Source organism: Streptomyces sp. NPDC001222, from assembly GCF_042896945.1.
GTDB classification, from domain to species: domain Bacteria; phylum Actinomycetota; class Actinomycetes; order Streptomycetales; family Streptomycetaceae; genus Streptomyces; species Streptomyces gibsoniae.
The window spans coordinates 1-56,865 of sequence record NZ_JBIAXT010000035.1 but is presented as its reverse complement, the minus strand read 5'-3'; the positions used below and the strand labels follow the sequence as shown (position 1 = coordinate 56,865).

Sequence of the window (56,865 nt, the reverse complement as noted above, 5' to 3'; positions counted from 1 at the left end):
TCGTGCAGACGCAGCCGCAGGCAGGTGGCACGCGCGCGTGGGCGCAGATCCGCGTCGACGGCGACCGGAAGGTGCCGCATGGGGCGGTGCAGCAGATGCTCCAGCCGGACCTCCGGCAGGTCCGCCGACCAGACGGGAGCGCCGTCCTCGGTCTGTGCGTAGGGCGGGGTCAGCCGCGCCGGGCGGGCCGCCAGTTCCTTGATCCGGTGCAGATCGCGGGGCTGTTCGGCGGCGAGCACCACCTGCGCCACGACCCGCCCCGGCACGGACGCCTGCGCGAGGTCGGCGGCGTCGAAGTCCGACAGGTACGCGCGCGTGAGCGTCCACCACTCACCGCGGTACCCGGGTTCACGCAGCGGGAGTTCCCGCGCGTACATGCGCAGCCCGCGGTCCAGGAAGGCCGCGCGCGCCGCTCGTGCGAGCCGCTTCTCGCCGGCGCCCAGCAGGATCTCGTACGCCTGCCGGTTGGCCTCCATGCGCGCCTTCCAGTTGTCGACGTCGGCGCGGTCGAGGGAGATCGACAGCCGCCGCGCCGAGCGGCGCACATGCCAGACGTAGACGGTCTCCGGCACCAGGGCGATGCTCGGACCGGCGGCCAGCACGCGCGCGGTGAACACGAAGTCCTCGTAGGGGAAGCGGCCTTCGGGGAAGCGGATGCCGTGCTCGCGCAGAAAGTCGGTCCGATAGAGCTTGTTGACGCACAGTGTGTCGTGGGCCAGGCGGGGGCGCCGCGAGGGGCGGGAGACCAGCGCGGGCCGCTCGTACAGCTCCGGCTGCCAGGGGACCTCGCGGCCGGACGGCAGCTCGCGGCGCACGCACAGACCGGCGGCGACCGGGGTGCCGTGCGCGACGGCCGCCATGAGCAGGGCGTCCACCGCGCCGGGCGGCAGTATGTCGTCGCTGTCCAGGAACATCAGATACGGGGCGGTCGCCGCGTCGATCCCGTCGTTGCGCGGGGTGCCGCAGCCACCGCTGTTGGTGGTTCTGCGCACGACTTTCACCCGCCGGTCCTCGGCCGCGAGGGCGTCCAGCAGTTCGGGGCTGCCGTCCGTCGAGCAGTCGTCGACCGCGATCACCTCGCGGACGATCCCGCCCTGGGCCAGGGCCGAGCGCACCGCGGCGGTCACATGAGGGGCGTCGTCGTAACCAATGACGACGACGCTGACCTGTGCGTCGTGAGGGTGCATCGAATCCACGAGCCGGAGCCTAGGGAAACCTGGTAATTATCTGTTAAGAGCCGATTAACCGCCTGTGTGGAAGACGGCAGGAATGCGGTCGGGGTTCCGCGGCGAGGCGCCCGATTCCGGCCGTTCCGGAGCGGGGCGTCCCGAACGCCACAGGAGCACGAACGACAGTACCGCCGCCGACGCCAGCAGCCCGTTGCGTACGACCATGAGCACACAGCCCAGCCAGGTGCAGTTGATGACGTCCCCGTACAGGGCGGGGTACTCCACCGTGCTCACCGCGCTCGCCGCAAGGACGAGCGGGGCCACCCAGCGCTGGGTGGTGTGCCGTGAGGTCATGCAGACCGCGGTCAGTCCGATCAGCCACACCATGTACTGCGGACTGATGACCCGGCTCGTCACTGTGAACAGCAGAACGGCCGCGAGCGCCGCGTCGTAGGGGGTCGCGGGCGTCCAGCGGCGGGCCCGCACCCGCCAGAGCAGCAGCAGGGCGAAGGCCACCGCGGTCAGCCCGAGGGAGCAGACGGCGACCGCGTGCACATGGGGGCCGACGAACTCGACGGCCCCGTACTGGTAGCGAGTGCGCCCCGGCCAGCCGGCCCGGCGCGCAAGCATGAGCGCCGTGCCGCCGAGCGACTCGATCTGCACGCCCCGGCCGCCCTGCTGGCGCAGGAAGTCGAGCGGGTTGCGGAACAGGGCCACGAGCAGGGCGAGCAGGGTGACCGCCGCGACCACGGCCGCCGTCCATGCCTCGCGGGTGCCACGGCCGCGCGGGGTGCCGAGGAGCGCCAGCGCCGGCCACACCTTCACCAGGGCGCCCAGCGCCGCGAACGCGCCGCCCACGCGCGGCCGACGGGACACCGTCAGCAGCGAGACGACCGCGAAGGCGGTGACCTGGACGTCGTAGCGGGCGAGCGGGACGTGCAGCAGCAGGGGCAGCCCCGCCGTCCACAGCACCGCGCCGCGCAGCGAGCGGCCGGGGCGGGTGCCCGCGCGGGCGAGGACGAGCGTGATCACGGCGTCGGTGAACAGGGTGAGGGTGACGAACGCCTGAAAGTATGTCAGGCCCGGCAGCAGCGCGGGTGACAGCAGCACCGCGCCCGCTCCCGGCGGGTACTGCCACAGGTGGTCGCCCGACGGGAAGCTGCCGTGCGCGAGGACGCCGTACCAGTGGAAGTACAGCGCCCACACCTCGCGGGCGACCCCGCCCCGGCCGAGCAGGGGGTACTGGTCGTGCGCCAGCAGCCACAGCATCAGCGCCCGGGTGGTGAGCCAGCCGGTGGCGAGAAGAAGCAACCGATGTGTCGTACGGCCCCTCTTCCAAATCGGTGGCTGCGGCTCCGGCGCGGACGGGGGTGCGGGGGGCTCCATGGCACTCTTCAAGGCACTCATCAAGCCCGGATGGTAAGCCGCCCAGATGTCGTAAGGGTGCAGATACGCCGTCAATAAGCGGCAAAGGTTAGTTAATAGTACTAAGTCAGCACATGTTGAATGCCTTCCATGAGTCGGTCAGCGGTGAGGTGTACGGAACGCGTGGCCGTCCTCGTGCCCGTGGCCGTGATGGTCGCGCTCGGGCTGTGGGGACTGGACCGCGGCGGCATATGGCGTGACGAGGCGGCCACGTTCCAGGTCGCGCGCCGATCGCCCGCGCAGATCTGGCGGATGCTGCACCACGTGGACGCGGTGCACGGCCTGTACTACCTGCTGATGCACGGCGTCCTGGCCCTCCAGCCCGGCGAGGTGCTGCTGAGGCTGCCCTCGGTCTGCGGGGCGGCCGCGACGGCGGGCCTGGTCGCCGCGCTGGGCAGCCGGCTGTGCCGTCCGCGGGTGGGGCTGTGGGCGGGGCTGCTGTACGCGGTCACGCCGATGGTCGGGCACTACGCGCAGGAGGGACGCAGCTACGCACTGGTCGCGGCCGGGGTCGCGGGCGCGACGCTGCTGCTTCTGCGGGCGGTGCGGGACGGGAGCTGGTGGCCCTACGGGCTCGTCCTCGCCGTCACCTGTGTGCTGCACGAGTTCGCGGTGCTGGTGCTGCTCGCGCATGCCTGCGCACTGGCGCTCGCGCGGGTGCCGGGCCGGGTGTGGCGGGGGTGGGCCCGCGCGGCCGGGGCCGTGGCCGTGGTGCTGCTGCCCCTCGCGCTGGTGTCCCGGGGCCAGTCGGCGCAGGTGGCATGGCTGACCCCGCCGAACGGGCGGAGCGTGGAGCGGCTGCTGCGGGAGTTCGCGGGGCCGTCGTGGGCGGTCCTGGGGCCCTGTCTGGTGCTGATGGCCGTCGCGGTGCTCGGGCCCGGCGCCCGGCGCGGGCTGTCGCCGGCCGGGGTCGCGCTGCCGCTGATGCTGGTCCCGCCGGCGGTGCTGATGGCGGTGTCCCGGGTCAGCCCGCTCTACGACGACCGGTATGTGCTGTATTCGCTGGCCGGGGCGCCCCTGCTGGTCGCGGCCGGTGCCGATCGGGTGGCCGGGATCCTGCGCCGGGCCGCCGGAGCCACGCCTCCCGCGGCGGGTGGTGGCCGCCCGTACGCCGCCGGTGTGGTCGCGCGCGGCCCCGCGCCTCTCGTGCCGCGCCGGCCGGTGCCGCACGGGACGGCGGTGGCGGTGCGGGAACGGCCGGAGGTCTGTGTGTCCGGCACCCGCCCGGTGCTGCGGCGGCTCTCCGTGCCCCGTGCTCGCGCGGTCCCGGGCCGGCGGCCCCGGCCCCCCGCCTCCGGTGCCCAGCCGGCCCGGCGGCGTCATCTGGGGGCCCTGGTCGGGGCGGTTCTCGTCTGCGGGGCGCTGGCCGTGCAGTTTCCGCTGCTCAGGGCCGACCGAAGGGCCGCCAACCGGCCCGATGACCTGGCCGCCGTCTCCGCCGCCGTGGGGCGCACGGTACGGCCCGGGGAGGCCGTCCTCTTCCTGCCGTCGCTGGAGCGGCGGTCGGCACTGGCCTATCCCGCCGGGTTCCGGGGGATCCGGGACGTGGCGCTGGACGTGCCCGCGGCCGAGGACGGGACGCTGTACGGGCGCGAGGTCGGCCCCCGGGAGCTGCGGCGGCGGCTCGGCGGACTGGGGTACGTCTGGGTGATCGGCGAGCAGTACGCGTTACGGCCCTCCTGGACCCCCCGCAACGCCACCGACCGCGCCAAACTCGCGGTGGTGCGCGAGGAGTTCGTCACCCGCGCGGAGTATGTCCACCGCGGCGTCACCCTTCGACTCTATGTACGCCCTAGAAGCACTCGGGAGTCTCGTTCAGCGCCGCCGCGTCCAGCATCCGGGTCAGCTCGTCGAGGCGGGCCCGCAGGTCCGTGATCTCCGCGATGTCGAAGCCCGTCGCCGCGGCGATCCGGCGCGGCACGAGCAGCGCGCGCTCCTTCAGTGCCATGCCGTCGTCCGTGAGGTGGACATGCACCGACCGCTCGTCCTGGGTGCTGCGCTCGCGCCGCACCAGGCCCGCCGCCTCCAGCCGCTTCAGCAGCGGTGACAGCGTCCCGGAGTCCAGCCGCAGATGCTCGCCGAGCTTCTTCACCGGCAGCTCTCCGCGCTCCCACAGCACCAGCATCACCAGGTACTGGGGGTAGGTGAGGCCCAGCTCCTTGAGCACGACGCGGTACACGCCGTTGAAGGCGCGGGAGGCGGCGTGCAGCGAGAAGCAGATCTGTTGGTCGAGGCGCAGGTACTCCTCGGCCGCGGGGGCCTCGGAGACCGCCGTGCTGGGTGTCGGCGTCGTCGTCATGGCTCCAGGGTAGCTCCGCAGCGCACCGTTTAGTTGTGCACAACTAAATTGTGTGCTCTAATGGTGCCCGCAAGGCGGCCCGGACGGAAAGCAGGGCCGGCCGCCCGAAGAGACTTTTGAAAGGGATGGTTTTCCATGGACGCGCTCTACACCGCCGTCGCCACCGCCACCCACGGCCGCGACGGACGCGCCGTCAGCTCCGACGGCAAGCTGGACCTCGACCTGGCCATTCCGGTGGAGATGGGCGGCAACGGCAAGGGCACGAACCCCGAGCAGCTGTTCGCCGCCGGGTACGCGGCCTGCTTCGCCAGCGCCCTCGGCCTCGTCGGCCGCGCGGCCAAGGTCGACGTCAGCGACGCCGCGGTGACCGGCGAGGTCAGCATCGGCAAGCAGGGCGAGGGCTTCGGCCTCGCGGTCACCCTGCGCGTCGAGCTGCCGGAGTCGGTGGACCAGGAGACCGGCCGCAAGCTGGTCGAGCAGGCCCACCAGGTCTGCCCCTACTCCAACGCGACCCGCGGCAACATCCCGGTCGAGCTGGTCGTCGAGTAACCAGACCGGTCGGGCAACCCGTCGGGTGCCCACAGTCCCGTGCCCGGCGCCGGTGAGGATCTCTCCCGGCGCCGGGCACGTTCTCATGTCGTGGTCAGCACATCCGGTTCGCCCGCTGCCGGGGCCGGGATCGACACCGGGACGTCCGGCTCGCCCAGCATCAGCATCCGCACCACCCGCCGGGCCGCCTGCCCGTCCTCGAACTCGCAGAACCGCTCCCGGAAGCCGGCCCGCAGTCGCGCCGACTCCGCGTCCCGCCAGCCCCCGGAGGCGAACAGGGCGGCCAGCTCCCGGTACGAGCGCGTGACATGCCCCGGCGCGTCCGCCGTGAGGTCGACATACGCGCCCCGGGCCGCCGTGAACGCGCCCCAGTCATCGGCGTGCACGACGATCGGCCGGTCCAGGTTGGCGTAGTCGAACATGATCGACGAGTAGTCCGAGACCAGCACGTCCGAGGCGAGCATGACCTCCTCGACGTGCGCCTCGTCGGTGGCGTCGACCAGCACTCCGCGCCGGTGCAGCTCGGCCAGGCCCAGGCCGCGGGCCGGGCCCTCCGCCAGCGAGGGGTGCAGCCGGACGACCAGCGTGTGGCCCGCCCCCAGGTCCTCGGCGAACCGGGCCAGGTCGAAGCGCTCGGTGTGCCCACCCCGGATGTGGTCTCGGCGGGTCGGCGCGTACAGCACGACCGTGTGGTCCCCGGGGATGCCGTGCCGGGACCGGAACGCGGCCCCGTCGCCGGGCCGCGCGCCCACCAGCACGTCATTGCGGGGACTGCCGGTGCGCACCGAGGTGAAGTGGCAGGGGAAGGCGCGGTCCCAGACCAGCTCGGCGTGGCGGTTGGCGACCAGGCTGTAGTCCCAGCGGTCCGCGCGGCGCAGCAGCTGCGGCACGTCCACGCCGAACCGGGCGCCCGGCTTGTCCAGCAGATCGGCCCCCTCGTACTTCAGCGGGGTGCCCTGATGGGTGTGGATGTGGACGCTGCCGGGGCGCTTGACCAGGGTTTTGGGCCAGCTGACGTTGTTGACGAAGTACCCGGCCCGCGCGGCGAGACGGTGGTAGGCCAGGGAGTCCGGCAGCACGTACTCGATGTCCGGCGGAAGATGCTCCGCCTGGTCCGCGCGCACGACCCACACGCCCCGGATGTGCGGGGCGAGCTCCCGGGCCGCGCGATGGATCGCGGCCGGGTCCCCGAGCACCCCCCGGTGCGAGAACGCCGAGTAGAGGGCCAGTTCCGGGTCCAGGGGCCGCACCGCGTGCGCCCGGAACCAGCCCTTCTTGACGCGTCCGGCCGCCACCGCGCGGGCCTGCCCGCCCCGTCGCCCGAGCGCGTCGCCGAGCGCGGCGGCCCGCTGCCGGGCCCGGTAGCGGACATAGCCGCCCTGGAGGACGCGCAGGTCCGCCGGGACCGGCTCCTCCGTGCGGTGCTCGCGGAACAGCTCGGCGGTGCGGCGGAAGAACTCGCCCTTGGCGGACGCGGGCAGCCGGTCCGGTTTGGCGAGGATGTCCAGGCAGTGCTCGCCCATCTTGCGGTGCAGACAGGGGCGCCAGCGGGCCAGCTCCGGGTGGGCGTCGACGTAGGCGAAGACCCGTTCGTACTGGTCGTGGATGTCGAAGTGTTTACGGCTGGTGGTGGACAGGATGTTGCCCTGCCGGCGCTGCCGGTAGTTCAGGCAGATCCGGTCGAGAACCGCGATCCGGCGGGCGCTGAGCAGTGCGGGGAAGGTCCAGGGCGTGTCCTCGTAGTAGCCCGGCGGGAAGACGAGGCCGTGCGCGGTGACGTAGTCCCGGCGGTAGACCTTGTTCCACACCACCATCAGCAGGTCGAGGATCTCGGGGCGTTCCGCCGCGGTGAAGGTCCCCTCGGCCGCCTCCGCGAGCACCCGGGCCAGGGCGTTGCGCCGGGTGCCGCCCCACCAGTAGGTGCGGGCGTAGTCGAATACGAGGACATCGGGGCCGTCCGGGCTCTCCGCGTCGCGGGTCTCCGCCAGCCGGTCGGCGATCGCGCGCAGCGCCCCCGGGGTGAGCGTGTCGTCGCTGTCGAGGAAGAACAGATAGTCCCCGGTGGCGTACGGCATGCCGGCGTTGCGGGCCCGGCCGAGGCCGACGTTCTCGGGCAGGTGCAGCACCCGCACGCGCGGGTCGCGCTCGGCGTACTCGTCGAGGATCGCTCCGCAGCCGTCGGGCGAGCGGTCGTCGACGGCGATCACCTCGAAGTCGGTGTACGACTGCCCGAGCACCGAGTCGAGGCACTCGCCGAGGAAGCCCTGCACCTTGAAGACGGGGACGATGACGCTGAAGCGGGGCACGTGGGTCAGCTCCTCACCAGGCAGTGGGCCGGGGCCGGGACGCGCTCGGCGAGCGGGATCACAGGCGGGATCGACTCGGGCGGCTCGCCCAGCAGCACCCGGCGCACCACGCGCTCGGCGGCGCGCCCGTCGTCGAACTGGCAGAAGCGCTGCCGGAAGGCGGTGCGCAGGGCGGCGGCGGAGGCGTCCGCGTACGTGCCGTCGCGGAAGAGCGCCGTCAGCTCCTCGGGCGTATGCGCCACCCGGCCCGGCGGTGCCTCCATCAGGTCGAAGTAGACGCCCCGGATCTCCCGGTAGACATCCCAGTCGTCCGCGTACACGACGATCGGCCGGTCCAGGTTGGCGTAGTCGAACATGATCGACGAGTAGTCCGTGATCAGGGCGTCGGCGGCCAGACAGACGTCCTCCGAGGAGCGGTGCCCGGTGACGTCGATGACCCGGCCCTCGCCCCGGGCCGCGCCCCGGTCGTAGAAGTAGTGGGCGCGCAGCAGCACCACGTACTCCTCGCCGATCGCCTCGCAGAACGCCTCCAGATCGAGGGGCGCGTCGAAACCGCTGCTCTGGTCACGGTGCGTGGGCGCGTACAGCAGGGCCGTCCTGCCCTCGGGGACGCCCAGCTCGCGGCGGACGCGGGCCACGTCGTCGGCGGTCGCCGTGTAGTAGACGTCGTTGCGCGGATAGCCGTACTCGAGGGTCTCGTACGAGCCCGGGAACGCCCGCTCCCACATCCGGGTGGAGTGCCGGTTGGAGGAGAGGTTGTAGTCCCAGCGGTCCACCCGCGCGAGCAGCTTGGTGAAGCTGCCGGAGGCGGCCGCGACCACCGGGTACGTCGACTGGTCGACGCCCATCTTCTTCAGCGGCGTGCCGTGCTGGGTCTGCAGATGCACACTGCCGGGACGCTTGACGACACCGTCCGCGAAGTTGGCGTTGTTGATCAGGTACGTGGCGCGGGCGAGCGCGTCCCAGGAGGCGCGGCTGCCGATCACCGCGTACTCCACGTCCTTCGGCAGGCTGCCCACCGCGTCCGGCTCGACCAGGAACACCGAGCGCAGACGCGGGGCCAGTTCGCGGGCCTTGGCGTGGATCGCGGCCGGGTTGCAGGCGTAGCCGCGGCCCCAGTACGCGCAGTACACGGCGAGATCGGGGTCGAGCGGGCGGCGCAGCTGGAGCGCGTACCGGGCGCGGGTGCGCACCGCCCGGGGCCGGGGCGCCTCCTTCGCCGCCTGCGCCGCCTGCGCCATGCCCTGGTTGACGGCCCGCAGCGCGTGGAAGGCGTCGTAGGCACCGGCCGCGAGCAGCCGGTGCTGCACCCCGACACTGCCCGCCGGGGGCCGGAATCCGGCCGGGCGGTGACGCCGGTACAGACCGCCCGCCCGCCGGAAGAACGCCCGTCGCAGATGCGCGGGCAGCCGCTCCGGATGCGCGGCGGTCCTCAGCACGGCGGAGAAGAGCTGTTCGAACAGCGGCCGCGACCGGTCCTCGGGCAGGACGAGTTCGGCGGCCCGGGTGAGGACCAGCTCGACCTGGTCCAGGAGGTCGAGCTGATGGGCGCCGGGGCTGTGCAGCCGGCTGCCCTGCCGGCGCACCAGATGCCGTACACAGACCGAGCGCAGCACGGCGATCCGCTCGGCGGTGAGCGTGACCAGACCGCCCCAGCCGATGTCGGTGAAGTGGCTCGCGGGGAAGGCGAGCCGGTGCCCGGTGACGAACGCGCGGCGGTACGCGGCACTCCACGCGGGCACCGACACCCCGGTCAGTCTCGGCGCCCGGTCCGGCGCGAACGCCCCGTCGGGCGCCGGGCCCAGCGGGGGCGTGGCGGTGCCGGCGTCCCACCAGTGGACCCGCTCGTGGTCGAAGAAGAGCACGTCCACGTCGTCGGTCGCGGTCAGCCGCGCGTCGATCGCGGCCAGCGCGCCCGGCGTGAGGACGTCGTCGCCGTCGAGGAACAGCAGATACGTCCCGGCCGCCGCCGCCATCCCGGTCGTCCGGGCCACCCCCAGGCCCCCGGCGGGTGGCGAGGTGAGCGGTACGACCCTGCTGTGCCGCTCGGCGTACGCGGCGGCGACCGTGCCCGCGGGGGAGTCGGGGGCGTCGCAGACCGGGATCACCTCCACGTCGTCGAAGGACTGGCCGAGGACGGAGTCCAGCGCCTGGGACAGACGGCCGGCGACACCGAAGGCGGGGACGATGATGCTGAAGCGGGGCATTCTGGTCTTTCTCTCGGGCCCCGGTTCCGGTGCCGGGGCCGGTGCGTCGTGGGGCTTACGGGTACGTCAGCGCCCGGGCCGTCCGGCAGGGCGCCAGGTGAACGGCCTCGTGGGGGTGGGTCTGCGCGGCATGCGGAACTCCGTCTGCTCAGGGGGTTCAGAGGCGTTCGGCGACCCGGGCCGGACCCCCGGGCGCCGGAACGGCGGCAAGCGGTACGGCGGGCAGCCCCGCGGCGGCGGACGGGACCGGGTGCCGGCCCTCCGGGGGCACGACCGAGGGCAGCCCGGCGTTCTCCCCGAGCACGACCCGGCGCACGATCCGCTCGGCGGCGCGCCCGTCGTCGTAGGGGCAGAAGCGCTCGCGGAACGCGGCCCGCAGCCGGGTCGAGCGCGAGCCGCACCAGTGGCCGGTCGCGAAGATGTCGATCAGCTCGTCCTCGCTGCGCGCGACCGCGCCCGGCGGGAAGGCGCGCACGTCGAAGCAGGTGCCGCGGGTCGCCTCGTACGCCTCCCAGTCGTCCGCGTACACCACGATCGGCCGGTCGAGGTTGGCGTAGTCGACCATCAGCGAGGAGAAGTCGGTGACCAGCGCGTCCGCGGCCAGGCACACCGACTCCACGCTCGGATGGTCGCTGACGTCGATCAGCCGGCCGCCGGTGGCGCGCGTCAGCGGCTCGCCGTACGAGGGGTGCGCGCGGGTCAGCAGCACGAAGCGCGGGCCGAGCCTGCTCAGAAAGCGTTCGAGGTCCAGGCCGGGGCGCGGGCCACGCCGGTAGTCGCGGCAGGTCGGCGCGTACAGGACCGCCACCGCGTCCGCGGGGATGCCGAACGTCTCGCGCAGCCGGGTGACGTCGGCCGAGGTCGACCGGGCGAAGACGTCGTTGCGCGGGAGGCCGTACTCCAGGGTCGTGAAGCGGGACGGGAACACGCGCTCCCACACCAGGGTGGAGTGGCGGTTGCCGGAGACGACGTAGTCCCAGGTGTCGGCGGTGCGCAGCATCCGCGTGACATCGGTGTCGCGGGCGGCGGCCGGACGGTCCTGGAGGTCCAGGCCCATTCGCTTGAGCGGGGTGCCCTGCCGCGTCTGGACCAGGATCTGGCCGCGGCGCTTGACCAGCCGGGGGCCGAAGTCGGCGTTGTGCACGAGGTACCGGGAGCGGGCCAGTGCCGTCCAGTACGCGGCCGAGCCGGGCCGCAGCCGGCGGGTGGCCGCCGGGATCGTGTGGTGGTGCTCGGGGCGGGCGATCCACGCGGTGCGGATCCCGGGGAACAGCCTGCGGAACGCGGACTCCAGGGCGGCCGGGTTGCATCCGTACCGGCCCCCCGTCTCCGTGGTGAACACGGCCCGGTCGGCGCGCAGCGGAAGGCACAACTGCAGGCGGTAGTGCGCCCACAGCGCCACGGCGGCCGACCGGCGGGCCGCCCCGGTGGCCAGGCGCCTGGTGCCACGCGCCAGACGGGAGGCCAGGGACAGCAGGCGGAAGGTGCGGTGCGCGCCGAAGCGGACCAGCAGATGGCGCGGGCGCAGCGGGGCGCCCGGGACGCGGTGGCGGCGGTGGTGGTCGCGGGCCAGGCGCAGGAACTCACCGTGGCTGCCCCGGGGCAGCCGGCCGCGCCGGACGAACACCGTGGCCAGGTGGTCCACCATGCGGCTGAACAGCGCCGGCCGCCAGCGGGCGAGTTCCGGATGCGCGTCCAGGTGCGCGAACACCCGGTCGTACTGGTCGAACACATCGAAGTGCCTGCGGCTGGTCGAGCCGAGGATGCTGCCCTGCCGGCGCTGGCGGTAGTGCACGCAGACCCGGTCGAGGGTGGCGATCGTCTCCGCGGTCAGCAGCACGGGGAACGTCCAGGGCGTGTCCTCGTAGTAGCCCGGCGGGAAGGCGAAGCCCTCGCGCTCGATGAACTCCCGGCGGTACGCCTTGTTCCACACCACCATCAGCAAGGAGAGCAGCCCGGGCCGGTCGTCGAGGCGGAAGGGCGCCGGGCCCTGCTCGCTGAGCACACCGGAGAGCCGGTTGCGGACCGTCCTGCCCGTCCAGTACGTGCGGGCGTAGTCGAAGACGAGGACGTCCGGTTCGGAGGTCTCCTTCAGTCGGTCCGCGATGTCCTGGAGGGCGTCCGGGGTCAGGGTGTCGTCGCCGTCCAGGAAGAGGACGTAGTCGCCCCTCGCCTGTTCCAGCCCCGCGTTGCGGGCCCGCCCGAGCCCCACGTTCTCCGGCAGGTGCAGGGGGCGGACGCGGGGGTCGCGGGCGGCGAACTCGTCGATGACGGCGCCGCAGGCGTCCGGCGAGCAGTCGTCCACCGCGATGACCTCGAGATCGGGGTACGACTGGTCCAGCACGGAGGTCAGGCATTCCTCCAGGTACGCCTGAACCTTGTACGCGGGAACGATGACACTGAACCTGGGCAAGGGGAATCCATGGGTCGGCGCGGGCATACTGCCCGAAAACGGCCTGCGGAGCGGTTTGGTTACGCCCGGGTGCCACATGAGGGGGAACGTCGAAGGAAACCCCAGGTGAACGACGTGGGGTGGACCGCGGCCGCGGTGCACCCCTGAATCCCCGTGCGAGCACGGCTACTTGACGGTACCTGCCATGACACCGGACACGAACTGGCGCTGGAACGCGAAGAACACGGCCAGCGGGATCACCACCGAGATGAACGCGCCGGGCGTGAGGACGTCGATGTCGTTGCCGAACTGGCGTACCTGCGTCCGCAGGGCCACCGTGATCGGCTGGGAGCCCGACTTGGTGAACACCAGGGCGACCAGCATGTCGTTCCACACCCACAGGAACTGGAAGATGCCGAGGCTCGCGATCGGAGCACCCTCGCCCGGCCTTGCGCCTACGGCCCTCGGGGCCGCGAACCTACAGCAGCGAGGGCACCTCCGTGGCCGACACCGAGCGGGCCGCGCGCTCCAGCGCGCTGGCGAGGAGCGCCAAGTCCGTGGGCCCGTTGCCCAGTTCACGGACCGGGCGGCGCGCCGGCGGGTCGCCCATGCGGTGCCACTCCAGGGGCACGACCGTGGGGCGCAGCGTCGCCGTGCGGGGGATGCGCCCGGTGATCCGGCCTCCCTGGAAGGGGGTCACTTTGCAGTCAACGCCCGTCAACCGGCCACGCCCGGGCGCCGGTTCATCGGGGCCGGGCGTCACCGCGTCCAGGGCGACCCGCAGCGAGGCCGCGCGCGCCGACTCCCACTCCGCCGTCCGCCCGCCCGGGCCCGCCGCCGCGACGAGATGCACCCCGAGCCGCTCCCCGTCCCGGGCCACGGCCTCCAGAGCCCGCACGACCGAACCGGCCGCCGGGCGGCCCGCCGCGCCCAGCGCGGGGGACAGCAGCGCGTCCAGGTCGTCCACCAGCACCACGAGACGGGCCAGCGGCGGTCCGGGCTCCGGGCGCTGCCGTGTCGCCGCCGGCCGCAGACGCAGGGTCGTGCTCGGCGGGGAGTCGAGGTCGCCCGCGGCCGAACTCCCCGTGCGCTGCGGGCCGATCCGCTGCGACACCTCCTGCTGTACGTGCCACTCGGCGAAGTCGAGCCGCCCCAGCAGCTCGGCCCGCCGCTTCAGCTCGGCGCTCAGTGACTGCGCGAACTCCCGCATGCGGACCGGGTCGTTGGCCGTCAGATGGGTGGTGACGTGCGGCAGATCCGTGCCGACGCGCAGGCCCTCGGGGTCGGTGGCGCCGTTCGGGCCGCAGCCGCCGCCCTCGACGAGCACGATCCCCAGCCGGTCCGGACGCTCGGCCGCCGCGAGCGACGCTGCGATCGAACGCAGCAGCTCCGTACGCCCGCTGCCGGGCGGGCCCTCCACCAGCATGTGCGGTCCGTCGGCGGCCAGATCCACCGTCACCGGACCGCGCGGCCCCGCGCCGAGCACCGCCCAGGCGCGCCCGCCCGGCGACCTCGTGTCGTCCGCCGCGTCGGCCCAACGGGCCATCAGGGACGCCGGGGTGGCCCGCGCCAGGCCCAACTCGTCCAGCAGCCGCGCAGCCTGGGGCAGCGGCGCCGACACACGGGGATGCCGGTCCCCGCCGCCGTCCGTGCGCAGCGGGGCGAGCGCCCGCGCGAACCGCTCCGCCCACGCCGGGGACACCGCGTCCACGGCGGCGACCGTGCCGTGCCCGACGGGGACGCGCGGACCCCGCGAGGAGTCCGCGCCCCCTCCGGGCGCGACCCGCAGCAGCCGCAGTGCCGTCGCCACGTCGCCGCACAGCAGCGCCACGGCCCCGCACTCCCGGAACGCGGGCGATGCCGCGCACGCCGCCTCGTAGGTCTCCGTCACCGGGGAGGCGGGCGATGCGGAGGGCGCCTCGGCCAGACACAGCACATGGATGCCGGCCCGCGCCCCGTCCTGCGCCAGCCGCGCCACGGCCTCGCGCACGTCCGCGCCGCCGGGGTCGCCGTCCACGACCACCACCGTGTACGGCCCCGGGAAGGCGCCGCCCGGTTCGGCCTCGGCCCGCGCCCAGGAGGGCCGACGGAGGGCGCCGCGCACCTCGTCGGCCGGGCCCTCGGGGGCCCCGGCTCCTGGGGATGCGCGGTGCGTGGCGGTGGTGGCAGAGGTGCCCGGCACGCCGTCGTGGTCGATCAGATGGTCCTCGAGGCGCCGCAGCAGTTCGTCCGTGCGGGCCGTGGCCTGCTCGCGGTCGTACGCCAGCAGAAGCCGGCAGTCCTGGCCGTGGGCCGGGCGCAGATGCGGCAGCCAGCCGAGCCAGGCCCAGTCCGCGGTGCGTTCCTCCAGCGGGCGTGAGCGATCGGCGCTGATCAGGACCAGCTCCAGCGTGTCGGGGGAGTGCAGCGCGGCGAGCTGCGCCACCACCGCGCGCGCCAGCCCCGCGAGCCGCGCCCGGGGCCCGGCCAGGCCGAGCGCGCCCGCCTCGCGCAGTCCGGCGGTCACCGGCACCGCGGGCAGCAGCCCTGTGCCGTCCCGTGCCGCCCGATCAGCGGTGCCCAGTCGCACGGTGAGCGCCTCCGGGTGGCCGGGGTCGCGCTCCCACAGGCGCGGCCCGGGGCCGAGCGCGCTCAGCAGCAGCGCCGCGAGGTCGGGCCATGTCTCGGGGGCCGGGGCGGCGACGGACGCGGGCGCCGATATGACCGCGCCCTCGTCGAAGCCCGGTCGTGCGGTGCCGGCCGGTTCGCCGCGGCTGCCGGTGAGACGCCGCGCCCACGCGGTGAGCCCGCGCCTGCGCCCGCCCGGCGGCATGTCCTCGCCCCGCTGCCCGATGCCCGGCGCCCCGCCCTGCCCGGCCACGGTGGGCGCCGTCGGGGCGCCTCCCGGAAGCGGGAGCCGCGGGGCGGGCGGCTCCACCGGGCCGTGCTCCTGTGCCCCGGGGGCGGCCCCGCCGGAGGCGCCCCACTCGGTGACGCCGAAACCGTGATGGGTGTCTCCGGAGGCGAGGCCGTGTCCGTCCCGGGTCGGGGCGCCCGTGGTGCGGTCCTGGTTCGTGATGCCCGGGGTGCCGTCGCGGCCGGGCGTTCCCGCGGCGGCGACCCGGCCCGGGCCCCCCGTGGGGCCCAGGTCCGTGTCCGTGGCGCTTGCCTCGCGCGGGTGCGGCACGGTCGCCGGGGGGCGGCCACCTTCCAGGGGTCCCGGGGCCTCCTCGCCCAGGACCCGCACCTGCCCCTCGCCGTCCGGCGCCGTCCGCACCTGCCGCGCCGGGCCGGGCGGGGCCAGGCGCAGGGCCGATTCGCCCAGGCGCAGCAGCGCCCCGGGGGCCAGGCGCACCGGGTGGTCGGTCACCTGCCTGCCGTCGAGCACCGTGCCGTTCGTGGATCCCAGGTCGGCGACCGAGACCCGGCCGTCGGCGGCGACCGTGACCGCGCAGTGCAGCCGGGAGACGTCGGGGTCGTCCAGCGGGACGTCCGCGTCGGCGGAGCGGCCGATGCGGACCACGCCGCCGTGCAGCAGATGGACGCCGCCCGCGTCCGGGCCCGCCACCACATGCAGCTGGGCCGCGTCCTCGTCGGGCTCGGGGCCCGGCTCCGCGGGCGCGCCCAGGGTCAGCACCGCCCCGTCCAGCAGCGGCGGCTCGCCCAGCGTGCAGCGCTGCGGGTCCAGCCGCTCCGAGCCCGCGTACAGCACCAGGGAACCCGCGCCGGGCTCCCGGCCGCGCTCGGGTGCGGGGGCGCCCCCGGCCGCGCCGACCGCCGAGGCCAGGCCCGACGCCACCGCGGCCAGTGCCGTGCCGGCGGGCGCGGTGACCAGCACGTCGCAGCTCGCGGCGCGCGCCCGTGACTCCGGGGGCGGGCCCAGCGGGTCTACGACGGTCAGCCGGATCTGCATCGCCGTCAGCGGTCCCTTCTGCGCGGGCGCCCGCGCGCGGGGACGGAGCCGTGCCGCGGTCCCCCCACCGCGAACTCCCCCACCGCACACGAGCACAGCGGCCAGTACGGAATGCATCCTCGCACCTGCCACCGACAACATGCCCGCCACCCAACGCCAAGTGATCTTGATTGGTCGGCTCTGCCCGCAAAAGTGCCTGACAGGTGCGCGGCCGGTGTCCGCTTGAGATCGGTCACGTCCGGCCACGGCAACCAAGGGACCGAGGGGAGCGTCTTTTCTTCGAACATGCACGAGAAGCGGAACGTAAGACGGACTGGACAACAGGGAGTGCCGGCGACCGCGGCACTACAGTGGGTCGGAACACGCTCGGCACGCCGGGAGCGGTGAACCGGAGTCGGCGGACGGACCAGGCAAGCAAGCAGCAGGGAGCGCATGACGTGCGGCCGGTAGGCAGCAAGTACCTGCTCGAGGAGCCGCTCGGACGCGGCGCCACGGGCACCGTCTGGCGAGCCCGCCAGCGAGAGACCGCGGGCGCCGAGGCGGCCGTGCCCGGCCAGCCCGGCGAGACGGTCGCGATCAAGGTTCTCAAGGAAGAGCTCGCGAGCGACCCGGACATCGTGATGCGGTTCCTGCGGGAGCGGTCCGTCCTGCTCCGGCTCACCCATCCGAACATCGTCCGGGTGCGCGACCTGGTGGTCGAGGGCGATCTGCTGGCGCTGGTCATGGACCTCGTCGACGGTCCCGACCTGCACCGCTACCTCCGCGAGAACGGCCCGTTCAGCCCGGTCGCCGCCGCCCTGCTCACCGCACAGGTCGCCGACGCGCTCGCCGCGAGCCACGCCGACGGCGTCGTGCATCGCGATCTGAAGCCCGCGAACGTGCTGCTGAAGCAGCACGACGGCCAGATGCACCCGATGCTGACCGACTTCGGCATCGCCCGGCTGGCCGACTCGCCCGGCCTCACCCGCACCCAGGAGTTCGTGGGCACGCCCGCGTACGTCGCTCCCGAGTCGGCCGAGGGCCGCCCGCAGACCTCCGCCGTCGACATCTACGGCGCCGGCATCCTGCTGTACGAGCTGGTCACCGGCCGTCCGCCGTTCGCCGGCGGGACCGCTCTGGAGGTCCTCCACCAGCATCTGAGCGCCGAACCACGCCGCCCCTCCACCGTGCCCGACCCGATGTGGACGGTCATAGAGCGCTGCCTGCGCAAGAACCCGGACGAGCGGCCGAGCGCCGAGAACCTGGCGCGGGCGCTGCGCGTGGTCGCCGAGGGTGTCGGCGTGCACTCCAACGCCGCCCAGATCGCCGCCGCGGAGGGAGTGGCCGCGCTGCTCGCGCCGGACCCGGCCCCGGCGCCCGTGCCCGGCTCGGCCGACCCCACGCAGGTGCTGCCACAGGGCGCGGCCGGCGCGTACGACCCGAACGGGGCGACCAGTGTCCTGCCGCACACCTCGGGCGCCGCTGACCCCACCGCCGTCCTGCCGCACAGCGGAGCCGCCGATCCGACGGCCGTGCTGCCGCCGATGCCGCAGCACGGGCCCGGCGGGCCCCAGGGACCCGGTGGGCCCCAGGGACCCGGTGGGCCCCAGGAGCCGCACCCCTGGCAGAACCAGCTGCGCGCGGCCCGCGACCGCAACGAGCAGACGCAGGTCCAGGCCTACCTCGACCCCGGTGAGGACCCACTGCGCCGCCGTCCGCAGCGCCAGGTGGCGCGCCCGCAGCAGCGCCCCCAGCAGCAGCCGCCCCCCGGGTACGGCTACCAGCAGCAGCCCCAGCAGTACGCGCCCCAGCGGCAGCAGTACGCCCCCGCCCCTCCGCAGCAGCAGCCGCAGCGCTACGCGCCGGCGCCGCAGCAGCAGCCCCAGCGGCCGGAGCCGCGTCCGGCGCGCGAGCCGCGGCCGCCGCGTCAGCGCAGCGCCAACCCGATGAAGATCCCGGGGCTCGGCTGTCTGAAGGGCTGCCTGTTCATCGTCCTCATCCTGTTCGTGGCCGGGTGGCTGGTGTGGGAGTTCAGCCCGCTCCAGCACTGGATCGGCACGACGGAGTCGTACTGGCAGCTGCTGAGCGGCTGGTTCGACAAGGTCACCGGGTGGATCGGCGATCTGAACTCCAAGTAGGCGCCCCGGACTCCAAGTGGTCGACGCGAGCGCCGAGTAGCGGGCCGATCGGCCCACGTGTGCCGTGGGTCTGGGGATTTGTCGACATCCGAGGGGTGATTTCGGGCTCGACGGTGAAGGTTGCCCCTCCGGACGCGTAGTTTTGTCGATCGGGGCCAGGGCGGGCCGCGGCGTCAGCCGCTCGTTCCGTGCCGGGGCCCCGCATCGGCGCAGCGTCGGCAACAGGCGTCCCCAGTAGGAGCAGTCTTGGCACGGAAGATCGGCAGCCGGTACACCGCGAACCAGATCCTGGGGCGGGGGAGCGCCGGCACGGTGTGGCTGGGCGAGGGGCCGGACGGCCCCGTCGCCATCAAGCTCCTGCGGGAGGACCTCGCGTCCGACCAGGAACTCGTGGGCCGCTTCGTCCAGGAGCGCACGGCGCTGCTGGGGCTGGACCATCCGAACGTGGTGTCCGTACGCGACCTGGTGGTCGACGGCACCGATCTGGCGCTGGTCATGGACCTGGTCCGGGGCACCGACCTGCGCACCCGGCTGGAGCGGGAGCGCCGTCTCGCGCCCGAGGCGGCGGTGGCGATCGTGGCGGACGTGGCGGACGGGCTGGCGGCGGCGCACGCGGCGGGAGTCGTGCACCGGGACGTCAAGCCGGAGAACGTGCTGCTGGACATGCAGGGGCCGCTGGGCCCCGGCGGCGCGCACCCGGCGCTGCTGACCGACTTCGGCGTGGCCAAGCTGATCGACTCGCCCCGCCGGACCAAGGCGACCAAGATCGTCGGAACCCCCGACTATCTGGCCCCGGAGATCGTGGAGGGGCTGCCGCCGCGCGCGGCGGTCGACATCTACGCCCTGGCGACGGTCCTGTACGAGCTGCTGGCGGGCTTCACGCCGTTCGGCGGCGGTCACCCCGGGGCGGTGCTGCGCCGCCATGTCACCGAGACCGTGGTCCCGCTCCCGGGCATCCCCGAGGAGCTGTGGCAGCTGATCGTCCAGTGCCTGGCCAAGGCCCCCGCGTCCCGGCTGCGGGCCTCGGAGCTGGCGTCGCGGCTGCGGGAGCAGCTACCGCTGCTGGCGGGGATGCCGCCGCTGGAGGTCGACGAGCCGGACACCGAGCCGGCCGACGAGCCGGCCGAGGCGGCCGGGCCCGGAGAGCCCGCGGCGGCGCGGGTGCGGCGCGGGGCGGTGCCGCTGGTGCCGGGGGCCAAGCCCGACTCCAACCGTGACACCCATACGTCGATGCGCGTGCCGGGCCCGGACGAGCTGGCGGGCGGCGCCCGCGGCACGGCCCGCGCGCCCCGCGCCACCGGAGCCCCCCGCCCGGGCTCGGCCCGTCACCGCGCGCAGACCCGCCGGCGCCGGATCGTGCTGGGCGCGGCGACCGCGGCCCTGCTGGCGGCGGTCGGGATCGGCACCTGGCTGGCCACCTCGGGGGACGACGGCGCGGGCCCCTCGGACACGAAGAACTCGGCCCCGGCATCCCCCTGAGCCCCGGCCGTCGCACGGCGCCCCCGTGAACCGGCGGTGACCGGGCACTGGCTTCTCGGCGGAGCCGTTACGCTGGATGCGTGGCAGTCGTCGATGTATCCGAAGAGCTCAAGTCCCTCTCCTCGACCATGGAGTCGATCGAGGCCGTTCTGGACCTCGAAAAGATGAGGGCAGACATCGCCGTGCTCGAGGAGCAGGCGGCCGAGCCGTCCCTCTGGGACAACCCGGACGAGGCGCAGAAGATCACCAGCAAGCTCTCCCACCTCCAGGCCGAGGTGCGGAAGGCCGAGGCCCTGCGCGGCCGGATCGACGACCTCGGTGTGCTCTTCGAGCTCGCCGAGGCCGAGGCCGACGCGGACACCCGGGCCGAGGCCGAGGCCGAGCTCACCGACGTCCGCAGGGCGCTGGACGAGATGGAGGTCCGGACGCTCCTGAGCGGTGAGTACGACGCCCGGGAGGCGCTGGTCAACATCCGCGCCGAGGCCGGCGGCGTCGACGCGGCCGACTTCGCCGAGCGGCTCCAGCGCATGTACCTGCGCTGGGCGGAGCGGCACGGGTACAAGACGGAGATCTACGAGACGTCGTACGCGGAAGAGGCGGGGATCAAGTCCACGACCCTCGCCGTCCAGGCGCCGTACGCCTACGGCACCCTCTCCGTCGAGCAGGGCACCCACCGGCTGGTCCGTATCTCCCCCTTCGACAACCAGGGCCGCCGGCAGACCTCCTTCGCCGGTGTCGAGGTCCTTCCGGTCGTCGAGCAGTCCGACCACGTGGAGATCGACGAGTCCGACCTCCGGGTCGACGTGTTCCGCTCCTCCGGCCCCGGCGGCCAGGGCGTCAACACCACCGACTCCGCCGTGCGGATCACGCACCTGCCCACCGGCATCGTGGTCACCTGCCAGAACGAGCGGTCCCAGATCCAGAACCGCGCCTCCGCGATGAACGTCCTGCAGGCCAAGCTCCTCGAGCGACGCCGGCAGGAGGAGCAGGCCAAGATGGACGCCCTCAAGGGCGACGGTGGCAACTCCTGGGGCAACCAGATGCGTTCGTACGTCCTGCACCCGTACCAGATGGTCAAGGACCTGCGCACCAACTACGAAATGGGCAACCCCGAGGCCGTGTTCAACGGTGAGATCGACGGGTTCATCGAGGCCGGCATTCGCTGGCGCAAGCAGCAGGAGAAGTAACCCCGGCAGCGCGCGGCGACACCGCTGCCGCAAGCAGCGCTTTGTCGACAAGGCAACTGCCCCCGAACAGGGGGCAGTTGCCTTTTCTGTCGCTCGATGTCTGGGTTTTGCATCACACTTACAACTCAACCACTCCCGCAAAAGACGCCTTAGCGGACATCGCGTGCGCAACGACCTTGACGTTGCTTTGAAAAGTCGGAAGGGTAACGGGCGGCATGCGTATCCAAGGGGCGCATGTGAACCGGGGGGCTCAGCACAGTCGTCCCCGACGCCGTGGCCCCGTGCGCTGCTCCATTGACGATGAGCTACTGGGGGTAGCAGCGAGATGACCAAGAAGACGCGGATCCGCCTGGCGCGGATAGCCGCAGGCGCCGTGATCGCCGCGGGTGCGTCGTTGACCGCAGCGGGTGCCGCCTCGGCAGCCGGTGTCGGCTTCGGCGTGAACGCCGGCGGCGACGGCCTGGCTGTCAACGTCGCTGTCGACGGCGACGGCCCGACGCCCACCGACACCGGAATCCCGACGGACCCGGAGACGCCGCCGACCGACCCGGGCACGCCGACGGACCCGGGCACGCCCACCGACCCGGGCACGCCCACCGACCCCGGGACGCCCACCACGAGCGCCCCGACCGACGACCCGACCCAGCCCACCGACAACCCGACCGAGCCGACGGACAACCCGACGCACGGCAACGGCGGCGGCAACGGGAACGGCAACGGGAACGGTGGCGGCGACAACACCAACCCCGACGGCGGCAGCGGCCCGGTCGAGCAGGGCAAGGGTTCCTCCGGTCTGACCGACACCGGTGCGGACTCCGCGAAGTCCGACACCTCCGCCCAGGGCGGCGGCAAGCAGCTGGCCGAGACGGGTGCGGGTCAGACCGCGTTCCTGCTGGTCGGCGCCGCCACGATGATCGCCGGCGGCATCGGCTTCCGTGTGCTGCCGCGCCTCATGGGCGGCCGCGGCCAGGCCGCCGCCTGACGCACACCGCGACGCCATGAGGGGGCCGGGGCCCGGTCGGCGGGCATCCGAGCCACGGATACCCGATCCGAGGGCTCCCGGCTCCTGAGGCGCCTGCCCGCTCCACTCCCTCCAGGAGTGTGAGAACGGCGAGAAACACGTGAGAAGGGCCCGGGACGTCATCCGTCCCGGGCCCTTCTTCGTAGGTCGTACGTCCGTATGCGCGCGTCCACTCCGATGTGACCGTCGTCTCCCGACCGCCATGACACGCTCCGGGGTCCCGCGTGGGGCGGCGCGCCACGCGCCGGTCCCGTGCGCCTGCCCGCGCGCCGTGCGGCCGTGCCGGGGCCGCGTCGTGCGCTACGCCGTCTGGTGCGCCAGCAGCGCCACGGCCGCGATCAGTACGGCCAGGAGCGCGATCAGTGCCGCCGGATTCAGCCCTGACCAGGGGCTCTCCTGCTGGAGTCGCTCACGGCTCGCCCGGCAGACGGGGCAGCGACCCTCATTCACGGGCGCCGCGCAGTTCGCGCACACCAATCGGTCGTACGTCATGCGCCTCGCCCTCCTTGTGCCGCTTTCACGTACACAACGTCTCCGGGAACGCAACCGTTCCCCACTCCACTGTGCCAGGTTCCGCGAGTCGCTGCGCGGGGTCCGCCGGCCAAGCCTCCGGCGGCAGAGGCGGCAAGGCGCTCCAGCGGAAGGGACAAAACGCGCAACTCTTCTGCAACCCCTCCCGGCGACTGCGCTCGCGCACCGGGTTCGCGTATGGTCACGCTCACCTACCCCCAACGGCCCGTGGTGCATCCGTGATCCGATTCGACAATGTCTCCAAGGTCTACCCCAAGCAGAACCACCCTGCCCTCCGGGATGTCTCCCTGGAGGTGGAGAAGGGCGAGTTCGTCTTCCTCGTGGGGTCCTCCGGCTCCGGAAAGTCCACCTTCCTGCGGCTGATCCTCCGCGAGGAGCGGTGCAGCACCGGACAGGTGCACGTTCTGGGCAAGGACCTCGCCCGCGTCTCCAACTGGAAGGTGCCGCAGATCCGGCGCCAGCTGGGGACGGTGTTCCAGGACTTCCGCCTGCTGCCGAACAAGACGGTCGCCGAGAACGTGGCCTTCGCGCAGGAGGTGATCGGCAAGTCGCGCGGCGAGATCCGCAAGTCCGTGCCCCAGGTGCTCGACCTCGTCGGGCTCGGCGGCAAGGAGGACCGGATGCCCGGCGAGCTGTCCGGTGGTGAGCAGCAGCGCGTCGCCATCGCGCGGGCCTTCGTGAACCGGCCCAAGCTGCTCATCTGCGACGAGCCCACCGGCAACCTCGACCCGCAGACCTCCGTCGGCATCATGAAGCTGCTCGACCGGATCAACCGGACGGGCACGACCGTGGTGATGGCGACCCACGACCAGAACATCGTGGACCAGATGCGCAAGCGCGTCATCGAGCTGGAGAAGGGCCGCCTCGTCCGCGACCAGGCGCGCGGCGTCTACGGCTACCAGCACTGAGTTCCACGGAAAGGCTTGAGCAGACGCCATGCGCGCCCAGTTCGTTCTGTCGGAGATCGGTGTCGGTCTCCGCCGCAATCTGACGATGACCTTCGCGGTGATCGTCTCGGTCGCCCTCTCCCTGGCCCTCTTCGGTGGCTCACTCCTCATGAGCGACCAGGTGACCCAGATGAAGGGCTACTGGTACGACAAGGTCAACGTCTCGATCTTCCTGTGCAACAAGAGCGACGCGGAGTCCGACCCCAACTGCTCCAAGGGCGCGGTCACCGAGGAGCAGAAGAAGCAGATCCTCACCGACCTCGACAAGATGACGTCCGTGGTCCAGAAGGTGACCTACGAGTCCCAGGACGAGGCCTACAAGCACTACAAGGAGCAGTTCGGCGACTCCCCCCTGGCCAGTTCGCTGACCCCGGACCAGATGCAGGAGTCGTACCGCATCAAGCTGAAGAACCCCGAGCAGTACCAGGTCATCGCGAGCGCCTTCAACGGCCGCGACGGCGTGCAGTCGGTGCAGGACCAGAAGGGCATCCTCGACAACCTCTTCGGCCTGCTGAACGGCATGAACTGGGCCGCCCGAGCGGTGATGGCGATGATGCTGATCGTCGCGCTGATGCTGATCGTCAACACGGTGCGTGTCTCCGCGTTCAGCCGTCGTCGTGAGACCGGCATCATGCGCCTGGTCGGCGCCTCCGGTTTCTACATCCAGGCGCCGTTCATCATGGAGGCCGCGGTCGCCGGGCTCATCGGCGGCACGCTGGCGTGCGGGTTCCTCCTGGTCGCGCGCTACTTCATCATCGACCACGGCCTGGACCTGTCCCACAAGCTGAACCTCATCAACTTCATCGGCTGGGACGCCGTCCTGACCAAGCTCCCCCTGATACTCGCCACCAGCCTTCTGATGCCGGCGCTGGCCGCGTTCTTCGCGTTGCGCAAGTACCTGAAGGTGTGACGCACGCCAACAGGGCCGTACGGGCAACCGTCCGTGCGGCCCTTTGCGTTGTCCTAGACTCACCCGCATGTCCGGCCGTGACCTGTTCTGTCAGCCCCGCCGCGTTCGCCACGGGGCGGCTCTGACGTTGGTCTTCGCGAGTGTCCTCGTGGCCGGTGCCGCGACGGGCTCGTTCGGCGAGACCGTCCGGAAGACCCCTGACGCCGAGGCCGCGGTCCCCGCGGGCCACAGCGACGCCGTCACCGAGGCGGCCGAACGGGCCGTGGCCGACGGCAAGTCGCCCATGGAGGCAGCCGAGCGCGCCGTCAGCCGCAGCGGCGACCGCTGGAGCGCCGTCTACTCCCAGGGCGAGTACCAGGAGTTCCAGGAGGCCCTCGACGGCCAGTACACGGGCGTCGGACTGTCGGCCCGGCGCGAGCGCGACGGCCGGATCGAGGTGACCGACGTACAGCCCGGCTCGCCCGCGGCCGCCGCCGGGATCCGCAGCGGTGACCGGCTGCGCAGCGTCGACGGCGAGGACGTCGACGGCAGGCCCGTCACCGAGGTCGTCTCCTTACTCCGCGGCGACTCCGACGGCACCGACGGCGCGGCCGCCGGCAGCCGGGTCAGAGTCGGCCTGGAGCGCGGCACGCGCACGTGGAGCGAGGAACTGCGCCGGGCCCGGCTGTCCACCGACTCGGTGACCGTGCGCCGGCTCGCCGGGGGCGTCACCCTGATCAGGATCGCGTCCTTCACCAAGGGCTCCGGCGACCTCGTGCGCAACGCCGTCGACCACGCCCCGGTGGGCGGCGGGATCGTCCTCGACCTGCGCGGCAACTCCGGCGGCCTGGTCACCGAAGCTGTCACCGCCGCCTCCGCCTTCCTCGACGGCGGACTCGTGGCGACGTACGACGTCCACGGCGACCAGCGGGCCCTGCACGCCGAACCGGGTGGCGACACCACCAGACCCCTGGTCGCGCTCGTCGACGGCGGCACGATGAGCGCGGCCGAGCTGCTCACCGGTGCCCTCCAGGACCGCGGTCGCGCGGTCGTCGTGGGCACCCGCACCTTCGGCAAGGGCTCGATCCAGATGCCGAGCCGACTGCCCGACGGCTCCGTGGCGGAGCTGACCGTCGGGCACTACCGCACCCCCGCGGGCCACAAGGTCGACGGCCGGGGCATCACCCCGGACCTGGAGGCCGGGGACGAGGTGCTCGAACGGGCCGAGACCGTGCTCAGCGGCCTGGGCGACGCTTCGTAGCGACGCGCGCCACCCTCCGTAATCGGCTTCCCTTCACACCCCCCTGTAGTGCGAAAATGGACGGCACTATGGCAAAGGAAAAAGGGCGCAAGCTGATCGCGCAGAACAAGAAGGCGCGGCACGACTACCACATCCTCGACACGTACGAGGCAGGCCTCGTCCTGACCGGGACCGAGGTCAAGTCGCTGCGCCAGGGGCGGGCCTCGCTGGTCGACGGCTTCGTGCAGCTGGACGCGCACGAGGCGTGGCTGCACAACGTCCATGTCCCGGAGTACAGCCAGGGCACCTGGACGAACCACAGCGCGCGCCGCAAGCGGAAGCTGCTGCTGCACCGGGTCGAGATCGACAAGCTGGAGTCCAAGTCCCAGGAGACGGGTCACACGATCGTGCCCCTCGCCCTGTACTTCAAGGACGGCCGGGCCAAGATCGAGATCGCGCTGGCGAGGGGTAAGAAGGAGTACGACAAGCGGCAGACGCTCCGCGAGAAGCAGGACCGCCGCGAGGCCGACCGGGCGATGTCCGCGGTACGGCGCCGGCAGCGGGCCTGAGCGGCCCTGGCAGCGGGTGAGCGGCCCCGGCGACGGGCGGCCTGAGTTGCCCTGGCGGGGAATGATCCGGCGCCCGGCACCGTTGAACCAGGTACCACGACGGGATGACCGCCGGGAATACGCTGGCATCGAGGCACGTTGGTCACGTACGATGCTGCCTGCACCGCGTGCCGGTGTGAGCATTGAAAAATCAACATGGGGATGATCGGTTTCGACAGCGGCTGTCGAAGCAGGGGAAGCGTGTCGAGGAAGCGGCCATGATCTCGTAAACCACAGGCCGAAAACAATAATCGCCAACACCAAGCGCGATTCCTTCGCCCTCGCTGCCTAAGTAGCGACTTGCGAAGTGTCAGCCCGGGGCTGTTCCCGACCCGGATCCTGGCATCAGCTAGGGGACTAAACCTTGATCCCGGTCACGGGGTGAAGAGGGAAATCTAACAGTGACTGAGCCCGTCGGAGACTTGTTCGCGTGATCTCCGGGGCCGAGAAAAGCGAAGCGAACTGCACACGGAGAAGCCCTGATTCCGCACCGTTGGACGCGGGTTCGATTCCCGCCATCTCCACTTACCCCATGTAGGCAAGGCCCTGCTGCTTTCGAGCGGCGGGGCCTTCGTCGTTCCCGTACGTACAGCGGGGCGGAATTCGGCCAATGTCGCGTGCCACTGGCCACCCTCGCGGCCCGGCAGACGTACAGCGTCACCGGTATGGGGCACGGCCAGCCCGTCGACCCCGGCAGCGGGACCGAGCAGTGCGGGACGGCCGGTGCCTACCTCCTCGACGTGAACCTGTGCGCCGCGTACCGGCTCGGGCGGGCCTGGGGGCTCGGCTGAGCCGGTAACGGACTACTGGGCGGTGATCCGCAGCTCGAACCAGACGGTCTTGCCGATGCCGGCGGCACGAGGTTCCGCGCCCCACTTCTCCGCCAGCGCCGCCACCAGGGCCAGGCCCCGGCCGGACTCGTCGTCCGGCGCGGCCTGGCGGGGCGTGGGCAGCGTGTCGTTCGCGTCCGTCACAGAGACGCGGAGGCGGTCGGCCTCCAGGACGCAGCGGGCCCGGATCTCGCGGCCGGGGGAGACCCTGGCGTGGCGGTAGGCGTTCGTCATCAGCTCGCTGAGCAGGAGCACCGCCGCTTCCGTCACCTCGTCGGGGAGTTTCCAGGATGCGGCCTGATCACGGAGGAGGGCGCGGGCCCGGGCCACGCTGCGGGCGTGGCGGGGCAGGCGCCACTCGATGTCCTTCGGGAGCGCGGAAGGGGACGGGCGGGAAGCGGGGCCCGCGGGAGGCGTCGGCATGCGTGCAGGGTTCCTTGCGTGTGATTCTCCGTCGTTTGCCGTGATCAGGCTGGTGGCTGCTGCCTAGCCTCGGGAGTGGCGGAACGGGTACGCGGCGTGGCTGTACCCGGCGTGGCAGCGGGAGGCGGGTGGGTGCGCGTGGCTTCGGGGGAGTCCCAGCAGGCGCAGCAGAACTGGCGGTACTGCGGTGGTCAGGTCAAGTTGTGGCGGGAGGAGGCGGGCGTCAGCCGTCAGTCACTGGCCGACGAGGCCGGCTACGACTACGAGTACGTCAAGTCGATGGAGTGCGGGAGGCGACGCCCGACGCTGAGGCTGTTACAGGTGGCGGATCAGATGTGCGGGGCGCGGGGCAAGTTGGTCGCGGCTCATGAGTACCTGAAGCCGGAGAGGTTCCGCTCGTATGCAGAGGACTACGTGCGGTACGAAGCCGACGCGATCTCCTTGGGCTCCTATCAGCCCCTCCACATTCCGGGTCTCCTGCAGACAGAGGAGACCATGCGGGCGTTGCTCAACGCGTACCTGCCCCCGCTCGATGACGAGACGATCGATGAGCGGGTCGCAGGGCGGCTGGAGCGCCAAGCACTGCTGAACAAGCGCACCCGGGCGTTCAGTTTCGTCATCGGGGAGGCGGCGCTGAGGAACCCGGTCGGCGGCGCCGGAGTGCACAAGCGGCAGTTACTCCGGCTGTCGGAGGCGGGCGATGCGCGCAACGTGACGATCCAGGTGCTGCTGTTCGTGGGCGCGGGTCCCGGTGTGGATGGCCCGTTCGTGCTGATGGAAACCGCCGAGCACGAGTCGCTGGTCTATGAAGAGGGGCACGAGACGGGAAGGCTGTATGCAGACGCCGATAAGGTCAGCGCCATCGTTCAGAGGCATGCCATGATCCTCCGGCAGGCTCTCAGCCCTGACGAGTCGGCGCGGTTCATCGCGAAGTTGGTGGAGGAGCTGTGAGCACCGAGTTGGTCTGGTTCAAGTCCAGCTACAGCAACAGCGGTGGCGGCGAATGTGTCGAAGTCGCCCACGCCTCATGCGACTCCAGCCACAGCATCCGCCGCACCGTCCACGTCCGCGACTCGAAACTCGGCGCTCGCAGCCCCCGCTTCACCGTCCCCCCGGACGCCTGGAGCGCGTTCCTCGCGTACGCCTCCTTCGACGTCTGACTTCCGGACTCGGCCCGCCCACCTGCCCGCAGCTCCCTCTGCGGGCGCGTCAAGAACGAGCGCGTGCAGCGGTGGACATGCCTGCCGCCCACCGGTGGCCCGCGGCGATCAGCAGGGCAACTCCCGCCGCGGCGGCCGGCACAGTGAAACCGGCCGTCGGTGACAGGTGCTCCGCCGCCCAGCCGCCCGTGGCTGAGCCGCAGGCCACACCTCCCAGCAGGGCGGTGACCGCGAGGGTCATGCCTTCGTTCAGGCGGCCCTTCGGCGTGCGCTGCTGGACCAGGGACATCGCGGTGACCATCGTGGGCGCGGTGGCCATGCCCGCGAGGAGCAGGGCAGGGGCGAGGGCGGCGAGGGAGTCGGTGATGCGGGCCGCGAGCAGGGGCCCCGACATGAGGGCGGCCATGACCGCCAGGCACCACAGATAGCGGCGCTCGGGAGGCCCCGCGGGCCGCCGTGTGCCGTAGAGCAGGCCGGCCGCGCACGATCCCGCGGCCTGGAGCGCGAGGACCGGACCGGCGAGCCCCTTGTGGCCCTGGGCGTCCGCGAACGCGATGGTGACGACCTCCATCGATCCGAACACCGCGCCGGTGGCGAGCAGACCGAGGAGGAGCGGGGGCATGCCCGGGCTGCGGAAAGGGGCCTGGGCCGGGAGGTCCCGGCTCGGCGGCGGTTCCGTGGCGCGCTGTGCCGTGAACACCAGCATGCCTGTGAGCAGCAGGATCCCGCCGATCAGGGTCCCGGCCTCAGGGAAGAGCCGGGTGCACAGGAGGACGGCGAGCACCGGGCCGAGCATGAAGCACAGCTCGTCGGCCGCCTGTTCGAAGGAGTTCGCGGTGTGCAGGGCGACCGGGTCGTCATGGAGGAGGTGGGCCCAGCGGGCGCGCGACAGACCGCCGATATTGGGGGTCGTGGCGGTGGCGGCGTAGGCGGCGCACAAGGCCCAGCCCGGGGCGTCGTAGTGCACGCAGAGCAGCAGGGCCACACCGCCGAGCAAGGCGAACGCGGTCGCGGGCACCGCGATCCGCGCCTGGCCGTGGCGGTCGATCAGCCGCGCCACCCAGGGGCCGGCCACGGCCGTCGCCGCGAGGCCGGTCGCGGTGACGGCGCCGGCGAGGGCGTACGAGCCCCGGGCGCCCGCGATCATGATGACCGCGCTCACGCTGAACATGCCGATGGGAAGCCGGGCCATGAGGTTCCCGATCGTGAAGGCGCGGGCGCCGGGCACGGTGAACAGACGGCGGTAGGGGTTGCCGGGCCGGGCGGCGAGGGTGGGCGACGGTTGAGGCATGCAACCACCGTCGCGCGGCCCCTGACCTGCGGTCCAACACTTACTCCGTGGCCATTCACGCACCTGGGTTGTAGGTTCTGCGGATGCCCGTCCCCACCGTCGACCCCCGCCTGCTGCGCGCCTTTCTCGCCGTCGCCGAGGAACTGCACTTCACGCGCGCCGCGACCCGTCTGTATGTCGCCCAGCAGGCGCTCAGCCGCGACATCCGGCGACTGGAACGGGAGTTGGGCGCCGAGCTGTTCCTCCGCACCACCCGGCAGGTGTCCCTGACCCCGGACGGTGCCCGCCTGCTGCCGTACGCACGCCGGGTGCTGGAGGCGCACGGCGCGCTGCTCGCCGCGTTCGGGCGGGACGGTGAGTCCGACCGGCCCCTGCTGGTGGACGTCAACAGCCCGGGGCTGATCGGCGTGCGCGTTCTCGACCGGGCCCGTGAACTGGTCCCGGACGTCGAGCTGATGACGCGTTATGAGAGCGGTCTGACGGGGGCCGCCGGTGAGATCCTCGCCGGGCGCCTCGACGCGTCGTTCGGGCGGTTCGCCGGGCTGGACCCGGCGGTCCGGGCACGGCTCGAACAGCAGCCCGTGCGCTACGAGCGGATGGCGATCATCCTGCCCGAGAGCCACAGGCGGGCACCCCTGGCCGAGGTCCCGCTGTCGGCACTGGCCGGGGAGACCGTCTACGCGGGCGCCGGGAACCCCCGGACACCGGAGTGGACCGACCTCGCGCGCCGCCTGTTCGAGGACCGGGGCATCGACATCGCACCGCCCGCCCCGCTGGCCGTCGGGAAGGACGAGTTCCAGCGGATCATGGCGAAGCGGGGGCATCCGATCCTGGCGGTGACGGACTTCCCGCCCATGCCGCGCACGGTCCTGCGGCCGCTGGTCGACCCGGTGCCGCTGTCCCCCGTGTCGCTGGTGTGGCGCAAGGACACGATCCACCCCGGGATCGACGCGCTGCGCCGGGCGGCGGCCGAGACCGGTGCCGCCGAGGGGTGGCTGCGGCGGCTCCCCGGGGCCTGGATCCCCGCCGCCGACGCGGAGGTCATGGAGACCGGACCGGGGCGGGCCGAGCGGTAGTGCGCCCCGGTCGTGGGCCGGCCACCCGGGGCGCACGAGGGCATGTCGCGAAAGTCCCGCCTGCCTCGCGACGCCATGCACGCCCCCCTTCGCAACACGCCCTGGCGGTGACGGCGCGCGGCAGGCCCCTCACCGCGCCGTTCCCCGTCCCGTGAGAGCAACGTTCCCTCGCGGTCACTCGCGGGCACAGTGCGGAAACGCTGTCTTCCTACCTTCAGGACCCACGACACCCGGGCACCGGAGAACCGTGGAGGCGTCATGACAGCCCCGAGCACAGCCCCCGCCCCGAGCAGGGGAGGCCGCTGGATCGAGCACTGGGATCCGGAGGACGAGACCTTCTGGCAGAGGACCGGCCGGCGCGTGGCCCGGCGCAACCTCGTCCTCTCCGTCCTCTCCGAGCACGTCGGGTTCTCGGTCTGGACCCTGTGGTCCGTGCTCGTCCTGTTCATGGGCCCCGAGTACGGGCTCACCCCCGCCGACAAGTTCCTGCTCACCTCGGTGGTCACGCTCGTCGGGGCGGTCGTCCGGGTGCCCTACACCTTCGCCGTCGCCGTCTTCGGCGGGCGGAACTGGACGATCGTCTCGGCCTGTTCCCTGCTCGTCCCGACGATCGCCGCGCTCGTGGTCATGAAACCGGGCACGTCCTTCTCCACCTTCCTGTGGGTCGGACTGCTCGCCGGGATCGGCGGCGGCAACTTCGCCTCCTCCATGACCAACATCAACGCCTTCTTCCCGCTGCGGAGGAAGGGATGGGCCCTCGGGATCAACGCCGGCGGCGGCAACATCGGCGTGCCCGTCATCCAGCTCGTGGCCCTCGCCGTCATCGGGGCGCACGGCGGGCCCCGGGTGCTGCTCGCCCTCTACATCCCGCTCATCGTCGTCGCCGCCGTCCTCGCCGCGCTCTTCATGGACAACATCGCGTCCGTCAGGAACGACACCGGCGCCGCGAAGGACGCCGCCAAGGAGGCGCACACCTGGATCATGGCCTTCCTCTACGTCGGCACCTTCGGCTCCTTCATCGGCTACAGCTTCGCCTTCGGACAGGTGCTGCAGAGCCAGTTCGGGCGGACCCCGCTCCAGGCGGCGTACCTCACCTTCGTGGGCCCGCTCCTCGGCTCCCTCATCCGTCCCGTCGGCGGATGGCTGGCCGACCGCTACAGCGGCGCGAGGATCACCCTGTGGAACTTCGTCGCCATGGCCGGCGCGACCGCGGTCCTGGTCGTCGCCGGGACGCAGAAGTCGCTGCCGCTGTTCGTGGCCGCGTTCGTGGTGCTGTTCGTGCTCAGCGGGCTCGGCAACGGGTCGACGTACAAGATGATCCCAGGGATCTTCCAGGCCAAGGCCCTCGCGAAGGGGCTGAGGGGCGAGGAGGCCGCGGCGTACGGGCGACGGTTGTCCGGGGCCGCCATGGGGCTCATCGGCGCGGTGGGCGCGCTCGGCGGCGTCGGCATCAACCTCGCCTTCCGGCAGTCCTTCCTCTCCTACGGCTCCGGCACGGGCGCCTGCGTCGCCTTCCTCGCCTTCTACGGCGTGGCCTTCGTGGTCACCTGGGCCGTATACCTCCGCCGCCCGGCCGGCCAGGCCCGGGCCGAAGCCGCCGCGTCGGAGGCGAAGCACCGGCTCGGCTATGCGGAGGTGTGACGTAACACCGGTGACATGAAGCCGAACCGAGCCTGTCATGCGCCGTTGACAGGCTCGATAGGCACAGAGGTACGGCGCGTACGACCGGTATGCCGACTTTAGTGCGGGACGAGAGCGATGTACGACGAACAGCAGCGACCAGAACACGGCCCGCTCGCGGGTTTCACCGTGGGTGTGACGGCCGCGCGGCGGGCCGACGAGCTGGGCGCCCTGCTCCAGCGACGCGGCGCGAACGTGCTGCACGGGCCCGCCCTGCGGATCGTGCCGCTCTCCGACGACGGTGAACTGCTCGCGACCACCAAGGAGTTGATCGGCCGGCCGCCGGATCTCGTGGTGGCCACCACCGCGATCGGCTTCCGCGGCTGGATCGAGGCCGCCGACGGCTGGGGGCTCGGCGAGGCGCTGGTGACCGGGCTGCGCGGGGTGCGGCTGCTCGCGCGCGGCCCCAAGGTGAAGGGCGCGATCAGGGCGGCCGGGCTGACCGAGGAGTGGTCGCCCACCTCCGAGTCCCTGGCCGAGGTGCTCGACCGGCTCCTGGAGGAGGGCGTCGAGGGCCGCCGGGTCGCCGTCCAGCTGCACGGCGAGCCGCTGCCCGGCTTCGTGGAGGCGCTGCGCGCCGGGGGCGCCGAGGTCGTCGGGGTGCCGGTGTACCGGTGGATGCCGCCGGAGGACATCGCACCGCTGGACCGGCTGCTGGACGCGGCCGTCGCCCGCGGTCTGGACGCCCTCACCTTCACCAGCGCGCCCGCTGCCGCGTCCGTGCTCTCCCGCGCCGAGGAGCGGGGGCTGCTGCCCGGGCTGCTGGCCGCGTTCCACCACGATGTGCTGCCCGCCTGCGTCGGACCCGTCACCGGGCTGCCGCTCCAGGCCCACGGCGTCGACACGGTCCAGCCGGAACGCTTCCGGCTCGGCCCGCTCGTCCAGCTGCTGTGCCGTGAACTGCCCGCCCGCGCCCGTACGCTGCCCGTCGCCGGTCACCAGATGGAGATCCGCGGCCACGCCGTGCTGGTGGACGGAACGCTGCGGCCCGTACCGCCCGCCGGGATGTCCCTGTTGCGCGCGCTGTCCCGGCGCCCCGGCTGGGTGGTCTCCCGGGCCGAACTGCTCCGGGCCCTGCCGGGTTCCGGAAGCGACGAGCACGCGGTGGAGACGGCGATGGCCCGGCTGCGCACGGCCCTGGGCTCCCCGAAACTGATCCAGACGGTGGTCAAACGCGGTTACCGCCTGGCGCTGGACCCCGCGGCGGACTCCAAGTACGCCGGACCGTGAGATGACGACGGCGGCTGTGCTCTTCCTGGTGTGGTCCAGCGCTCCGGGCGGAACGCGCGCGTGCTGTCCCCTGCTGCCGCCGCCGGATCCGACGCCTGGGCGGTGCCGGCCTGGCTCGTCCCGGTGGTCAACCTGTGGGTGCCGCGGCGGCTCCTCCTCGACGTGCGGCGCGCCGGCGACGGCGCGAGCGGGACGGCTCCCCGCGAAGGCCTGGTGAACGCCTGGTGGGCGGCATGGGCCGGGCACGGTGTGGTCGCGGCGGGGTTCTTGACGGGGGAGGGTGACCGCCTGGCCCTTCTGGTGGTCAGGCAGGGGCTGTTGGTGGTCGCGGCCGCCCTGGTGATCTGTGTGATCCAACGACCACGGCACTGCAGAGCGCCGGCTTCCCGGCGGTGTCACCGGCCGAACCGCTCACCCGGACCTGAGCCGCATCGACGCCAGGAGCCTTCCCCGGGGCAGGTGCGGGCGAGCACTGTAGGGGGTACGAACGAGGGTACGAACCCTGGGTGCTCCCGCGCGGACGCGCCCCCTGGCGGACCTCACCGGCCGTCGCTCGCGGCGGCGGCTCCAAGGCGGTGACAGGCACATGGCATCCGGCACGGCCACGGCCCCGTACGAGCTGCGGTTCGACTCCGGGCGGATCTGTCTGGATCTGCTGACGACGACGCATCCCGAGGAACGGCTCGACTCGGTCGAGAGGTTGCGGGCCTGGATCACCGGTGCCGGGCTGGTGCCCGTGGGCACCCCGCTCGCGGGGGTGGACGCGGGATGGCTGAGGGACTTCCGGGAACTACGGCTCCACCTCGGCGTGTTGGTGCGCGGGGAACTGGACGGGCAGCCCGCGGAAGGGGCGTTGGCGCGAGTGAACGCCGTGGCGCGACAGGCACCGCCCGTGCTGTGCGCGGTCCGCGCGGAGGGCGGCGTACTGGTGCGGCGGCTGCGCGCGCTGCCGGGCTCCGGGGAGCTGCTGGCCGTGGTGGCCCGGGAGGCGATCGAGCTGCTGACGGACCCCGGCGCCCGGGCGAGCCTGCGGCAGTGCGAGGGGGACAACTGCCCCATCGTCTACCTGGACACCTCCCGCGGCCGGCGCCGCCGTTGGTGCTCCAGCGAGGTCTGCGGCAACCGGGAGCGGGTGGCCCGCCACCGCCGCCGGGCCGCTCTCGCGCGGGCGTAGCGGGCATAGCGGCACGGTCGAGGAACGCGGGCCGAAAGCGGGTTCTCAGCGGTAAATGGGGGGATTCGCAGAACTCGTGGAAAACGGGCGACTCACCGCAAACAGTGGCTGAAAGTGACCGTTGAAGCGGCCGACCTCGACAATTCCTCCATCAAAGTCAAGCCAAATTTTCACAGGGTGGGCGGGCGATACCCGGAAGTGAAGCTTCCGCATGCTGTGACCTGGGTCTCCTGGGCGTGGCGACCGTATGTCCAGTTGAGGGAGAAATGGGTGCCCGCAAACAGGGCTCCGCACACCTCGTCCAAGAAATTTTCCCTTTCACTTTGAACACGGAGGCCTCTGCCTGCGTACCCGGATATGAGCGACCGACTGGGGGAACCCCCGGACACCGGAGGTAGGCGTGCGCAAGGATTCCGCCGTGGCTGATGAACGAAGGCCAAGGGCCCGACATCGCATGACCTCGTCCTCGGCGTCTTCCTCGACCGAGCCGGACGAGGAGTTGATGCGCGCCCTGTACAGGGAACACGCAGGACCCCTGCTCGCCTATGTGCTCCGGCTGGTCGCGGGCGACCGGCAGCGAGCCGAGGACGTCGTGCAGGAGACACTCATCCGTGCCTGGAAGAACGCCGGCCAGCTCAATCGAGCGACCGGTTCGGTACGCCCCTGGCTGGTGACGGTCGCCCGGCGCATCGTCATCGACGGCCACCGCAGCCGGCAGGCCCGGCCGCAGGAGGTCGACCCGTCGCCGCTGGAGGTCATCCCCGCGGAGGACGAGATCGACAAGGCGTTGTGGCTGATGACACTGTCGGACGCGCTGGACGACCTGACCCCGGCACACAGGGAGGTCCTGGTCGAAACGTACTTCAAAGGGCGTACGGTCAATGAGGCGGCCGAAACGCTCGGCATCCCCAGTGGAACGGTGCGCTCCAGGGTGTTCTACGCCCTGCGTTCCATGAAGCTGGCACTGGAGGAGCGGGGGGTGACGGCATGAGCAACCTGTACGGGGGGTTCGGCACTGGCGGCCCAGGGGCCGTAAGAGGTCCCCAGGGTCCACAGGGAGAGGGCGACATCCACGAGACCGTAGGTGCCTACGCCCTCGGGATACTGGACGACGCCGAGGCGACGGCCTTCGAGGCCCATCTCGCCACCTGCGACTGGTGCGCCCAGCAGCTGGACGAGCTCGCGGGCATGGAGCCGATGCTGGCCGCACTCGCGGACCTGCCCGGCAGTCAGGGCAGCCCCGCCATCGGGGAGTCCCTGTCCGCGAAGCCCAGTCCACGGCTGGTGGAGCGACTGGTGGACGAGGTGTCCGAGCGGCGCGCCCAGAAGCGCCGCCGCGGTTTCTACCTCGTGGCGGCCGCGGCAGCGCTGATCATCGGCGGCCCGCTCACCGTGATGGCGGTGAACGGCGGCGACAGCGGCACCGTCCAGGACCCGATGGCCATGGGCCCCGCCCAGCAGGCCTTCCAGGTCATGAAGGACAAGCACGCGGCGACCGACCCGAGCACCAAGGTCAACGCCGTGGTCGCGCTGGAGCCCAGGGACTGGGGCACCCACGCCGTGCTTCAGCTGAAGAACGTCAAGGGTCCGCTCAAGTGCTCCCTGATCGCGGTCGGCAAGAACGGCGAGCGCGAGACGGTCACGTCCTGGTCCGTCCCCGAGCGGGGCTACGGCATCATGAACGCCAAGTCCCAGGAGGCGATGAAACCGCTGTACGTGCACGGTGGTGCCGCCTTCACGCCGAACCAGATCGACCACTTCGAGGTCATGACGTTCGACGGAAAGCGGCTGGTGGAGGTGAACGCGTAGGCGTTCGCGCAGCTGCCTGAGCATTTCCCGCGGCGTACGGTCGAGCATGCCGCGGGCCGACGTGTGCAAGGGGTCCGTAGCAGGTCCGTAGCCTCTGCGGGCCCCTTTCGCGTACGGTGGACGGCTGCCCAGCACGTCAGAAGGGGGCCCGGTGGCCGCTCAGGTTCAGCAGGAAACGGCGCTCGGTCCGGCCGGCAAGTCCGCGCACGACTCGGTCCGCGACCAGGAGATCAACGCCGAACAGGAACACCTGGACCGGGTGTACCGGCGTCTCGAGGAGAAGATCCACGAGGCGGAGTTCCTGATGAACGACGCCGCCCAGCGCGGCCACGTCGGCACGCCCGGCGCGCTGGCCGAGCGGGACGCCCAGGTGTTCCGGGCGGGCATCCACCTCAACCGGCTCAACAACGAGTTCGAGGACTTCCTCTTCGGCCGGATCGACCTGCTGCTCGGCAAGGACGGCAAGAAGGGACCGGACGGCGCGTACACGGCCGTCGAGCCGGCCGAGGGCGCGGTCCGCCCCGACAACACCGCCGACATCGCCGAGACCCTGTACATCGGCCGTCTCGGCGTCCTCGACGAGGAGTACGCGCCCCTGGTCATCGACTGGCGGGCACCGGCCGCCGCCCCCTTCTACCGGTCCACCCCGGTCGACCCCGGGCGGGTCGTGCGCCGCCGGGTCATCCGCTCCAAGGGCCGCCGGGTGCTCGGCGTCGAGGACGACCTGATGCGCCCCGAGCTGAAGGCGACCCTCGACGGCCACGAGCTGCCGGTGATCGGCGACGGCGCCCTGATGGCGGCCCTCGGCCAGGCCCGCACCCACACCATGCGGGACATCGTGGCGTCCATCCAGGCCGAGCAGGACCTGGTGATCCGCGCCCCCGCCGCCTCCGTGACCCACGTCGAGGGCGGCCCCGGCACCGGCAAGACCGCCGTCGCCCTGCACCGGGCCGCATACCTGCTCTACCAGGACCGGCGCAGATACGCGGGCGGCATTCTGATCGTCTCGCCCACCCCGCTGCTGGTCGCGTACACCGAGGGCGTGCTGCCCTCGCTCGGCGAGGAGGGCCAGGTCGCCATCCGCGCCATCGGCTCCCTGGTCGACGGCGTGGAGGCCACGCTGTACGACTCCCCGTCCCTGGCCCGCGCCAAGGGCTCGTACCGCATGCTCAAGGTGCTCAGGAAGGCCGCCCGCGGGGCCCTGGAACGCAACGGCGCGCCGGCCCGGCTGCGCGTCGTCGCCTTCGGGCGCCGCCTCGAACTGGAGGCCGAGGAGCTGGAGCGGATCCGGCACAACGCCCTCAGCGGCAGCGCCCCGGTGAACCTGCTCCGGCCGCGCGCCCGCAAGCTCCTGCTGGACGCCCTGTACGCACAGTCCGGCGCCGCGACCCGGCACGCCGACCCCGAGCTGGCCGCCGAGCTGCGCTCCTCCTTCGACGAGGACGTCTCCGACGAGGACTCCTTCCTGGAGTTCCTGGACGCCTGGTGGCCCGAGCTGACCCCCCGGGCCGTGCTGGACGCGATGGCCGACGAGAGGAAGCTGGGCCGCTGGGCCCGGCGCATCCTCAACCCCGGCGAGGTGCGCAGGGTCGCGCGCTCCCTGAGGCGGGACGGGCTGTCCGTGCACGACGTGGCGATGCTGGACGAGCTGGAGGCCATCCTCGGTCTGCCGGCCCGCCCGAAGAAGAAGCGCGAGCTGGACCCGCTCGATCAGCTCACCGGGCTGGAGGAGCTGATGCCGGTTCGCGAGGAGTCCCAGCGTGAGCGCGCCGAGCGGCTCGCCCGGGAGCGGGTCGAGTACGCGCACGTGATCGTCGACGAGGCCCAGGACCTGACGCCGATGCAGTGGCGGATGGTCGGGCGGCGCGGCCGGCACGCCACCTGGACCGTGGTCGGCGACCCGGCCCAGTCGTCCTGGTCCGACCCGGACGAGGCGGCCGAGGCCCGGGACGAGGCCCTGGGCACCCGGCCCCGGCGCCGCTTCACGCTCACGGTCAACTACCGCAACCCGGCGGAGATCGCCGATCTGGCGTCCAAGGTGCTCGCGCTGGCGATGCCGGGTTCGCAGGCGCCCTCGGCGGTCCGCTCCACCGGCGTCGAGCCGCGCTTCGCCGTCGTCCGCGACTCCCTGGCGGCGACCGTCCGCGCGGAGGCGGAGCGCCTGCTCGGCCTGGTCGACGGCACGGTCGGCGTGGTCGTCGCCATGAACCGGCGCGAGGAGGCGGCCCGCTGGCTGGACGGGCTCGGTGACCGGGTGGTGGCGCTCGGCAGCCTGGAGGCCAAGGGGCTGGAGTACGACGCGACGGTCGTCGTCACGCCCGCGGAGATCGCCGACGAGAGCCCCGCGGGTCTGCGGGTGCTGTACGTGGCGCTGACCCGGGCGACCCAGCAGCTGACGGTGGTCTCGGGCGAGCGGGACGAGCCGGACGCGGCCGGGGTGCCCGACCTGCTTCGCGACTGAGCCGTACGGGGGCCGCGCCTGCGCCGTCCGGGAGCGCGGCCCACTCGTACGGAAGATGAACTCTCCGCAGGGGAATGGCCTTGCGGGATCTGTTTGTTAGCCTTGGTGTGGCACCGGCCCGATCCAAGCCCCCGGGCCCAACCTTAGTCGCTTCGAGCGACCACTTGCCGCGAGGCGAGCATGGCGGGTCGGTGTCACTGAACGCAGGGGAGGCCCTCGTCACGACGTGACGAGGGCCTCTTTCCTTGTCCGCGAAGTGCCTGCCGACTTCCGTGTTTCGGAAAGCGCCTTCCGAATTCAGTCCCTTAGTGGGAACAAAACGTACGCAATCCAGGGCGACTACCACGTACTCAGGGGTAGGTGCGACGATCGGACGGCACAGCTCAGCGACACGGTGAAAGCAGAAGGAAGTCGGCCATGGCAACGGCGCCCAGCGTCTCCTACTCGATGACGATCCGGCTGGAGGTGCCCGCGAGCGGAACCGCAGTCTCGCAGCTCACCACCGCCGTGGAGTCCTCCGGAGGCTCGGTCACCGGCCTCGACGTCACCGCGTCCGGCCACGAGAAGCTCCGTATCGACGTGACGATCGCCGCCACCTCGACCTCCCACGCCGAGGAGATCGTCGGGCAGCTGCGGGGCATCGAGGGCGTGACCCTCGGCAAGGTCTCCGACCGTACGTTCCTCATGCACCTCGGCGGCAAGATCGAGATGGCGTCGAAGCACCCGATCCGCAACCGTGACGACCTCTCCATGATCTACACGCCGGGTGTGGCCCGCGTGTGCATGGCAATCGCGGAGAACCCCGAGGACGCCCGCCGTCTGACCATCAAGCGCAACTCCGTTGCGGTCGTGACGGACGGGTCGGCCGTGCTGGGTCTCGGCAACATCGGTCCCATGGCCGCGCTGCCCGTCATGGAGGGCAAGGCGGCCCTCTTCAAGCGGTTCGCGGGCATCGACGCCTGGCCGATCTGCCTCGACACCCAGGACACCGACGCGATCGTGGAGATCGTCAAGGCGATCGCCCCCGGCTTCGCGGGCATCAACCTGGAGGACATCTCCGCGCCCCGCTGCTTCGAGATCGAGGCCCGGCTGCGCGAGGCCCTCGACATTCCCGTCTTCCACGACGACCAGCACGGCACCGCGATCGTCGTGCTCGCCGCGCTGACCAACGCACTTCGCGTGGTGGGCAAGGCGATTGAGCAGGTGCGCGTCGTGATGTCGGGCGCCGGCGCGGCCGGTACGGCCATCCTCAAGCTGCTGCTCGCGGCAGGTGTGAAGAGCGCCGTCGTCGCCGACATCCACGGTGTGGTGCACGCGGGCCGCGAGGACCTGGTGGGCGCCGCCCTGGACTCGCCGCTGCGCTGGATCGCCGACAACACCAACCACGAGGGCCTCACCGGCACCCTCAAGGAGGCCGTCCGCGGCGCCGACGTCTTCATCGGCGTCTCCGCGCCGAACGTCCTCGACGGCGAGGACGTGGCGGCCATGGCCGACGGTGCCATCGTGTTCGCGCTCGCGAACCCCGACCCCGAGGTCGACCCCGCAATCGCCCGTCAGACGGCGGCAGTTGTGGCCACGGGCCGCTCCGACTTCCCCAACCAGATCAACAACGTCCTGGTGTTCCCCGGCGTCTTCCGCGGCCTGCTGGACGCGCAGTCCCGCACGGTCAGCACGGACATGATGCTGGCCGCCGCGACCGCCCTCGCGGACGTGGTCACCGAGGACGAGCTCAACCCGAACTACATCATTCCGAGCGTGTTCAACGACAAGGTCGCGGGCGCCGTCGCCGGAGCGGTGCGGGACGCCGTCAAGGCGGCGGGAGAGTCGGCGACGGGCGCGTAGGCGCGCTCCGGCCACGGGCCCGCCGGTCCGGCGGGCTGCCGCCGGAGCGGGCGCGGGCGGTGCGGCGGCTGTGACCATCGCCACGGTGTCCGCGTACGGCGCGTCGTTGAAGGCGCAGGTCCTGGGCGCCCTCTAGGGTGGCGGCCAGGCTCAGGCCCCCCAAGGCCCTGCGAAGCGTCGCCCGGAGTGGACAGAACGTCACCACACCGGGACGGTGGCGCTTTCGTGTGACTCCCAAGGGTGTTCTCACGACTCCTACGGGTGCCGGATTGGCTTTCCCGCCGCAGGTGGGGGCAGGATGCGTCTTCGGGCGCGAGGGTCTGACGAAGGAAGGACCCGGGTCCGGGGACTCACCGAGGACCCTGGCAGCATCGACTTCGCTGTGCCCATCATGCGGCTCCGCCGCGTGGCACGCCTCAACGGCAAGAAGAACACGGGAGTAACAACATGAACCGCAGTGAGCTGGTGGCCGCGCTGGCCGACCGCGCCGAGGTGACCCGCAAGGACGCCGACGCCGTGCTGGCCGCGTTCGCCGAGACCGTCGGCGAGGTCGTCGCCAAGGGCGACGAGAAGGTCACCATCCCTGGCTTCCTGACCTTCGAGCGCACCCACCGTGCCGCTCGCACCGCGCGCAACCCGCAGACCGGCGACCCCATCCAGATCCCGGCCGGCTACAGCGTGAAGGTCTCGGCGGGCTCCAAGCTCAAGGAAGCCGCGAAGGGCAAGTGATCTTGCCGTCGTACGCCACGGGACGGCGTACGAGGCCGTTCCCTGGGCGGGACGGCGTTCTCGGCCCGGTGACGCCTCCTGGGACGGCGTACGGGCCCAGCAAGGCCTAAGGGGCGGTCACCCGATGCGGGTGACCGCCCCTCGCGCGTGTGCGGATGCGTGGGTGCGACGCGTGTGTGCCCGCGGGCCACGGTCTCCCGGGGTTCCGCGGGCAGGGGTCAGGCCAGGGCCTTGCCCGGCAGCTCGACCTTCGCGCCCAGCTCGATGAGCTTCTCCATGAAGTTCTCGTAGCCGCGGTTGATCAGGTCGATGCCGTGGACCCGGGACGTGCCCTGGGCCGCCAGCGCCGCGATCAGATACGAGAAGCCGCCGCGCAGGTCGGGAATGACCAGGTCGGCGCCCTGGAGCCGGGTCGGGCCCGAAACCACCGCGGAGTGCAGGAAGTTGCGCTGGCCGAAGCGGCAGTCGGAGCCGCCGAGGCACTCGCGGTAGAGCTGGATGTGCGCGCCCATCTGGTTCAGCGCGGAGGTGAAGCCGAGGCGGGACTCGTAGACCGTCTCGTGGATGATCGACAGACCCGTGGCCTGCGTCAGCGCGACGACCAGCGGCTGCTGCCAGTCCGTCTGGAAGCCCGGGTGCACGTCCGTCTCCAGCGCGATGGACTTCAGCTGGCCGCCGGGGTGCCAGAAGCGGATGCCCTCGTCGTCGATCTCGAAGGCGCCACCCACCTTCCGGTAGGTGTTCAGGAACGTCATCATCGACCGCTGCTGCGCGCCGCGGACGTAGATGTTGCCCTCGGTCGCCAGCGCCGCCGACGCCCAGGACGCGGCCTCCAGCCGGTCCGGGAGGGCGCGGTGGGCGTAGCCGCCCAGCTTGTCCACACCGGTGATGCGGATCGTGCGGTCGGTGTCCATCGCGATGATCGCGCCCATCTTCTGCAGCACGCAGATGAGGTCCTCGATCTCCGGCTCGACGGCCGCGTTGGACAGCTCGGTGACGCCCTCGGCGAGCACCGCCGTCAGCAGCACCTGCTCGGTGGCACCGACGGACGGGTACGGCAGCCGGATCTTGGTGCCGCGCAGACCCTTGGGCGCCTCCAGGTACTGGCCGTCCGCGCGCTTCTCGATGACCGCGCCGAACTGCCGCAGCACGTCGAAGTGGAAGTCGATGGGACGGCCGCCGATGTCACAGCCGCCGAGGCCCGGGATGAAGGCGTGGCCCAGGCGGTGCAGCAGCGGGCCGCAGAAGAGGATCGGGATGCGCGACGAGCCCGCGTGGGCATCGATGTCAGCGACGTTCGCGCTCTCGACGTGTGTCGGGTCGAGCAGCAGCTCACCCGGTTCCTCGCCCGGGCGCACCGTCACGCCGTGCAGTTGCAGCAGCCCGCGCACCACACGCACGTCGCGAATGTCGGGGACATTGCGCAGCCTGCTCGGCGCACTGCCCAGGAGAGCGGCGACCATGGCCTTCGGTACGAGGTTCTTCGCACCGCGGACACGGATTTCGCCCTCCAGCGGGGTGCCGCCGTGGACAAGGAGGACATCGTCGTTGACGGTCATGGATCTCGCGTTCCGTTGGGTGGGGCAGGGGCCGAAGACGTAAGAGTAATGGCCGTACACCCCCCTTCAGTAAGCCCGAGTACCTCCCAGACGCGTCATAGGTTTGCCACAACACGAGCGGTGCGTGAGCGGACGCACGCGGTGACCGCCGGGCGTGCGCCGGGGCCGCGTCCGTGAGCCCGGTGCCGCATTCACCCGCGTACCCGGATTGCCTCCCCATCCCGGGGCAAGATGCGGGATCATGTCTGGCATGACCGAGGTGTCCTCGCTCACAGGGCGGCTGCTCGTGGCCACGCCCGCCCTGGCGGACCCGAACTTCGACCGCGCTGTGGTGCTTCTCCTCGACCACGACGAGGAGGGCTCGCTCGGGGTGGTCCTCAACCGCCCCACACCCGTGGACGTGGGCGACATCCTGGAGGGCTGGGCGGATCTGGCGGGGGAGCCCGGGGTCGTCTTCCAGGGCGGACCCGTGTCGCTGGACTCGGCGCTCGGCGTCGCGGTCATCCCGGGCGGCGCCTCCGGGGAGCGGGCCCCGCTGGGCTGGCGGCGGGTGCACGGCGCGATCGGCCTGGTCGACCTGGAGGCCCCGCCCGAGCTGCTCGCCAAGGCGCTCGGCTCGCTGCGGATCTTCGCCGGCTACGCGGGCTGGGGACCGGGCCAGCTGGAGGACGAGCTCGTCGAAGGCGCCTGGTACGTCGTCGAGTCGGAGCCGGGCGATGTGTCGTCCCCGGCGCCGGAGCGACTGTGGCGGGAGGTGCTGCGCCGGCAGCGCAGCGAGCTGGCGATGGTGGCCACCTATCCGGACGACCCTACGCTCAACTGATGCGCGCGGGCTTCAGTACCCTTGCCGTATGAGCACTCTCGAGCCCGAGCGCGGTACCGGTACGGGGACCCTCGTAGAGCCGACGCCGCAGGTGTCGCACGGCGACGGTGACCACGAGCGCTTCGCCCACTACGTCCAGAAGGACAAGATCATGGCGAGCGCCCTCGACGGCACGCCCGTCGTGGCGCTGTGCGGCAAGGTGTGGGTACCGGGCCGCGACCCCAAGAAGTACCCGGTCTGCCCCATGTGCAAGGAGATCTACGAGTCCATGGGCAGCGGCGGCGACGAGGGCAAGGGCGGCGACAAGAAGTAGCCGGCCGGCTGCTCACCCGACGACGACCGCAGGGCCCCCGGGACGCGTGACGGCGCGTCCCGGGGGTCTTCATGTCCACGTCCGGGCGCGTCGGGGTTCGGAGACCCTCCGCCGGCCCGTCGTCCCGTCGCCCCGTCGTCCGGCTACACGTCACCCGTCGTCCGTCTGCCCGTCGTCCGTCTGCCCGTCGTCCGTCTGTCCGTCGTCCGGCGTTCCGCCTCCCTTCGTGCATCCCGCTTCCGTTCACGCCGCCTTGTCGATCAGGCTTCCCCCACCGGGACGGTGTGGCCGCCCGGGGTTCCGTGAAGGCCGCAAGGACGGAAGGGGCTGGACACGATGGGCTTCGAGGATCTGATCCCGGCACCGCGCAAGGGCGGGTGGGTGCCCCCGCGGGGGCTGTACGTGCTCGACGAGGAGACGGTGCTGCGCGCGGAGCCCGGCACCGAGCGCGTCGCGCACTGGATGCGCGACGTCCTGGGCGCGGCCACCGGGCTGCCCTTCCGGGAGGGGAGCGGGGACCACGGCATCGTGCTGCGCGTCGACCCGGGGATGGAGCCCGAGGCGTACCGCATCGTCGTCGACGGCTACGCCGTCCGTCTCGACGGCGGCAGCGCGGCAGGCGTCTTCTGGGCAGCGCAGACCTTCCGTCAGCTGCTGGGGCCGGAGGCCTTCCGGCGGGCGCCGCTCGACCCGTCACGCCGTGAGTGGGACGTGCCCGGGGTGGTCGTCGAGGACGCGCCCCGCTTCGCCTGGCGCGGCCTCCTGCTCGACGTGGCCCGGCATTTCACACCCAAGGACGGCGTACTGCGCTGTCTGGATCTGATGGCCGCCCACAAGCTGAACGTCCTGCATCTGCATCTCACGGACGACCAGGGCTGGCGGCTGGAGATCAAGCGCCACCCGAAGCTCACCGAGGTGGGCTCCTGGCGGTCCCGCACGCGCTTCGGCCACCGGGCCTCGCCGCTGTGGGAGGAGAAGCCGCACGGCGGCTTCTACACGCAGGACGACATCCGCGAGATCGTCGCGTACGCGGCCGCGCGGCACATCACCGTCGTCCCCGAGATCGACATACCCGGGCACAGTCAGGCGGCCGTCGCCGCGTATCCCGAACTCGGCAACACGGACGTCGTCGACACGGCCTCCCTCTCGGTCTGGGACGACTGGGGTATCTCGGCCAACGTACTCGCCCCCACCGACACCACTCTGCGGTTCTACGAAGGGGTGTTCGAGGAAGTTCTGGAACTGTTTCCCTCGACGTTCATTCACATCGGCGGCGACGAGTGCCCCAAGGACCAGTGGCGGCGCTCCGCGGCAGCCCAGGCGCGCATCAAGGAACTCGGGCTCGACGGCGAGGACGGACTGCAGGCGTGGTTCATCCGGCACTTCGACACCTGGCTGACCGCCCGCGGCCGCCGGCTCATCGGCTGGGACGAGATCCTTCAGGGCGGCCTCGCGGAAGGTGCCGCCGTGTCCTCCTGGCGCGGATACGCGGGCGGCGTGACGGCCGCACGGGCCGGCCACGACGTGGTCATGTGCCCGGAGCAGCAGGTGTACCTGGACCACCGTCAGGACGGCGGCCCGGACGAGCCGGTGCCCATCGGGTATGTGCGCACCCTGGAGGACGTCTACCGGTTCGAGCCTGTTCCGCCGCAGCTCACCGGGGAGCAGGCGCGCCATGTGCTCGGCACCCAGGCCAACGTCTGGACCGAGGTGATGGAGGATCAGGCGCGCGTGGACTACCAGATGTTCCCGAGGCTCGCGGCGTTCGCCGAGGTCGCCTGGAGCGAACTGCCGGCGTCCGCGGAGCGCGACTTCGGTGACTTCGAGCGGCGGATGGCCGTCCACTACGGCCGGCTTGACGCTCTGGGGGTCGCGTATCGGCCGCCCGCGGGGCCCCTGCCGTGGCAGCGGCGGCCCGGAGTGCTCGGACGCCCGATCGAGGGTGCGCCCCCGAACGTGTGAGGCCGTCGTGGAGGCGCGGCACGGGCGCCGGGGGCCCTGGAAACGTGATCCCGCGTGGGAGAAGTCGCACCAGGGCCGCCGGAGAGCGGCGATCGGTACTCATCGGGGATGTCATGGCAAAACGGGTCATCTCCCTGGTGAGGGGGCGAATGCCTCCTAGCGGACCCCCGCGTCGGGGGCCGGGAAAGATGTGCCAGAGTTGCCACGTCCGGCCTGTCAGCACGTACCGTACGGCAACACAGGTGGGACCAGGTGGGGCAGCGGGAAGGGGCAGCCGGTTTGACCACGCACGCACCGCAGGCGGCGCAGGCCGTGACGCTGCCCGCCTCGCTGGACGAGGCCGTGGCGGTCCTTGCCGCCATGCCGGCCGCCGTCCCCGTGGCGGGTGGCACCGATCTGATGGCCGCGGTGAACTCCGGCCAGCTGCGGCCCGCCGCGCTGGTCGGTCTCGGCCGCATCAGCGAGATCCGCGGCTGGCAGTACCAGGACGGCCACGCGCTGCTCGGCGCCGGCCTCACCCACGCGCGTATGGGCCGCCCCGACTTCGCGGCCCTCATCCCCGCCCTCGCGGCGGCCTCGCGCGCCGCCGGGCCACCGCACATCCGCAACGCGGGCACCCTGGGCGGCAACATCGCCTCGGCCGCCCCCACGGGGGACGCGCTCCCGGTGCTGGCCGCCCTGGAGGCCACGCTGATCATCGCGGGCCCCGAGGGAGCCCGCCGCGAGATCCCGGTCTCGCATCTGCTCGCCGGAGTGGAGCCGCTGCGCGCCGGCGAACTCATCGGCTACGTGCGCGTACCGCTGCTGCACGCCCCCCAGGTCTTCCTGAAGGCGACCGGGCGCACCGGCCCCGGGCGGGCCGTCGCCTCGGTGGCGCTCGTCCTCGACCCGGCCCGGCGCGGTGTGCGCTGCGCGGTGGGCGCCATAGCGCCCGTGCCGCTGCGCCCCCTGGAGGCCGAGCACTGGGTCGCCCAGCTCATCGACTGGGACAACAACCGCGCGATCGTCCCGGAGGCGCTCGCCGCCTTCGGGGAGTATGTCGCCGCGGCCTGTATCCCCGACCCGGCCCCGGCGGAGGACGGCACCGTGCAGCAGCTTCCACCCGCCGTACTGCACCTGCGGCGCACCGTCGCCGCGCTGGCCCGACGAGCACTGGGGAGGGCACTGTCGTGACCGACGACCGGCACCCGGAGGAGACCCCGCAGGGGGGCACCCACGGTTCTTGGGAGCGACTGCCACAGGGCGACTACGACGACGGGGCCACCGCCTTCGTCCAGCTCCCCGAGGGAGGGATCGACGCCCTCCTCGCCGCCCACAGCCCGCTGGCCGCGCCGGGCCACGGCTATGTGCCGCCGACGTTCGACCCGGCCGCCGCCGAGGGCACCGACCAGGCGGCCCCGGGGACCTGGGCCGCGCCCGCGGAGGGCGCCCACTGGCCCGACCCGAACCGGACCGCCCCGCACGGCACGGGAGACCAGTTCCCGCACCACTCCGGAGCCACCGGGCAGTGGAGCTTCCAGGAGACCGCGGCCGCCCAGGAGCACCCCGCGCCCGGGCACGACGTCACCGGTGAGTGGTCGATCCCGGTGGCGGGCGGCGATCTGCCGGACGAGTCGGGCGAGTTCAGCACGTCGGCCCTGGTCGAGCAGTGGGGCGGCACCCCGCCCGCGACGCTCCCGGGCGGCGCGCCCGCGCCCTGGGCGACGGGCACGGCCGGGCAGCCTTGGTCCGACGGGACGCACACCGGCGCCGACGAGTCGGCCGGGCCGGCCGCGCAGACGCCCGGCGCGGACCCTGGAGAGCCCTCCGGCGGGCCGTACGGGGACACGGGGGCCGCTGTTGCTCCCGAGGCCTCCGAGGCCGCCCACGAGCCGCAGGCGCCCGCCGACGGGCCCGACGGGCCGGACGGGGACGCCCCCACCGCGGACGCCGCACCGGCCGAGGCCGGGGAGCAGGACCCCGAACCGCCACCGGCCCCGCACGACGAGCACCCCCTCGTCTCGTACGTCCTGCGGGTGAACGACTCCGACCGGCCCGTCACCGACGCATGGATCGGGGAGTCGCTGCTGTACGTGCTGCGCGAGCGGCTCGGTCTCGCCGGCGCCAAGGACGGCTGCTCGCAGGGCGAGTGCGGTGCCTGCAACGTCCAGGTCGACGGACGGCTCGTCGCCTCCTGTCTGGTGCCCGCCGTCACCGCGGCGGGCAGCGAGGTCCGCACGGTCGAGGGCCTCGCCGCCGACGGCCAGCCCTCGGACGTGCAGCGGGCGCTCGCCCGGTGCGGGGCCGTGCAGTGCGGCTTCTGCATCCCGGGCATGGCGATGACCGTGCACGACCTGCTGGAGGGCAACCCCGCGCCGACCGAACTGGAGGCCCGCCAGGCCCTGTGCGGCAATCTGTGCCGCTGCTCCGGCTACCGGGGCGTCCTGGAGGCCGTCAAGGAGGTCGTCGCCGAACGCCGGGCGCACGCCGAGGCCGAGTCGGCACCGGACGCGGACGAGCCCCGGATCCCGCACCAGGCCGGGCCCGGGGCCGGCGGCGTCCACCCCTCCGCGTTCGACGGCGCGGGCCCGCACGACCACCCGTACGGCCAGGACGGAGGCCAGGCGTGAGCAACGAAGCCGCCACCGCGACCACCGCGGCGGCCGCACCCGCCCCCGAGGCACTGGCGCACGGCCTGGGCGCCTCCCTGCCGTCGACCGACGCCCGTGCCAAGACCGAGGGCACCTTCCCGTACGCGGCCGACCTGTGGGCCGAGGGCCTGCTGTGGGCGGCCGTACTGCGCTCGCCGCACCCGCACGCGCGCATCCTGTCCATCGATGTCAGCCACGCGCGCGAGATGCCCGGCGTGCGGGCCGTCGTGACCCACGAGGACGTGCCCGGCAGCGCGTTCCACGGCCGGGGCACGGCCGACCGCCCGGTGTTCGCCTCCGAGGTCGTACGCCACCACGGGGAGCCCATCGCGGCCGTCGCCGCCGACCACCCCGACACCGCGCGCATGGCCGCCGCCGCGGTCATCGTCGAGTACGAGGTGCTCGACCCGGTCACCGACCCGGAGCAGGCCTTCGAGGCGGAGCCGCTGCACCCCGACGGCAACCTCATCCGGCACATCCCGCTGCGCCACGGCGACCCGGACGCGATGGGCGAGGTCGTCGTGGAGGGCCTGTACCGCATCGGCCGCCAGGACCCCGCCCCGATCGGCGCGGAGGCCGGTCTCGCGGTGCCCCGGCCCGACGGCGGGGTCGAGCTGTACATCGCCTCCACCGACCCGCACGCCGACCGCGACCGCGCCGCCGCGGTCTACGGCCTGGAGCCGGAGCGGGTGAAGGTCGTCGTCACCGGGGTGCCCGGCGCCACCGCCGACCGCGAGGACCAGAGCTTCCAGCTCCCGCTCGGCCTGCTGGCCCTGAGAACCGGCTGCCCGGTGAAGCTCGCCGCGACCCGCGAGGAGTCGTTCCTCGGCCACTCCCACCGCCATCCCACCCTCCTGCGCTACCGCCACCACGCGGACGCCGAGGGCAGGCTGGTGAAGGTCGAGGCACAGATCCTGCTGGACGCGGGCGCGTACGCGGACACCTCCTCGGAGTCGCTGGCCGCCGCGGTGTCCTTCGCCTGTGGCCCCTATGTCGTCCCGAACGCCTTCATCGAGGGCTGGGCCGTACGCACCAACAACCCGCCGTCGGGCCATGTGCGCGGCGAGGGCGCGATGCAGGTGTGCGCCGCCTACGAGGCGCAGATGGACAAGCTCGCCAAGAAGCTCGGCGCCAACCCGGCGGAGCTGCGGCTGCTCAACGTCATGGCGACGGGTGACGTCCTGCCGACGGGCCAGACGGTCACCTGCCCGGCGCCGGTGGCCGAACTGCTGGAGGCGGTACGGGACCACCCGCTGCCGGCGCTCCCCAAGGACACTCCCGAGGAGGACTGGCTGCTGCCGGGCGGCCCCGAGGGCGCGGGCGAACCCGGCGCGGTGCGCCGCGGTGTCGGCTACGGCCTCGGCATGGTGCACATGCTCGGCGCGGAGGGCGCCGACGAGGTGTCCACGGCGACCGTGAAGGTCCACGACGGCGTCGCGACGGTGCTGTGCTCGGCCGTCGAGACCGGTCAGGGCTTCACCGTGCTCGCCCGGCAGATCGTCCAGGAGACCCTGGGCATCGACGAGGTCCACGTGGCCCCGGTCGACACGGACCAGCCGCCCGCCGGAGCCGGCTGCCGCGGCCGCCACACCTGGGTGTCCGGCGGCGCGGTGGAACGTGCCGCCAAGATGGTCCGCACCCAGCTGCTGCAACCCCTGGCGCACAAGTTCGGCATGTCCACCGAACTGCTCCAGATCACCGACGGCAAGATCACCTCGTACGACGGCGTGCTGTCGACCACGGTCACCGAGGCGATGGACGGCAAGGAACTGTGGGCCACGGCGCAGTGCCGCCCGCACCCGACGGAGCCGCTGGACGAGACGGGCCAGGGCGACGCCTTCGTGGGGCTCGCGTTCTGCGCGATCCGCGCGGTGGTGGACGTGGACATCGAGATCGGCTCGGTACGGGTGGTGGAACTGGCCCTCGCCCAGGACGTGGGCCGGGTGCTGAACCCGGCTCAGCTCGCCGCGCGCGTGGAGGCCGGTGTCACCCAGGGCGTGGGCATCGCGCTCACCGAGAACCTGCGCACGGCCCGCGGTCTGATCCGGCACCCCGACCTGACGGGCTACTCCCTTCCCACGGCACTGGACGCCCCCGACATCCGGATCGTCAAGCTGGTCGAGGAACGCGACGTGGTCGCGCCGTTCGGCGCCAAGTCGGTCAGCGCGGTGCCCGTGGTGACGTCCCCGGCGGCGATCGCCGCCGCGGTGCGCGCGGCGACGGGCCGTCCGGTCAACCGTCTGCCGATCCGGCCGCAGGCGGCGGTGGTCACGACCCAGTGAAGGCCGCCCGGCCGCTCCGGCTGACGCCCTCCTGACCTGGCGATCTCCTTCGCCCCGGGCGTTGTCAGTGGGGCGGCGTAGGGTTCTTCGCGTTGGGGGAGAGCCGCCCGGCGGGAGCCTGTGTCCTGCCCGCGGACGCCCTGGGCACGACGCACGCGGGGGAAGCAATGGGCACGACCGAAGCCGGTGGCGTGATCACGCTGACCGAGGCGGACCTGCATCCGTGTGTGACGCGCACGGGGAGGCGCCACCAGCTGACCGGAGCCCCGCCCGCGCAGCCCGTGCTGTGCGGGGTCGCCGAGCTGGTCGACGCCGCGGAGAAGCTGGTCGCGGAACTGCGCGACCAGTTGGTCAAAGGGGTGCTGCGCACCCTCGACCGTGAACTGGAGCGGCTGTTGCTCGACGGCGCCACGGGCCGGGTCTCCACGACGCCCGCGTTCCCGGGCCACCCGGGTCTGGTGGATCTCTCCCCGCTCGCCGGTGAGGACCCCGCGTCCCACCGGCGGACGACCGCGCTGATCCGCCCGCCGGCCCGGATCGCGCGGCCCGGCGCGGGGCTCCGACTGGACCTTCCGCCGCGTCTGCTGGACGAGGAGTTCGGCTCCGCCGCGATCATGCGCTTCGAGGACATCGACTTCCCCCGCACACTCACGCACGAGCCGACCCGCCGCTTCCTGAGCGAGACAGGCCTGCCGGAGCACGGGACTTGGTACGAGCTGGACATGGACGTGCCCCTGCAGACCCTGGCCGAGTACTGCGCGGAGGAGAGCGGCATCCCCGCGGACCGGCTCCCCGAGAGTGCGGACCGCCTGATACGCCTCGGTCGTCTGCTGGAGGACCCGAGCCTGGTCGTCGACGGAGCCACCGGAGAGCTGCTGTGCTGGAGCGAGCCCGACGCGACCCTGCGTCCCCTGAACGCTGACGTCTCCACCCTGGCGTTCACGGTCTGGCTGGTGCACCGCGAGAAGACACTCGACACGAAGCCCGACGTCGTGACCCAGTACGGCTAGTGCGGTCGCAGCACCAGAGGCAGCCGGCCGTACAGGCTGCGCCCTCGGCCTTTCCTCAGCAGGGATGATCAACTCGTTGGGCGCCCTCTACGCCCGACCGATGCACGTGAATCGAAGGAGTGGATATGTCTCAGCGCCAGAGCGGCACCGTCAAGTGGTTCAACGAAGAGAAGGGGTTCGGCTTCATCACCCCGGAAAGCGGCCCCGACCTCTTCGTGCACTTCAGGGCGATCCAGGGTCCAGGATTCAAGAGCCTCAAGGAAGGCCAGAAGGTGACCTTCATCGCGGTGCAGGGCCAGAAGGGCATGCAGGCGGACGAGGTCATCGCGGAGGAATAGGCCGCCGCGCCAATGGTGTGGCGGAGCGCACCCCCGGTCCAAAGCCGAGTCGGCTCCGGACCGACGCCGCCCCAGGACAATCCGCCGATCTGCCCGGCTTCCCGAGGGAGCGAATTCCCCTGAGGGCAGATATCCCGTCCCTTAGAGGAATTTCTCGATTGGCCCACCGTCGAGGGGGGACAGTTTCCCGCGATACCGTTCGCACGCACTCCGGAAGGATTCGCGAAGATGAAGGTAAAGCGTTGGGTCAGCCTGGTCGGGATAGTCGCAGCGCTGATTGTGGGAGGTGTGGGGGCCGTCAGTTCCGCAGTTGCCGCGCCTCGGTCGGCGCCGTCCTCCGTCGCGCATCCGGACACCTTCTGCCCGACCGCGTGTGGCTGGTGACGCAGACCGCCGGCTCCCTGCTTCGGTAGAGGGGGACAAGCGTTCAGGTGTGCAGTGGGAGGTCACCTCCCCCCGCTGCACACCCTGCCCGGCTCGGCCCACGAGGTTCGCCCCAGAGGCCCTGTCGGTGCGGTTCCCGCCCCTTCGTTCTGCCTGGCCAGGCACTGGAGACCGTGGCGGGAATCGAACCCGCGTAACTCGCTTTGCAGGTTTGTCCGGGCCGCTCAAGGCGCGATCCGCGATCGTTCATCGACGTTCAGCCCCGTGCGGATGCTGTGTCCGGCGGCTGGGTCGAACGGCGTTGAACGGCCGCGTACGGCGATGAATGAGACGGGAACTGAGACGGGCGCCACCTTCCCTCAGAATCGATGTCGGTGCAGGCCGAGGGAGTAACGACACAACGGCCATGCGCCGCTTACCGCCTCGGCAGACTGTCTTTGGGTGCGTACTTCATCTACTTCTGGCCCATCTACACGGGCACCGCCATCCCGATCGACTCCTGGCGCTCGCGGATGTGGCTGGACACCTGGATGTAGCTGGACGGACACACGACGAGGGCGCGGCAGTCGGCCGCGCCCTCGTGGTCGTTGTTGGTCGTCAGCGGTTGCCGTTGGCCACCCTCGGACGGCCCGGAGGCGGCCCGGAGACGGCCCGGTTCCGGCGACACGGCAGATTTCAGCGGGCTGGCACCGTTCGGCCTGAGCAGGCCCCTTTCTCGTTCGTGGCTCCATCGGGGGACACCTGGGGGCCCGAGATGTCCCGCCCCAAGTGATTGAGTTGCGGGCCGTCCCAGACTGTGTGCCGTCCGTGCGCTCGCTTGCACTTCATGCTGCGTTTGGGTGACGAGTGGAGCCGGTGCACCGAGATGGTGGTTGCTCTGCGATGTGCCATCCCTTCAGGGCGACGGTACTGCCGTCATCGCCAAGCGGGGCTGCTTGGCGAGAGAGGGCGGGTTGGTATGGAGATTGAGCCGGCGGATGCGGTGGCAGCGTTGCGGGATGAGCTGCTGGAGGCCGCGGCGCGGGGTGCAGGACAGTCTCCGACCTCGCCGTGGCCATCGGGATGCGGGACAGCGTCGTGTCGCAGGCGCCGCGTCTGCTGCGGACGGCAGGCATCGTCCAGCGCGAGAAGGATGGCCGGATCGTGCGCTACCGGCTCGTCGACGGCCAGATCTCCGCTTTGCTGGAACACTGCACGTCACGCGATACGACCGCCGTCGCCACACTGTCAGGAGGAGCAAGTGGCACAGGACGACAGTGAGGATCCGCAGCTGCGAGCGATTGCAGCCGGCCTTGGGCAGGACTACCCGAGGTTGCACGCCAAGTTGGCCCGGTCCGGCCTGCTGTTCGTGGCTGCCCGGCTGACGATCGCAGTCGGCGGTCTGGCGCTGGCCGCTGTGCTGCTGTTGGAGATGAACGGGCTGGGCATCGGAGCCACCTACTTCGCCGTCATCCTGATGATCATTGGTGTGACCGAGACGGCCCGGCGAGCCATTCAGCTGGTCGGCTTGATAAAGGGCCACCGAAGGTCTCGGTGACGTCGTCTGCAGATCTGTCGCCACAGAGCAGAAGCGGCAACGGTCCATTCAGACTTACCTGCCCAACTCTGCATCAACCACGCGCCAAATAATTGAGAAGACGGTAAGAGGTGCGGGTCCCATAAATGCTGGACAGGTGTGCGACTCCTGACCTAGTGTTGTTAGGCAGGCTTTCCTGACGGGGGTTTTCGTGCTTTCTGGTTCGACCAACCAGTTCGAAGTTTCTTTCACGTTCAGGGCCGGGTGGTGTCGCCTTGCGCTGCGCGTAGGCGCAGAAGCGGCTGTCTATCGGGCGACATCCATCGAAGACGACTTCTTCTCCGACCTCGTCGAGGCAGTGGCACACATCGCCTCGGGCAGAATCGTGGCGTCAGTCCTGTGGGGTGACGAACCGGGGGGAGTGTTCCTCGATATCGCACGGTCGGGGCCTGACCACGCCTCTATCGCCGTGCACCAACTCGGCCTCCCCGACTGGCTCACGCCGGCCGACCCGCCCTGGGCGCCAGTACGCGGAGACGCTCTCGTCATGGCCAGGATTCCGGTGGTGACGTTCCTGACCGCGTTCGCAGAAGCCTTTTCTGCTGTCCAGGAGTCGGCGCCAGAAGGACGGATTCCGGGCTGGGGCGGAGACTTTCCAGCCGCACCTTTCGCCGCCCTACGGCGCGAAATGGACAAGCGTCACTCCTCCTAGGGACGTCTGCGCTCCTGGTCCATCCACACATGCATGAGGGGGAACTTTTTCGTGCGCTCATTCAAGCGCTTTACCATCGCCGCGTTTGCCGCGGCGGCACTGACCATGTCGCTGACCGGTGTATCCGCCGCCGCGGTCGACGGACCGCGCCAGACCGACCCGCCCGGCGGTGCCACCCCGTGGAGCGACTGCTTCTACGGCCATCCACTCCCGTCCAAGAACGCTTACGTCAACAGCTTCGCCAACGACCACCTGCGCATCGGTGTGGTCCTGCGGTGCGGCGTCCACGACAGTGACAATGCCGACGGGTGGGGTGTGCGGCACATCAAGGACGGCCACGGCTTCGACGAGTACACCGAGTACTGCATCCAGTTGATCGTGGGGAAGACGGGATCCCTGACCCCCGGTTCCGGCCCACGCAACCAAGCGTTCAAGTACAGCGCGCACGGCATGACCGGCACCGTCATCTACAACGTCGACACGAAGAACATCGTCACGGCCTACACCTCGGGGACCCGCGGGAGCGGCGACTGGGACGGGTGCGTTTCGCGGTTCAGCTGACAGTGAACGAAAGAGGAGGTTTCCGTGCGTAAGCACTTCAGTTTCGGCCTCGGGATCACGTTGGCCGCAGCGTCCCTGTTTCTGGCAGCACCCGCCAATGCCGCGGTAGCGAACGAGGCATCCCCCGCCAACCCCCAAACAGCACACGGGTGTACCACTAACGACGACGACTCCAAGACATCCTGCATCGACGTCGAAGGCCACAAGCTGACCGTCGACCGAGTGACCGCTGACGAGTACTACGGTGGCGGCGGCCATCACTGTGCCACCCCCCGGCTCTACGCCAACGGCTCCCTGTTCGCGACGGGCCCCAAACGATGCGCGACCTTCAGCGTGCAATGGACCTTCCCGATCAACGAAGGGTTCAGTAACCACACCCAGTTGTGCACTTCGTGGAGCGACGAACCAGGTCTGCGCCCCTGCGAGACCGTCCACGACTGAACCCCCTGCCTGAACAAAGTGCCCGTCGGCTCCGGCTCATCCGTGTGGCTGGACCGGAGCCGACACGGTCTGCGAGTCAGGCCCTCCACCGACACCAAGCCCGGCGAGATGCCCACGGCCGCTGCCAAGACGCTGGCATGTCTGCTGCTGTTGGCGTACGCCGAGGATGCCTCCAACCATGGTCACGCGGCGAATCACGTACATTCTCGCCAAAGTGATGTAAGTCACCCACCGGGGCCTTCGGGCGTGGGCGTGACGCCTGCACATACACAGACTTCCATGTGCAGGTCTGCTGTCTGCACATGGAGGCCCATGCGGAGCGGCGGAGTGCCGCTACTTGGTGCAGACGGTGTGCGGCTTGACCCAGACCT

The 56,865-nt window shown here is 71.9% G+C and carries 48 protein-coding genes, 1 other RNA gene and 1 pseudogene (1 of these 50 only partly in view); 37 read left to right on the top strand and 13 right to left on the bottom strand.

Annotation, left to right across the window (positions count from 1 at the left end; all coding sequences use genetic code 11):
* Nucleotides 1–1,187 carry the 5' portion of a glycosyltransferase family 2 protein gene (locus tag ACFY2Z_RS33910; RefSeq protein ID WP_390747911.1) on the bottom strand. 415 nt of this gene lie to the left of the window's left edge, so 1,187 of the gene's 1,602 nt are visible here — the first part of the coding sequence; its start codon is at nt 1,185–1,187; the stop codon falls past the left edge of the window.
* 54 nt (nt 1,188–1,241) lie between these two features.
* Entirely contained in the window at nt 1,242–2,438 is a 1,197-nt protein-coding gene (locus ACFY2Z_RS33905) for a glycosyltransferase 87 family protein (protein WP_390747910.1), read from the bottom strand.
* A gap of 246 nt (nt 2,439–2,684) precedes the next feature.
* Between ACFY2Z_RS33905 and ACFY2Z_RS33900 the strand changes: the two genes are divergently transcribed.
* Nucleotides 2,685–4,469, top strand: a complete 1,785-nt coding sequence (locus ACFY2Z_RS33900; RefSeq protein ID WP_390747882.1) for a hypothetical protein — start codon at nt 2,685–2,687, stop codon at nt 4,467–4,469.
* On the opposite strand, the gene ACFY2Z_RS33895 is transcribed toward ACFY2Z_RS33900, so the two are convergent.
* Nucleotides 4,387–4,893 (bottom strand): MarR family winged helix-turn-helix transcriptional regulator, encoded by a 507-nt coding sequence (locus ACFY2Z_RS33895; RefSeq protein WP_390747881.1) that lies wholly within the window; start codon nt 4,891–4,893, stop codon nt 4,387–4,389. The two genes, ACFY2Z_RS33900 and ACFY2Z_RS33895, sit on opposite strands and share 83 nt — an antisense overlap.
* A 135-nt stretch (nt 4,894–5,028) precedes the next feature.
* On the opposite strand from ACFY2Z_RS33895, the gene ACFY2Z_RS33890 reads away from it, so the two are divergent.
* The gene (locus ACFY2Z_RS33890; RefSeq protein ID WP_390747880.1) at nt 5,029–5,442 is read left to right on the top strand and encodes an organic hydroperoxide resistance protein; all 414 of its coding nucleotides are present in this window, start codon (nt 5,029–5,031) and stop codon (nt 5,440–5,442) included.
* 83 nt (nt 5,443–5,525) lie between these two features.
* Here the strand turns inward: ACFY2Z_RS33890 and ACFY2Z_RS33885 are convergent, their stop codons facing one another.
* The 5 genes and pseudogenes from ACFY2Z_RS33885 to ACFY2Z_RS33865 form a co-directional block, all read right to left on the bottom strand.
* On the bottom strand, nt 5,526–7,748 hold the full coding sequence (locus tag ACFY2Z_RS33885; protein WP_390747879.1) for a CDP-glycerol glycerophosphotransferase family protein: 2,223 nt from the start codon (nt 7,746–7,748) through the stop codon (nt 5,526–5,528).
* Nucleotides 7,749–7,753: 5 nt separating this feature from the next.
* Nucleotides 7,754–9,955, bottom strand: coding sequence for a CDP-glycerol glycerophosphotransferase family protein (locus ACFY2Z_RS33880; protein ID WP_390747878.1), 2,202 nt, complete (start codon nt 9,953–9,955; stop codon nt 7,754–7,756).
* 157 nt (nt 9,956–10,112) lie between these two features.
* Nucleotides 10,113–12,368 (bottom strand): CDP-glycerol glycerophosphotransferase family protein, encoded by a 2,256-nt coding sequence (locus tag ACFY2Z_RS33875; protein WP_390747877.1) that lies wholly within the window; start codon nt 12,366–12,368, stop codon nt 10,113–10,115.
* 165 nt (nt 12,369–12,533) lie between these two features.
* Nucleotides 12,534–12,794, bottom strand: a pseudogene (locus tag ACFY2Z_RS33870) (carbohydrate ABC transporter permease); the annotation flags it as partial.
* 31 nt (nt 12,795–12,825) lie between these two features.
* A complete protein-coding gene (locus tag ACFY2Z_RS33865) occupies nt 12,826–16,239 on the bottom strand; it encodes an FHA domain-containing protein (protein WP_390747909.1) in 3,414 nt (1,137 codons plus the stop codon).
* 437 nt (nt 16,240–16,676) lie between these two features.
* Here ACFY2Z_RS33865 and ACFY2Z_RS33860 point away from each other — a divergent pair, with 437 nt between their 5' ends.
* From ACFY2Z_RS33860 to ACFY2Z_RS33845, 4 genes are all read left to right on the top strand, one after another.
* Nucleotides 16,677–18,356: a serine/threonine-protein kinase gene (locus ACFY2Z_RS33860; protein WP_390747876.1), complete on the top strand. Its 1,680-nt coding sequence runs from the start codon at nt 16,677–16,679 to the stop codon at nt 18,354–18,356.
* A 246-nt stretch (nt 18,357–18,602) separates the two neighbouring features.
* Nucleotides 18,603–19,835 (top strand): serine/threonine-protein kinase, encoded by a 1,233-nt coding sequence (locus ACFY2Z_RS33855; RefSeq protein ID WP_390747875.1) that lies wholly within the window; start codon nt 18,603–18,605, stop codon nt 19,833–19,835.
* Between the two features lie 80 nt (nt 19,836–19,915).
* Nucleotides 19,916–21,022: a peptide chain release factor 2 gene (gene prfB, locus ACFY2Z_RS33850; RefSeq protein WP_390747874.1), complete on the top strand. Its 1,107-nt coding sequence runs from the start codon at nt 19,916–19,918 to the stop codon at nt 21,020–21,022.
* Between the two features lie 325 nt (nt 21,023–21,347).
* On the top strand, nt 21,348–22,004 hold the full coding sequence (locus ACFY2Z_RS33845) for a hypothetical protein (RefSeq protein ID WP_390747873.1): 657 nt from the start codon (nt 21,348–21,350) through the stop codon (nt 22,002–22,004).
* Between the two features lie 339 nt (nt 22,005–22,343).
* Here ACFY2Z_RS33845 and ACFY2Z_RS33840 read toward each other — a convergent pair whose 3' ends face one another.
* Nucleotides 22,344–22,535, bottom strand: a complete 192-nt coding sequence (locus ACFY2Z_RS33840; protein WP_355904482.1) for a hypothetical protein — start codon at nt 22,533–22,535, stop codon at nt 22,344–22,346.
* A gap of 257 nt (nt 22,536–22,792) precedes the next feature.
* Here ACFY2Z_RS33840 and ftsE point away from each other — a divergent pair, with 257 nt between their 5' ends.
* From ftsE to ACFY2Z_RS33810, 6 genes are all read left to right on the top strand, one after another.
* Nucleotides 22,793–23,482: a cell division ATP-binding protein FtsE gene (gene ftsE / locus ACFY2Z_RS33835; RefSeq protein WP_311692274.1), complete on the top strand. Its 690-nt coding sequence runs from the start codon at nt 22,793–22,795 to the stop codon at nt 23,480–23,482.
* 28 nt (nt 23,483–23,510) lie between these two features.
* Entirely contained in the window at nt 23,511–24,431 is a 921-nt protein-coding gene (gene ftsX, locus ACFY2Z_RS33830; RefSeq protein WP_390747872.1) for a permease-like cell division protein FtsX, read from the top strand.
* A gap of 67 nt (nt 24,432–24,498) precedes the next feature.
* Entirely contained in the window at nt 24,499–25,671 is a 1,173-nt protein-coding gene (locus ACFY2Z_RS33825; RefSeq protein ID WP_390747871.1) for a S41 family peptidase, read from the top strand.
* Between the two features lie 68 nt (nt 25,672–25,739).
* On the top strand, nt 25,740–26,219 hold the full coding sequence (gene smpB, locus ACFY2Z_RS33820) for an SsrA-binding protein SmpB (protein WP_311692279.1): 480 nt from the start codon (nt 25,740–25,742) through the stop codon (nt 26,217–26,219).
* 197 nt (nt 26,220–26,416) lie between these two features.
* Nucleotides 26,417–26,785: a transfer-messenger RNA gene (gene ssrA / locus ACFY2Z_RS33815) on the top strand.
* A gap of 90 nt (nt 26,786–26,875) precedes the next feature.
* Nucleotides 26,876–27,049 carry a hypothetical protein gene (locus ACFY2Z_RS33810; RefSeq protein WP_390747870.1) on the top strand — a complete coding sequence of 58 codons (174 nt, stop codon included), beginning with the start codon at nt 26,876–26,878 and terminating at the stop codon, nt 27,047–27,049.
* 12 nt (nt 27,050–27,061) lie between these two features.
* On the opposite strand, the gene ACFY2Z_RS33805 is transcribed toward ACFY2Z_RS33810, so the two are convergent.
* Complete coding sequence (locus tag ACFY2Z_RS33805) at nt 27,062–27,511, bottom strand: ATP-binding protein (RefSeq protein WP_390747869.1); 450 nt, start codon at nt 27,509–27,511, stop codon at nt 27,062–27,064.
* Nucleotides 27,512–27,643: 132 nt separating this feature from the next.
* On the opposite strand from ACFY2Z_RS33805, the gene ACFY2Z_RS33800 reads away from it, so the two are divergent.
* Together ACFY2Z_RS33800 and ACFY2Z_RS33795 are read left to right on the top strand one after the other, a co-directional pair.
* Nucleotides 27,644–28,462 carry a helix-turn-helix domain-containing protein gene (locus tag ACFY2Z_RS33800; protein ID WP_390747868.1) on the top strand — a complete coding sequence of 273 codons (819 nt, stop codon included), beginning with the start codon at nt 27,644–27,646 and terminating at the stop codon, nt 28,460–28,462.
* Nucleotides 28,459–28,671 (top strand): DUF397 domain-containing protein, encoded by a 213-nt coding sequence (locus tag ACFY2Z_RS33795; RefSeq protein ID WP_390747867.1) that lies wholly within the window; start codon nt 28,459–28,461, stop codon nt 28,669–28,671. The genes ACFY2Z_RS33800 and ACFY2Z_RS33795 overlap by 4 nt, the downstream gene beginning before the upstream one ends.
* 49 nt (nt 28,672–28,720) lie before the next feature.
* Here ACFY2Z_RS33795 and ACFY2Z_RS33790 read toward each other — a convergent pair whose 3' ends face one another.
* The gene (locus ACFY2Z_RS33790) at nt 28,721–29,962 is read right to left on the bottom strand and encodes an MFS transporter (protein ID WP_390747866.1); all 1,242 of its coding nucleotides are present in this window, start codon (nt 29,960–29,962) and stop codon (nt 28,721–28,723) included.
* Nucleotides 29,963–30,045: 83 nt separating this feature from the next.
* Between ACFY2Z_RS33790 and ACFY2Z_RS33785 the strand changes: the two genes are divergently transcribed.
* The 10 genes from ACFY2Z_RS33785 to ACFY2Z_RS33740 all read left to right on the top strand — a co-directional run bounded on the left by ACFY2Z_RS33785 (nt 30,046) and on the right by ACFY2Z_RS33740 (nt 41,963).
* Nucleotides 30,046–31,038 (top strand): LysR family transcriptional regulator, encoded by a 993-nt coding sequence (locus ACFY2Z_RS33785; RefSeq protein WP_390747865.1) that lies wholly within the window; start codon nt 30,046–30,048, stop codon nt 31,036–31,038.
* Nucleotides 31,039–31,296: 258 nt separating this feature from the next.
* On the top strand, nt 31,297–32,679 hold the full coding sequence (locus tag ACFY2Z_RS33780) for a nitrate/nitrite transporter (RefSeq protein ID WP_390747864.1): 1,383 nt from the start codon (nt 31,297–31,299) through the stop codon (nt 32,677–32,679).
* 117 nt (nt 32,680–32,796) lie between these two features.
* Complete coding sequence (locus tag ACFY2Z_RS33775) at nt 32,797–33,948, top strand: uroporphyrinogen-III synthase (protein WP_390747863.1); 1,152 nt, start codon at nt 32,797–32,799, stop codon at nt 33,946–33,948.
* Between the two features lie 30 nt (nt 33,949–33,978).
* A complete protein-coding gene (locus tag ACFY2Z_RS33770) occupies nt 33,979–34,527 on the top strand; it encodes a DUF4328 domain-containing protein (protein ID WP_390747862.1) in 549 nt (182 codons plus the stop codon).
* Between the two features lie 7 nt (nt 34,528–34,534).
* Nucleotides 34,535–35,122 (top strand): CGNR zinc finger domain-containing protein, encoded by a 588-nt coding sequence (locus ACFY2Z_RS33765; protein ID WP_390747861.1) that lies wholly within the window; start codon nt 34,535–34,537, stop codon nt 35,120–35,122.
* Nucleotides 35,123–35,576: 454 nt separating this feature from the next.
* Entirely contained in the window at nt 35,577–36,113 is a 537-nt protein-coding gene (locus tag ACFY2Z_RS33760; protein ID WP_234517176.1) for a sigma-70 family RNA polymerase sigma factor, read from the top strand.
* Nucleotides 36,110–36,931 (top strand): zf-HC2 domain-containing protein, encoded by an 822-nt coding sequence (locus ACFY2Z_RS33755; protein WP_390747860.1) that lies wholly within the window; start codon nt 36,110–36,112, stop codon nt 36,929–36,931. The genes ACFY2Z_RS33760 and ACFY2Z_RS33755 overlap by 4 nt, the downstream gene beginning before the upstream one ends.
* Nucleotides 36,932–37,082: 151 nt before the next feature.
* Nucleotides 37,083–39,392 (top strand): HelD family protein, encoded by a 2,310-nt coding sequence (locus tag ACFY2Z_RS33750; RefSeq protein ID WP_390747859.1) that lies wholly within the window; start codon nt 37,083–37,085, stop codon nt 39,390–39,392.
* A gap of 417 nt (nt 39,393–39,809) precedes the next feature.
* A complete protein-coding gene (locus tag ACFY2Z_RS33745; protein WP_390747858.1) occupies nt 39,810–41,234 on the top strand; it encodes an NAD-dependent malic enzyme in 1,425 nt (474 codons plus the stop codon).
* 447 nt (nt 41,235–41,681) lie between these two features.
* On the top strand, nt 41,682–41,963 hold the full coding sequence (locus ACFY2Z_RS33740) for an HU family DNA-binding protein (protein ID WP_007498188.1): 282 nt from the start codon (nt 41,682–41,684) through the stop codon (nt 41,961–41,963).
* A 218-nt stretch (nt 41,964–42,181) separates the two neighbouring features.
* On the opposite strand, the gene murA is transcribed toward ACFY2Z_RS33740, so the two are convergent.
* Nucleotides 42,182–43,522, bottom strand: coding sequence for a UDP-N-acetylglucosamine 1-carboxyvinyltransferase (murA, locus tag ACFY2Z_RS33735; RefSeq protein WP_390747857.1), 1,341 nt, complete (start codon nt 43,520–43,522; stop codon nt 42,182–42,184).
* Nucleotides 43,523–43,772: 250 nt separating this feature from the next.
* On the opposite strand from murA, the gene ACFY2Z_RS33730 reads away from it, so the two are divergent.
* From ACFY2Z_RS33730 to ACFY2Z_RS33695, 8 genes are all read left to right on the top strand, one after another.
* Nucleotides 43,773–44,345 (top strand): YqgE/AlgH family protein, encoded by a 573-nt coding sequence (locus tag ACFY2Z_RS33730; protein ID WP_311692304.1) that lies wholly within the window; start codon nt 43,773–43,775, stop codon nt 44,343–44,345.
* A gap of 28 nt (nt 44,346–44,373) precedes the next feature.
* Nucleotides 44,374–44,658 (top strand): DUF3039 domain-containing protein, encoded by a 285-nt coding sequence (locus tag ACFY2Z_RS33725; protein ID WP_208032514.1) that lies wholly within the window; start codon nt 44,374–44,376, stop codon nt 44,656–44,658.
* Between the two features lie 336 nt (nt 44,659–44,994).
* Nucleotides 44,995–46,620, top strand: a complete 1,626-nt coding sequence (locus tag ACFY2Z_RS33720; protein WP_390747856.1) for a beta-N-acetylhexosaminidase — start codon at nt 44,995–44,997, stop codon at nt 46,618–46,620.
* A 279-nt stretch (nt 46,621–46,899) separates the two neighbouring features.
* The gene (locus tag ACFY2Z_RS33715; protein ID WP_390747855.1) at nt 46,900–47,793 is read left to right on the top strand and encodes an FAD binding domain-containing protein; all 894 of its coding nucleotides are present in this window, start codon (nt 46,900–46,902) and stop codon (nt 47,791–47,793) included.
* Nucleotides 47,790–49,229: a 2Fe-2S iron-sulfur cluster-binding protein gene (locus ACFY2Z_RS33710; protein WP_390747854.1), complete on the top strand. Its 1,440-nt coding sequence runs from the start codon at nt 47,790–47,792 to the stop codon at nt 49,227–49,229. The genes ACFY2Z_RS33715 and ACFY2Z_RS33710 overlap by 4 nt, the downstream gene beginning before the upstream one ends.
* Entirely contained in the window at nt 49,226–51,532 is a 2,307-nt protein-coding gene (locus ACFY2Z_RS33705) for a xanthine dehydrogenase family protein molybdopterin-binding subunit (protein WP_390747853.1), read from the top strand. The genes ACFY2Z_RS33710 and ACFY2Z_RS33705 overlap by 4 nt, the downstream gene beginning before the upstream one ends.
* A gap of 167 nt (nt 51,533–51,699) precedes the next feature.
* Nucleotides 51,700–52,542 (top strand): SUKH-4 family immunity protein, encoded by an 843-nt coding sequence (locus tag ACFY2Z_RS33700; RefSeq protein WP_390747852.1) that lies wholly within the window; start codon nt 51,700–51,702, stop codon nt 52,540–52,542.
* A 125-nt stretch (nt 52,543–52,667) separates the two neighbouring features.
* The gene (locus ACFY2Z_RS33695; RefSeq protein WP_390747851.1) at nt 52,668–52,880 is read left to right on the top strand and encodes a cold-shock protein; all 213 of its coding nucleotides are present in this window, start codon (nt 52,668–52,670) and stop codon (nt 52,878–52,880) included.
* 853 nt (nt 52,881–53,733) lie between these two features.
* Here ACFY2Z_RS33695 and ACFY2Z_RS33690 read toward each other — a convergent pair.
* Entirely contained in the window at nt 53,734–53,931 is a 198-nt protein-coding gene (locus ACFY2Z_RS33690) for a hypothetical protein (RefSeq protein WP_390747913.1), read from the bottom strand.
* 383 nt (nt 53,932–54,314) lie between these two features.
* Between ACFY2Z_RS33690 and ACFY2Z_RS33685 the strand changes: the two genes are divergently transcribed.
* The 5 genes from ACFY2Z_RS33685 (at nt 54,315) to ACFY2Z_RS33665 (ending at nt 56,494) form a co-directional block, all read left to right on the top strand.
* A complete protein-coding gene (locus tag ACFY2Z_RS33685) occupies nt 54,315–54,524 on the top strand; it encodes a hypothetical protein (protein ID WP_390747850.1) in 210 nt (69 codons plus the stop codon).
* A complete protein-coding gene (locus ACFY2Z_RS33680; protein ID WP_390747849.1) occupies nt 54,505–54,801 on the top strand; it encodes a hypothetical protein in 297 nt (98 codons plus the stop codon). Before ACFY2Z_RS33685 ends, ACFY2Z_RS33680 begins: the two co-directional genes overlap by 20 nt.
* Nucleotides 54,802–54,991: 190 nt before the next feature.
* On the top strand, nt 54,992–55,492 hold the full coding sequence (locus ACFY2Z_RS33675; RefSeq protein ID WP_390747848.1) for a hypothetical protein: 501 nt from the start codon (nt 54,992–54,994) through the stop codon (nt 55,490–55,492).
* A gap of 51 nt (nt 55,493–55,543) precedes the next feature.
* The gene (locus ACFY2Z_RS33670; protein ID WP_390747847.1) at nt 55,544–56,053 is read left to right on the top strand and encodes a hypothetical protein; all 510 of its coding nucleotides are present in this window, start codon (nt 55,544–55,546) and stop codon (nt 56,051–56,053) included.
* A 24-nt stretch (nt 56,054–56,077) separates the two neighbouring features.
* On the top strand, nt 56,078–56,494 hold the full coding sequence (locus ACFY2Z_RS33665) for a hypothetical protein (RefSeq protein ID WP_390747846.1): 417 nt from the start codon (nt 56,078–56,080) through the stop codon (nt 56,492–56,494).
* The last annotated feature ends 371 nt before the right edge of the window (nt 56,495–56,865 follow it).

What these genes read in the sequence shown, in the direction of transcription:
- ACFY2Z_RS33845 (WP_390747873.1), top strand. Translation starts at nt 21,348, where the DNA reads ATGACCAAGAAGACGCGGATCCGCCTGGCGCGGATAGCCGCAGGCGCC.
- ACFY2Z_RS33730 (WP_311692304.1), top strand. Translation starts at nt 43,773, where the DNA reads ATGACCGAGGTGTCCTCGCTCACAGGGCGGCTGCTCGTGGCCACGCCC.
- ACFY2Z_RS33895 (WP_390747881.1), bottom strand. Translation starts at nt 4,893, where the DNA reads ATGACGACGACGCCGACACCCAGCACGGCGGTCTCCGAGGCCCCCGCG.
- ACFY2Z_RS33840 (WP_355904482.1), bottom strand. Translation starts at nt 22,535, where the DNA reads ATGACGTACGACCGATTGGTGTGCGCGAACTGCGCGGCGCCCGTGAAT.
- ACFY2Z_RS33780 (WP_390747864.1), top strand. Translation starts at nt 31,297, where the DNA reads ATGACAGCCCCGAGCACAGCCCCCGCCCCGAGCAGGGGAGGCCGCTGG.
- ACFY2Z_RS33790 (WP_390747866.1), bottom strand. Translation starts at nt 29,962, where the DNA reads ATGCCTCAACCGTCGCCCACCCTCGCCGCCCGGCCCGGCAACCCCTAC.
- ACFY2Z_RS33760 (WP_234517176.1), top strand. Translation starts at nt 35,577, where the DNA reads ATGACCTCGTCCTCGGCGTCTTCCTCGACCGAGCCGGACGAGGAGTTG.
- murA (WP_390747857.1), bottom strand. Translation starts at nt 43,522, where the DNA reads ATGACCGTCAACGACGATGTCCTCCTTGTCCACGGCGGCACCCCGCTG.
- ACFY2Z_RS33755 (WP_390747860.1), top strand. Translation starts at nt 36,110, where the DNA reads ATGAGCAACCTGTACGGGGGGTTCGGCACTGGCGGCCCAGGGGCCGTA.
- ACFY2Z_RS33825 (WP_390747871.1), top strand. Translation starts at nt 24,499, where the DNA reads ATGTCCGGCCGTGACCTGTTCTGTCAGCCCCGCCGCGTTCGCCACGGG.
- ACFY2Z_RS33720 (WP_390747856.1), top strand. Translation starts at nt 44,995, where the DNA reads ATGGGCTTCGAGGATCTGATCCCGGCACCGCGCAAGGGCGGGTGGGTG.
- ACFY2Z_RS33905 (WP_390747910.1), bottom strand. Translation starts at nt 2,438, where the DNA reads ATGCTGTGGCTGCTGGCGCACGACCAGTACCCCCTGCTCGGCCGGGGC.
- ACFY2Z_RS33785 (WP_390747865.1), top strand. Translation starts at nt 30,046, where the DNA reads ATGCCCGTCCCCACCGTCGACCCCCGCCTGCTGCGCGCCTTTCTCGCC.
- ACFY2Z_RS33725 (WP_208032514.1), top strand. Translation starts at nt 44,374, where the DNA reads ATGAGCACTCTCGAGCCCGAGCGCGGTACCGGTACGGGGACCCTCGTA.
- ftsX (WP_390747872.1), top strand. Translation starts at nt 23,511, where the DNA reads ATGCGCGCCCAGTTCGTTCTGTCGGAGATCGGTGTCGGTCTCCGCCGC.
- ACFY2Z_RS33765 (WP_390747861.1), top strand. Translation starts at nt 34,535, where the DNA reads ATGGCATCCGGCACGGCCACGGCCCCGTACGAGCTGCGGTTCGACTCC.
- ACFY2Z_RS33890 (WP_390747880.1), top strand. Translation starts at nt 5,029, where the DNA reads ATGGACGCGCTCTACACCGCCGTCGCCACCGCCACCCACGGCCGCGAC.
- ACFY2Z_RS33775 (WP_390747863.1), top strand. Translation starts at nt 32,797, where the DNA reads ATGTACGACGAACAGCAGCGACCAGAACACGGCCCGCTCGCGGGTTTC.
- ACFY2Z_RS33745 (WP_390747858.1), top strand. Translation starts at nt 39,810, where the DNA reads ATGGCAACGGCGCCCAGCGTCTCCTACTCGATGACGATCCGGCTGGAG.
- ACFY2Z_RS33700 (WP_390747852.1), top strand. Translation starts at nt 51,700, where the DNA reads ATGGGCACGACCGAAGCCGGTGGCGTGATCACGCTGACCGAGGCGGAC.
- ACFY2Z_RS33695 (WP_390747851.1), top strand. Translation starts at nt 52,668, where the DNA reads ATGTCTCAGCGCCAGAGCGGCACCGTCAAGTGGTTCAACGAAGAGAAG.
- smpB (WP_311692279.1), top strand. Translation starts at nt 25,740, where the DNA reads ATGGCAAAGGAAAAAGGGCGCAAGCTGATCGCGCAGAACAAGAAGGCG.
- ACFY2Z_RS33805 (WP_390747869.1), bottom strand. Translation starts at nt 27,511, where the DNA reads ATGCCGACGCCTCCCGCGGGCCCCGCTTCCCGCCCGTCCCCTTCCGCG.
- ACFY2Z_RS33865 (WP_390747909.1), bottom strand. Translation starts at nt 16,239, where the DNA reads ATGCAGATCCGGCTGACCGTCGTAGACCCGCTGGGCCCGCCCCCGGAG.
- ACFY2Z_RS33880 (WP_390747878.1), bottom strand. Translation starts at nt 9,955, where the DNA reads ATGCCCCGCTTCAGCATCATCGTCCCCGCCTTCGGTGTCGCCGGCCGT.
- ACFY2Z_RS33740 (WP_007498188.1), top strand. Translation starts at nt 41,682, where the DNA reads ATGAACCGCAGTGAGCTGGTGGCCGCGCTGGCCGACCGCGCCGAGGTG.
- ACFY2Z_RS33900 (WP_390747882.1), top strand. Translation starts at nt 2,685, where the DNA reads ATGAGTCGGTCAGCGGTGAGGTGTACGGAACGCGTGGCCGTCCTCGTG.